The 57671-nt window shown below is 62.8% G+C and carries 38 protein-coding genes (1 of these 38 running past the window's edge); 35 read left to right on the forward strand and 3 right to left on the reverse strand.

The window, feature by feature from the left end:
• The coding region (locus HBO05_RS08850; protein WP_172312386.1) for a retention module-containing protein at positions 1–3782 on the reverse strand (3782 nt) is incomplete at its 3' end.
• Positions 3783–4122: 340 nt separating this feature from the next.
• Here HBO05_RS08850 and HBO05_RS08855 point away from each other — a divergent pair.
• From HBO05_RS08855 to HBO05_RS08925, 15 genes are all read left to right on the forward strand, one after another.
• Complete coding sequence (locus HBO05_RS08855) at positions 4123–5469, forward strand: TolC family outer membrane protein (protein ID WP_029298771.1); 1347 nt, start codon at positions 4123–4125, stop codon at positions 5467–5469.
• A gap of 41 nt (positions 5470–5510) precedes the next feature.
• Entirely contained in the window at positions 5511–7667 is a 2157-nt protein-coding gene (locus tag HBO05_RS08860) for a type I secretion system permease/ATPase (RefSeq protein WP_172312388.1), read from the forward strand.
• Positions 7657–9018, forward strand: a complete 1362-nt coding sequence (locus HBO05_RS08865) for an HlyD family type I secretion periplasmic adaptor subunit (RefSeq protein WP_029298775.1) — start codon at positions 7657–7659, stop codon at positions 9016–9018. Before HBO05_RS08860 ends, HBO05_RS08865 begins: the two co-directional genes overlap by 11 nt.
• A 234-nt stretch (positions 9019–9252) precedes the next feature.
• On the forward strand, positions 9253–10137 hold the full coding sequence (locus HBO05_RS08870; RefSeq protein ID WP_172312390.1) for a TauD/TfdA family dioxygenase: 885 nt from the start codon (positions 9253–9255) through the stop codon (positions 10135–10137).
• Between the two features lie 14 nt (positions 10138–10151).
• Positions 10152–11177, forward strand: a complete 1026-nt coding sequence (locus HBO05_RS08875; protein ID WP_169953999.1) for an ABC transporter substrate-binding protein — start codon at positions 10152–10154, stop codon at positions 11175–11177.
• A 1-nt stretch (position 11178) separates the two neighbouring features.
• On the forward strand, positions 11179–12030 hold the full coding sequence (locus HBO05_RS08880; RefSeq protein ID WP_172312392.1) for an ABC transporter ATP-binding protein: 852 nt from the start codon (positions 11179–11181) through the stop codon (positions 12028–12030).
• Positions 12031–12042: 12 nt separating this feature from the next.
• Positions 12043–12891, forward strand: coding sequence for an ABC transporter permease (locus tag HBO05_RS08885; protein ID WP_057438937.1), 849 nt, complete (start codon positions 12043–12045; stop codon positions 12889–12891).
• Positions 12892–12990: 99 nt separating this feature from the next.
• Entirely contained in the window at positions 12991–13617 is a 627-nt protein-coding gene (locus HBO05_RS08890) for a TonB family protein (RefSeq protein ID WP_172312394.1), read from the forward strand.
• A gap of 52 nt (positions 13618–13669) precedes the next feature.
• Positions 13670–14590 carry a LysR family transcriptional regulator gene (locus HBO05_RS08895; protein WP_169953996.1) on the forward strand — a complete coding sequence of 307 codons (921 nt, stop codon included), beginning with the start codon at positions 13670–13672 and terminating at the stop codon, positions 14588–14590.
• 209 nt (positions 14591–14799) lie between these two features.
• Entirely contained in the window at positions 14800–16335 is a 1536-nt protein-coding gene (locus tag HBO05_RS08900) for an MFS transporter (protein WP_172312396.1), read from the forward strand.
• Between the two features lie 25 nt (positions 16336–16360).
• Entirely contained in the window at positions 16361–17419 is a 1059-nt protein-coding gene (locus HBO05_RS08905; RefSeq protein WP_169953994.1) for an HlyD family secretion protein, read from the forward strand.
• Positions 17416–18861, forward strand: a complete 1446-nt coding sequence (locus HBO05_RS08910) for an efflux transporter outer membrane subunit (protein ID WP_172312398.1) — start codon at positions 17416–17418, stop codon at positions 18859–18861. The genes HBO05_RS08905 and HBO05_RS08910 overlap by 4 nt, the downstream gene beginning before the upstream one ends.
• Positions 18862–18934: 73 nt before the next feature.
• A complete protein-coding gene (locus HBO05_RS08915; RefSeq protein WP_170042286.1) occupies positions 18935–19444 on the forward strand; it encodes a sigma-70 family RNA polymerase sigma factor in 510 nt (169 codons plus the stop codon).
• Positions 19441–20397 carry a FecR domain-containing protein gene (locus tag HBO05_RS08920; protein WP_172312400.1) on the forward strand — a complete coding sequence of 319 codons (957 nt, stop codon included), beginning with the start codon at positions 19441–19443 and terminating at the stop codon, positions 20395–20397. Before HBO05_RS08915 ends, HBO05_RS08920 begins: the two co-directional genes overlap by 4 nt.
• A 226-nt stretch (positions 20398–20623) precedes the next feature.
• On the forward strand, positions 20624–23077 hold the full coding sequence (locus HBO05_RS08925) for a TonB-dependent siderophore receptor (RefSeq protein ID WP_172312402.1): 2454 nt from the start codon (positions 20624–20626) through the stop codon (positions 23075–23077).
• A 44-nt stretch (positions 23078–23121) separates the two neighbouring features.
• Here the strand turns inward: HBO05_RS08925 and HBO05_RS08930 are convergent, their stop codons facing one another.
• Positions 23122–23829 carry a DUF3142 domain-containing protein gene (locus tag HBO05_RS08930; protein WP_172312404.1) on the reverse strand — a complete coding sequence of 236 codons (708 nt, stop codon included), beginning with the start codon at positions 23827–23829 and terminating at the stop codon, positions 23122–23124.
• 4 nt (positions 23830–23833) lie between these two features.
• Positions 23834–25990 carry an outer membrane assembly lipoprotein YfiO gene (locus tag HBO05_RS08935; protein ID WP_172312406.1) on the reverse strand — a complete coding sequence of 719 codons (2157 nt, stop codon included), beginning with the start codon at positions 25988–25990 and terminating at the stop codon, positions 23834–23836.
• A 149-nt stretch (positions 25991–26139) separates the two neighbouring features.
• Here HBO05_RS08935 and HBO05_RS08940 point away from each other — a divergent pair, with 149 nt between their 5' ends.
• From HBO05_RS08940 to HBO05_RS09035, 20 genes are all read left to right on the forward strand, one after another.
• Positions 26140–26382 (forward strand): DUF2789 domain-containing protein, encoded by a 243-nt coding sequence (locus tag HBO05_RS08940; RefSeq protein WP_172312408.1) that lies wholly within the window; start codon positions 26140–26142, stop codon positions 26380–26382.
• Between the two features lie 288 nt (positions 26383–26670).
• Entirely contained in the window at positions 26671–27102 is a 432-nt protein-coding gene (locus HBO05_RS08945) for a MarR family transcriptional regulator (RefSeq protein WP_169953986.1), read from the forward strand.
• The gene (locus tag HBO05_RS08950; RefSeq protein WP_172312409.1) at positions 27099–29177 is read left to right on the forward strand and encodes an FUSC family protein; all 2079 of its coding nucleotides are present in this window, start codon (positions 27099–27101) and stop codon (positions 29175–29177) included. The genes HBO05_RS08945 and HBO05_RS08950 overlap by 4 nt, the downstream gene beginning before the upstream one ends.
• Positions 29174–29383 (forward strand): DUF1656 domain-containing protein, encoded by a 210-nt coding sequence (locus tag HBO05_RS08955; RefSeq protein ID WP_029298814.1) that lies wholly within the window; start codon positions 29174–29176, stop codon positions 29381–29383. The genes HBO05_RS08950 and HBO05_RS08955 overlap by 4 nt, the downstream gene beginning before the upstream one ends.
• Complete coding sequence (locus tag HBO05_RS08960) at positions 29380–30270, forward strand: efflux RND transporter periplasmic adaptor subunit (protein ID WP_172312410.1); 891 nt, start codon at positions 29380–29382, stop codon at positions 30268–30270. Before HBO05_RS08955 ends, HBO05_RS08960 begins: the two co-directional genes overlap by 4 nt.
• Positions 30267–31718 (forward strand): efflux transporter outer membrane subunit, encoded by a 1452-nt coding sequence (locus HBO05_RS08965; RefSeq protein WP_172312411.1) that lies wholly within the window; start codon positions 30267–30269, stop codon positions 31716–31718. The genes HBO05_RS08960 and HBO05_RS08965 overlap by 4 nt, the downstream gene beginning before the upstream one ends.
• 81 nt (positions 31719–31799) lie before the next feature.
• Positions 31800–32432, forward strand: a complete 633-nt coding sequence (locus tag HBO05_RS08970; RefSeq protein WP_172312412.1) for an NADH:ubiquinone oxidoreductase subunit N — start codon at positions 31800–31802, stop codon at positions 32430–32432.
• A gap of 231 nt (positions 32433–32663) precedes the next feature.
• The gene (locus HBO05_RS08975) at positions 32664–34160 is read left to right on the forward strand and encodes a YdgA family protein (RefSeq protein ID WP_169953981.1); all 1497 of its coding nucleotides are present in this window, start codon (positions 32664–32666) and stop codon (positions 34158–34160) included.
• Between the two features lie 311 nt (positions 34161–34471).
• A complete protein-coding gene (gene pgaA, locus HBO05_RS08980) occupies positions 34472–36922 on the forward strand; it encodes a poly-beta-1,6 N-acetyl-D-glucosamine export porin PgaA (RefSeq protein ID WP_172312413.1) in 2451 nt (816 codons plus the stop codon).
• Between the two features lie 12 nt (positions 36923–36934).
• Positions 36935–38935 carry a poly-beta-1,6-N-acetyl-D-glucosamine N-deacetylase PgaB gene (gene pgaB, locus HBO05_RS08985; RefSeq protein ID WP_170042295.1) on the forward strand — a complete coding sequence of 667 codons (2001 nt, stop codon included), beginning with the start codon at positions 36935–36937 and terminating at the stop codon, positions 38933–38935.
• Between the two features lie 3 nt (positions 38936–38938).
• The gene (pgaC, locus tag HBO05_RS08990) at positions 38939–40285 is read left to right on the forward strand and encodes a poly-beta-1,6-N-acetyl-D-glucosamine synthase (protein ID WP_169953979.1); all 1347 of its coding nucleotides are present in this window, start codon (positions 38939–38941) and stop codon (positions 40283–40285) included.
• Complete coding sequence (pgaD, locus tag HBO05_RS08995) at positions 40282–40731, forward strand: poly-beta-1,6-N-acetyl-D-glucosamine biosynthesis protein PgaD (RefSeq protein ID WP_169953978.1); 450 nt, start codon at positions 40282–40284, stop codon at positions 40729–40731. The genes pgaC and pgaD overlap by 4 nt, the downstream gene beginning before the upstream one ends.
• Positions 40732–41163: 432 nt before the next feature.
• Complete coding sequence (locus HBO05_RS09000) at positions 41164–42882, forward strand: ShlB/FhaC/HecB family hemolysin secretion/activation protein (RefSeq protein WP_169953977.1); 1719 nt, start codon at positions 41164–41166, stop codon at positions 42880–42882.
• Positions 42883–42912: 30 nt separating this feature from the next.
• Positions 42913–51945, forward strand: coding sequence for a hemagglutinin repeat-containing protein (locus tag HBO05_RS09005; RefSeq protein WP_172312414.1), 9033 nt, complete (start codon positions 42913–42915; stop codon positions 51943–51945).
• Positions 51942–52808 (forward strand): PoNi-like cognate immunity protein, encoded by an 867-nt coding sequence (locus HBO05_RS09010; protein WP_169953975.1) that lies wholly within the window; start codon positions 51942–51944, stop codon positions 52806–52808. Before HBO05_RS09005 ends, HBO05_RS09010 begins: the two co-directional genes overlap by 4 nt.
• Entirely contained in the window at positions 52805–53086 is a 282-nt protein-coding gene (locus HBO05_RS09015; protein ID WP_172312415.1) for a hypothetical protein, read from the forward strand. Before HBO05_RS09010 ends, HBO05_RS09015 begins: the two co-directional genes overlap by 4 nt.
• Before the next feature lie 46 nt (positions 53087–53132).
• Complete coding sequence (locus HBO05_RS09020; protein WP_170042299.1) at positions 53133–53699, forward strand: hypothetical protein; 567 nt, start codon at positions 53133–53135, stop codon at positions 53697–53699.
• Between the two features lie 61 nt (positions 53700–53760).
• Positions 53761–56331, forward strand: a complete 2571-nt coding sequence (locus tag HBO05_RS09025; RefSeq protein WP_172312416.1) for an autotransporter outer membrane beta-barrel domain-containing protein — start codon at positions 53761–53763, stop codon at positions 56329–56331.
• A gap of 216 nt (positions 56332–56547) precedes the next feature.
• On the forward strand, positions 56548–57129 hold the full coding sequence (locus HBO05_RS09030) for a hypothetical protein (RefSeq protein ID WP_169953971.1): 582 nt from the start codon (positions 56548–56550) through the stop codon (positions 57127–57129).
• Between the two features lie 30 nt (positions 57130–57159).
• A protein-coding gene (locus HBO05_RS09035; RefSeq protein WP_169953970.1) for a CsgG/HfaB family protein crosses the window boundary here: on the forward strand, positions 57160–57671 show its 5' portion. It continues 172 nt past the right edge of the window; 512 of the gene's 684 nt are visible here — the first part of the coding sequence; the start codon lies at positions 57160–57162; its stop codon lies beyond the right edge, outside the window.

Here is a 57671-nt window from a genome sequence, read left to right on the forward strand (position 1 = left end):
CCGCTCGACTTGTCCACGCCAATGGTGATGACCTGGTTGTTATCCAGAGTCACAGTCACAGGGCTGGTGATGTTAGTCACCGGCGCGCCGTTCTTATCCACCAAGGTCGCGGTGTAGACGATCTCGCCGCCTTCACCCACGGTTTTGGTCGCAGTCAGCACCACATCGACCTTGTCGATGGTGTCGTTGATGGTGGTAGTCGCGCCATCGCCTGCAACCACGAGCTTCTCGAAGTTGCCACCGTCAGTCCCGGTGATCTGGACGGTTTGGGTGCTCTTATCGATGAACACGTCATCGCCAGGGGCATCCACCGTCACGGTGCCGACGGTTTCACCGGCCTTGATGGTGATGGTTTGCTTGTTGTCGAGGGTCAGGGTGACGTCGGTGTCAGCCTTGTTGCTCAAGGTGGCGGTGTAGGTGATTTTTCCACCTTCACTCACTTCCGACGGAGCCGTCAGGGTCACTGTCGTGGTGTTATCGGTGCCCGGTGTGTCCGTCACGACGGTGGTGACTTTATCGGTACCTGGAACCAGATTTTCAAAGTGCTCGCCACCGGCGACTTCTTTAATACCGGTAGTAACGGTTTGATCACCTTTGTAGACGTCGTCCGGAGCCACAACCGAAACGGTACCGCTCGACTTGTCCACACCGATGGTGATGACCTGGTTGTTATCCAAGGTGATGGTCAGTGGACCAGTGGTGTTAGTGACGGGGGCGCCGTTTTTATCCACAAGGGTGGCGGTGTAGACGATCTGGCCGCCTTCACCCACGGTTTTGGTTGCGGTCAGAACCACATCGACCTTGTCGATGGTGTCGTTGATGGTGGTAGTCGCGCCATCACCTGCAACCACGAGCTTCTCGAAGTTGCCACCGTCAGTGCCGGTGATCTGGACGGTCTGGGTGCTCTTATCGATGAACACGTCATCGCCTGGAGCGTCCACTGTCACGGTGCCGACGGTTTCGCCAGCTTTGATGGTGATGGTTTGTTTGTTATCGAGGGTCAAGGTGACGTCAGTGTCAGCCTTGTTGCTCAAGGTGGCGGTGTAGGTGATTTTTCCACCTTCACTCACTTCCGACGGAGCAGTCAGCGTCACAGTCGTGGTGTTATCGGTACCTGGGGTATCAGTAACAGTCGTGGTGACCTTGTCAGTCCCCGGAACCAGATTTTCAAAGTGCTCGCCACCGGCGACTTCTTTAATGCCGGTAGTAACGGTTTGATCACCTTTGTACACGTCATCTGGAGCCACAACCGAGACAGTCCCGCTCGACTGGTTCACGCCAATGGTGATGACCTGGTTGTTATCCAGAGTCACAGTCACAGGGCTGGTGATGTTAGTCACCGGCGCGCCGTTCTTATCTACCAAGGTCGCGGTGTAGACGATCTCGCCGCCTTCACCCACGGTTTTGGTCGCGGTCAGCACCACATCGACCTTGTCGATGGTGTCGTTGATCTGCGTTGTCGCCCCACCCGGTGCGATATCAAGCTTCTCGAAACCGCCACCCACGACGTCCGGATTGATCGTGACGTTGATCGGGCCTGCATCTTTGAATACGTCGTCGCTCGGTGCCTTGGACGTCACCTGGCCGGTCGTCTCGCCCTTGGCGATAGTGATGACGTCACCATTGCTCAAGGTCAGGGTCAGGTCGCTGCCGGCCTTGTTGCTCAAGGTCGCGGTGTAGGTGATGTTGCCACCTTCGTCGGCCTCGCCTGGCGCAGTCAGGGTGACGGTGGTGGTGTCGGTGGTGCCGGGTGTGTCGGTCACGGTGGTGTTGACCGGCGTGGTGCCAGGCACCAGGTTCTCGAAATGCGCGCCGCCGGTCACATTGGTGATAGCGGTGGTGACGGTCTGGTTGCCCTCATACACATCGTTTGGCGCAACAGTGCTGGCAGTGCCCGCGGATTGGCCGACGCCAATGGTGATGGTCTGGCCATTGTCCAGCGTCACGGTCAACGGATTGGTGGTGTTGGTGACCGGGTTACCGGCCTTGTCCACCAGCGATGCGGTGTAGACGATCTGACCGCCTTCGCCCACGGTGGTTGTGGCGGTCAGGACCACATCGACCTTGTCGATGGTGTCGTTGACGGTGGTGGTCGCGCCATCGCCTGCCACTTCCAGTTTTTCGAAGTTACCGCCATTAGTCTCGACGATCTTTACCGTTTGCGTGCTTTTGTCGACAAACACATCATCGCCCGGAGCATCGACGGTGACGGAGCCAACGGTTTCACCTGCCTTGATGACGATGGTCGAACCGTTGTCCAGCTTCAGGGTAACGTCGGTGTCCGCTTTATTGGACAGCGTGGCGATGTAGGTGATCTGACCGCCTTCGCTGACATCGCCAGGCGCAGTCAGCGTCACCGTGGTGGTGTCGACCGAATCGGTGATGGTGGTGACGGCTGGCGTGGTGTTGGGCACCAGGTTTTCAAAGTTGCCACCGGTCGTGCCGGTGATGGTCGTCGTGACGGTGCTGCCGTTGACGTAGACGTCGTTCGCCGGGGTGTCGACCACTACGGTACCGACGGACTCGCCGGCCTTGATGGTGATCACCGAACCGTTGGACAAGGTCACGGTCACCGGGGTTTGCGCCGGGTTGGTCAGCGTCGCGGTGTAGGTGATCTGGCCGCCTTCGGTGACCGTGTTGGTCGCGGTCAGGGTTACGCCGGTGTCGTCGACCGAGTCGGTAATCGTGGTGACGGCTGGTGTGGTGTTGGGCACCAGGTTTTCGAAGTTGCCACCGGTTGCCCCGGTAATGGTGGTGCTGACCGTGCTGCCATTGGTATAGACGTCGTTGGCCGGCGTCTCGACCACCACCGTACCGGTGGACTTACCCGCCTCGATGGTGATCACCGAGCCGTTGCTCAAGGTAATGGTGACGGGCGTCTGCGCCGGGTTGGTCAAGGTCGCGGTGTAGGTGATCTGACCGCCTTCGGTCACCGTTTCGCCTGCTGTCAGGGTCACGGTGGTGGTGTCGATGGTGTCGGTGATCTGGGTGACGGCCGGCGTCGGGTCGACGGTCACGATCAGGTTGTTACCGCCAGTGGTGCCAGTGACGGTGACGCTGATCTGGCCTGGATCGATGTACGGGCTGTCGTTGGGCGCCAGGGGCACATTCACGGAGCCAGTCACCTGGCCGGCCGGGATGGTGATCACCGCGCCGTTGGACAGGGTGACGGTCAGGTTGCTGGTAGACGGCTGGGTCACCGTGGCGGTGTAGGTCAGCACGCCGCCGGCTTCGGTGATGGTCGGGGTGGCGCTCAGCGACAGGGTCGACGGCAAAGGTGCTGCCGTGAGCGGGTCGGTCGGCTGCCCGCCGAGTTCGTTGGTCAACGCATTAGTACCGAACCCCAGGCCTGCCGTCGGGAAACCAATGGACGGATCAACCGAGCCAGCCGTCTCATTGAGCATCACAAAGCTGTGGCCGCCACCGGCAGCGCCCGTGCCAGAAGCTGTCGCGCCTGCGGCAGTGGCTTCCAGGTCGGTGGTCGGGTCAGCGCCGGCGGCAATGGCCTGCTGCAGTTCGGCAACCGAAGGCGCGGCCTGTGCGGTGGCTTGGCTCAGGTCGGTGCTGGAGTCGGGCGCGTTGGCGCTCCACTGGGTATCACGGCCCAGGTCCAGGGTGCGGCCATCGGCCAGCTCCAGGCTGACGGCGCCCGACATGCCGGTGTCTATCTGGTCGCCGGCGAACAGGCGATCACCCTCAACAAGCACCCGACGGGCGCCTTCCGGAGAAATGACGAAAACTTGGCCAACAATGCTTTTGACGATTGCAACAACACTGCTCATTGAAGATTTCTCCGGCGATCCATTCTGTGGGTGTTCCTGTGGCTGAGACCCTATGGGATTCATCAACCTGGGAAGTGCGTAGTTTATAAAACGGGTGACGTCAAATAATTGGCTATATTTTTTGGCGATTTACTTTATGCCAAACTATTGACCTTATTGGCGCCATCCTAAACAATCGCCTCGCTAATGTCACATTGATATTCACGCGGCGAACCGTCCTACATGTGTGAACCAGTTCCGCTTTTGAACTTTCCGACGTACGGTCATTACGGTAGCCATTTTCTAACGCAGCACGCCAAGTTGCTGTGACTTGAGACAAGAAGTCCTGGGGAATTTTTAAATGCGTTTGCACCTGCTTAAGGCAATACCGTTCGTTCTCGCCGCCAGTTTTGTACAAGCCCAAACCCTGCCCCAGGCCATGCAGCAAGCGCTGGATGTGCACCCGGAGATTCAGGCAGGTGTCAACGCTCGTATTGCTGCCGACTATCAGTTACGTGCGGCCAAGGGCGGTTACCTGCCCCGTGTCGACCTGAACGCCGGTTACGGCCGTGAAGGCACCGACAGTTCTTCCACCCGGGCACGTGGCGGCCACTGGGACACCCTTAATCGCGGTGAATCGAGCCTGCGCCTGCAGCAAATGGTTTTTGACGGTTTTGCCACCTCCAGTGAAGTTGGGCGTCAACAAGCCACCGTTAACTCCCGCGCTTTCTCGTTGCTTGGCACTTCCGAGCGCACAGCATTGACGGTAGCCCAGGTTTACCTGGACGTCCTGACCCGTCGTGAGTTCGTGCGCCTGGCTGAAGACAACCTGCGCAATCACGAGCGCATCTACGACCAGATCAAGTTGCGCACCCAGCGCGGCGTCGGCAGCGGGGCTGACCTGGACCAGGCCGAAGCCCGTCTGGCCCAGGCCCGCAACAACGTGATCACCGAGCAGACCAACCTGGCCGATGCCCAGACCAACTACCTGAGCGCTGTTGGCCAGGAAGCCGATCAGTTGGAGCGTCCGCCAAGCTTCATGGCGCTGCTGCCAGCAGACCTGAACGAAGCGCGCCGCCAGATGCTGGATAACAGCCCGATCCTGCGTTCGGCCGAATCCGACATCGCCGCCGCCGAAAAACAATACGAAGCCGCCAAGTCTTCCTTCTACCCACGCTTCGACGCCGAGTTGGGCCGCAACGCCGACAACAACATCGACGGCGACGCCAGCCACAACAATGGCTGGGAAGCCATGCTGCGCATGCGCTTTAACCTGTATGCCGGTGGCAGCAACAAGGCTGAGCTGGAGTCCAAGTCCTACCAGTCCAACCAGGCCCTGGATATTCGCAACAACGCCCTGCGTCAATTGAACGAAGAACTGGGCCTGGCCTGGAACGCCATGAACAACGCCAATGCCCAGGTGCCGATTGCCCAGCAATACGTCGACCACAGCAGCAAGGTGCGCGGCGCGTACCAAAAGCAATTCAGCCTGGGCGAGCGGACCCTGCTCGACTTGCTCGACAGCGAGAACGAACTGTTCACCGCTTCGCGTCGTCTGGAAGAGATAAAAAACGTTCAGTTATTTACTCAGTACCGAATCAAGGCGACCATGGGCGAGTTGCTCAAGAGCCAGGGAGTGGTCGCACCGATGGCCTCCGTCGTACAGAACGATGTGAAGCCGAAAGTTCAACTGCCTGGGATGAATTGAGCTATTCCTTATAGTCCCATCTGTTAGTTGAGAGAGCCCGCGTGGAATCAGAAGTCAGTCGAGTCCATCTCAGTCATGATCCACGCACATTGCACGACGACCCGTTACTCGACGGGTTGTTGGCTCTCTGCGCCCTGCACCAGAAGCCCGCCAGTGCGGCGATGCTGACCACCGGTCTGCCATTGCCGGCACAGCAACTGACTGCCGATTTGCTGGCCCGGGCCGCGGCCCGCGCCGGTTTGCAAGGGCGCCTGCTGCAACGCAAGCTCGATTCGATCCCCGCGATTGCCATGCCGGCGTTGTTGTTGCTCAAGGACGGTCGCAGCGCCGTGCTGCTCGGCTGGCAGGGTGAAGACGAAGCCCAGGTGCTGCTCAGCGAAAGCGATGGCGGTGAAACCATCGTCAAGCGTCAAGCCTTGGCCGATGACTACATCGGTAAAGTGTTCTTTGCCCAGCCCCAGCACAAATTCGATGTCAGCCACGGCACCCTGATTCCCCGGGCCCGCTCGTGGTTTCGCGATACCCTCAAGCGTTCGCGCTGGCTCTACGCCGATGCCATCGCCGCCAGTTTCCTGATCAACCTGATTGCCATGGCCGCGCCGCTGTTCGTGATGAACGTCTACGACCGCGTGGTGCCGAACCAGGCCACCGCCACCCTGTGGGTGCTGGCCACCGGTATTTTCATCGCCTACGTCTTCGACCTGGTCCTCAAGAGCCTGCGTAGCCTGTGCCTGGACCTGGCCGGCAAGAAAACCGACCTGATCATCTCGGCCACGCTGTTCGAGCGGATCGTCGGCATGTCAATGAAGTACCGCCCGGCGCGGGTCGGCAGTTTCGCCCAGAACATCCACGAGTTTCAGAGCCTGCGCGATTTTCTCGCGTCCCTGACCCTCACCAGCCTGATCGACCTGCCGTTCACCCTGCTGATCTTCATGGTGATCGCCATCCTCGGCGGGCATCTGGTGTGGATCCCCATGCTGGCCTTCCCGATTGCCCTGGGCATCGGCTACCTGCTGCAAAAGCCGTTGGTCGCCACCATGGAGCGCACCATGGCCCTGGCCTCCGAGCGCCAGTCGAGCCTGATCGAAACCCTGGCCGGGCTGGACGCGGTCAAGGTCAACAACGCCGAAAGCGAGCGCCAGTACCAGTGGGAACAGACCATTGGCACCCTCAGCCGCCTTGAGCTGCGGGTCAAAATGCTCTCCGGGCTGTCGATGAACATCACCCTGCTGATCCAGCAACTGGCGGGTGTGATCATGATTGTCTTCGGGGTCTACCAGATCATCGCCGGCAACCTCAGCATGGGCGGCCTGATTGCCTGCTACATGCTCAGTGGCCGCGCCCTCAGCCCCCTGGCGTCGCTGTCGGGCTTGATGACCCGCTACCAGCAGGCCAAAGTCACCATGGTCTCCACCGACCAGATGATGGAGCTGCCCCAGGAGCGCAACTTCGAAGAGCGCCCCCTGAGCCGCCGCACCCTGCAAGGCGCCATCGAGTGCCGGGGCCTGAACTTTACCTACCCCAACCAGCAGAACATGGCGCTCAAGAACATCAACCTGCTGATCAAGCCCGGCGAGAAGATCGGCATCATCGGGCGTAGCGGTTCGGGCAAGAGTTCCCTGGCCAAACTGATCGTGGGGCTCTATCAGCCCGACTCTGGCGCCTTGCTGGTAGACGGCGTGGACATTCGCCAGATCGACGTCAGCGAGCTGCGCCACAACGTCGGCTATGTGCCCCAGGACATCCAACTGCTGGCCGGTACCCTGCGCGACAACCTGGTCTCCGGCGCCCGCTACGTTGAAGACGAAGTGGTGCTGCAAGCCGCCGAACTGGCGGGCGTCCACGAATTTGCCCGCCTGCATCCGCAAGGCTACGAACTGCAAGTAGGCGAGCGGGGCCAGAACCTTTCTGGCGGCCAGCGACAAAACGTCGCCCTGGCGCGTGCCCTGTTGCTCAACCCGCCTATCCTGCTGCTGGACGAACCGACCAGCGCCATGGACAACACCGGTGAGGAACGCCTCAAACAGCGCCTGCAAGCCGTTGTGGCAAACAAGACCGTGGTGCTGGTGACGCACCGGGCGTCGTTGCTGTCTTTGGTGGACCGTTTGCTGGTCATCGACCGTGGGCAGATCCTCGCGGATGGCCCGAAAGCCGTAGTGATGGAAGCGTTGAAGAAGGGGCAGATCAGTGTTGCGTAAATTCAAGGACGCGGTCCGTCGTTACTTCATTGGTTCCGATTCGCTGGACGGCCAGCCACTGCCAGAGGTCAAGAAGGCCCTGATCGAAGATGCCCCGCGCGTCGTGCGGCTGACCATCTGGGGGATCATCGGGTTTTTCCTGTGCATGCTGCTGTGGGCCGGCTTTGCCAAGGTCGACGAAGTCACGCGTGGCGATGGCAAGGCCATCCCATCCTCCAAGCTGCAGAAGATCCAGAACCTGGAAGGCGGCATCGTCGCCGAGCTGTACGTCAAGGAAGGGCAGATCGTCGAAGCCGGCGCGCCGCTGATTCGCCTGGACGACACACGCTTTGTCTCCAACGCCGGGGAAACCGAGGCCCAGCGCCTGTCCCTGCTGTTGCGCATCGAACGCTTGAACGCCCAGGTCGAAGACCGGCCGTTGAATATCCCTGAAGATGTGCGGGCTGCTGCGCCCACCCAGGCGATCAACGAGCAGTCGCTGTACGAAAGCCGGCGCCAGCAGTTCAAGGACGAAATCGGCGGCTTGCAGGAGCAACTGACCCAGCGCCAGCAGGAGATGCGCGAATACACCTCCAAGCAGGGCCAGTACCGTAACCAGCTGTCGTTGCAGCGCCAGGAAATCAACATGTCCGAACCCCTGGTCGCCCAGGGGGCGGTGTCGCCGGTGGAAGTGCTGCGCCTCAAGCGCGCAGAAATGGAAACCCGTGGCCAGCTGGACGCCACCACCCTGGCCATCCCCCGCGCCGATTCGGCGATCAAGGAAGTGCAGCGCAAGATCGACGAGACCCGCGGTAAATACCGCAGCGAAGCCCTGACCGAACTCAACGAAGCACGCACCGACTTGAACAAGGCCCAGGCCACCGGCAAAGCCCTCGAAGACCGGGTGAGCCGGACCCTGGTCACCTCGCCGGTGCGCGGGATCGTCAAGCAACTGCTGGTCAACACCATCGGCGGGGTGATCCAGCCGGGCAGCGACATGGTGGAAATCGTGCCGTTGGACGACACCCTGCTGGTGGAAGCCAAGATCCGCCCGCAAGACATTGCTTTCCTGCACCCGGGGCAAGAGGCCGTGGTCAAGTTCACCGCCTATGACTACACCATCTACGGCGGCCTCAAGGCCAAGCTGGAGCGCATCGGTGCCGATACCATCACCGACGAAGACAAGAAAACCACCTACTACATGATCACCTTGCGCACCGATCGCAGCCACCTGGGCACCGATGAGAAGCCGTTGATCATCATCCCCGGCATGGTCGCCTCGGTCGATATCATCACCGGCAAGAAAACCATCCTCAGCTACCTGCTCAAGCCCATCATCAAGGCCCGGGCGGAGTCGTTGCAGGAGCGTTGATCTTCAGTGTCTGGGCGGTCCCCTTCGCGAGCAAGCCCGCTCCCACATTCAACCGCATTCCTATGTTGGAAATCGGTCGAATGTGGGAGCGGGCTTGCCCGCGAAGGGGCCCTCAACCTCACCCCATCCCCCAGCCTCTACCGCAAAAAGGCCATATCGTTATTCTCTAACGGTATTTAAATTCCAGTTCTTATATCTATAAAGTCACTCTCCTGACTGCCAGGGAGTGATCTCATGTCCACCGCCACAGCCGCCTTGCCCACCGCCCAAACCTTCGACATCCGCCCATTCCCCGGCAGCGTAGGCGCCGAGATCATCGGCCTGGATCTGTCGCGTCCGGTCAACGACCAGGATTTCGCCCGCATCCACCGCGCGCACCTGGACCACCATGTGGTGGTGTTCCGCGACCAGCACATCACCCCCGAGCAACAGATCGCCTTCAGCCGCCGTTTCGGCGTGTTGCAGATCCATGTGCTCAAACAGTTCCTGCTGGCCAACCACCCGGAAATCCTCATCGTCTCCAACATCATCGAAAACGGTCAATCCGTCGGCCTGGGCGACGCTGGCAAGTTCTGGCACTCGGACCTGTCGTACAAGGAACTGCCGAGCCTGGGTTCGATGCTCCACGCCCAGGAGTTGCCGTCCGAAGGCGGCGACACGCTGTTTGCCGACATGCACAAAGCCTGGGACCAACTGCCCGAGCATCTGCGCCAAGCCGTGCAGGGCCGCAGCGCCGCGCACTCCTACACCGCGCGCTACAGCGAAACCAAATTCGAAGGCAACTGGCGCCCGACCCTGACCCCCGAACAACTGGCCCAGGTCGCCGAGGTGGTGCACCCGGTGGTGCGCACCCACCCGGAAAACGGGCGCAAGGCACTGTTCGTCAGTGAAGGATTCACCACCCGTATCGTCGGCCTGCCCGAAGACGAAAGCCGCGACCTGCTGGCCCAGCTCTACGCCCACAGCGTCCACCCGCACAACATCTACCGCCATAGCTGGCAGCCCCACGACCTGGTGTTCTGGGACAACCGCTCGCTGATCCACCTGGCCGCCGGTTGCCCCAGCCACCTGCGCCGCAAGCTGTTTCGCACCACCATCCAGGGCGACGCCCCCTTCTGATTCGGAGCATGACCATGTCCAGCAAAACCCCCTTTGCACGATTGGCCGCGACCGTGGGCCTTGGCATCAGCCTGTTGGCCGGCAGTCTGGTTGCCCCGACTGTCGCCCAGGCCGAAGGCCAGATTCGCATTGCCGAGCAGTTCGGCATCGTTTACCTGCTGCTCAACGTGGTGCGCGACCAGAACCTGATCGAGAAATACGGCAAGCAGGAAGGTATCGACATCAAGGTCGACTGGACCCAGTTGTCCGGCGGCGCGGCGGTCAATGACGCGCTGCTTTCCGGCTCCATCGACATTGCCGGCGCCGGTGTCGGCCCGCTGCTGACTATCTGGGACCGTACCCACGGCAAGCAGAACGTCAAGGCCGTGGCCTCCCTGGGCAACTTCCCGTACTACCTGGTCAGCAACAATCCCAAGGTCAAGACCATTGCAGACTTCACCGAGAAAGACCGCATTGCCGTGCCGGCCGTGGGGGTTTCCGTGCAGTCGCGATTCTTGCAATACGCTGCGGCCAAGCAATGGGGCGACAAGGAGTTCAATCGCCTGGATAAATACACCATCGCCGTGCCGCACCCCGACGCCACGGCCGCGCTTATCGCCGGCGGCACCGAGCTGACCGGGCACTTCTCCAACCCGCCGTTCCAGGATCAGGCCCTGGCCAACCCGAACGTGCATGTGGTGCTCAACACCTATGACCTGCTGGGGCCGAACTCGCCGACCGTGTTGTTCGCCACCGAGAAGTTTCGCAACGACAACCCGAAAACCTACAAGGCCTTCATCGATGCCCTGACCGAGGCCGCGCAGTTCGCCCAGAACGACAAGGGCGCCGCCGCCGACACCTATATCCGGGTGACCAAGGCCAAGATCGACCGGGCCGAGTTGCTGAAAATCATCGACAACCCGCAATTTGAGTTCAGCGTCACGCCGAAAAACACCTACCCACTGGCTGAATTCCTCTACCGCGTGGGCGCGATCAAGAACAAACCCGAGTCGTGGAAGGATTACTTCTTCCAGGATGCCAAGCCGCTGCAAGGGAGCTGAGATGAACGCGCCTTTGCAAGGCCACACGGCCAGCAACCTGAGTCCCGCCCAAGCCTTGCTCGCGGTGGATCAAGTCAGCCTGGAATACCGCACCCCCGAACGGGTGGTGCGGGCCACTCACCAGGTCAGCTTCGAGATCGATCCGGCTGATCGCTTTGTACTGCTGGGGCCTTCGGGCTGCGGCAAATCCACGCTGCTCAAGGCGGTGGCCGGCTTTATCAAACCCTGCGAAGGCGAGATCCGCCTGCTGGGGCAAAAGGTCGAGCAACCGGGCCCGGATCGCATCGTGGTGTTCCAGGAGTTCGACCAACTGCCGCCCTGGAAAACCGTCAAGCAGAACGTGATGTTCCCGTTGCTGGCGTCCCGGACCCTCAAGCGCCGCGAAGCTGAGGAGCGGGCGTTGTACTACCTCGACAAGGTCGGTTTGAGCGCCTTTGCCGACGCCTATCCACACACCCTGTCCGGTGGCATGAAGGCGCGGGTGGCGATTGCCCGGGCGTTGGCCATGCAGCCGAAAATCCTGCTGATGGACGAGCCCTTCGCCGCCCTCGATGCCCTGACCCGGCGCAAGATGCAGGAGGAATTGCTGCTGCTGTGGGAAGAGGTGCGCTTCACCCTGCTGTTTGTCACCCACTCCATCGAAGAAGCCCTGGTGGTGGGCAATCGCATCCTGTTGCTGTCGCCCCATCCAGGGCGGGTGCGCGCCGAAATCCACAGCCATCAATACGACCTGCACAGCCTCGGCGGTGTGGCGTTCCAGGCGTCGGCGCGGCGTATTCATCGCCTGTTGTTCGATGAGTCGCCCGAGGCAAAAACCGAACTGGATTTCGCCGACATCCGCATCGCTTATTGAAGGACTGTGCCCATGCGCCAGGAATATGAAATCACCCTGCAACCGCTGCCCGGCGTGCCCGTGGAACGCGCCTTACCCCTGCGCCAACGCCTGTGGCAACAAGGCTGGCTGCGCAAGGGCCTGATCCTGATCGTGCTGGCGATCCTCTGGGAAGCGGCGGCGCGCTATCAGAACAACGACCTGCTGCTGCCCAGCTTCTTGCAGACCTTCCACGCCTTCTACGACGGCATTGCCAGCGGCGAGTTGCTGGGCAAGGTCAGCATCTCGCTGGTGGTGCTGCTCAAGGGCTACCTGATCGGCATCGTCCTGGCATTTGCCCTGACCACCCTGGCGGTCTCGACCCAGATGGGCCGCGACCTGCTGAGCACCCTGACCTCGATGTTCAACCCGCTGCCGGCGATTGCCCTGCTGCCCCTGGCGCTGTTGTGGTTTGGCCTGGGGCAGAACAGCCTGATTTTTGTGCTGGTGCACTCGGTGCTGTGGGCCTTGGCGCTCAACACCTACTCGGGGTTTATGGGGGTGTCGGAAACCCTGCGCATGGCTGGGCGCAACTACGGCCTCAAGGGCATGCGCTTTGTGCTGTTTATCCTGATCCCGGCGGCGCTGCCGTCGATCCTCGCCGGCCTGAAGATCGGCTGGGCCTTTGCCTGGCGCACGCTGATCGCCGCCGAACTGGTGTTCGGCGCCACCAGCGGCAAGGGCGGCCTGGGCTGGTACATCTTCCAGAACCGCAACGAGTTGTACACCGACAAGGTATTCGCCGGGCTGGCGGTAGTGATCCTGATCGGCCTGCTCGTGGAAAACCTGGTGTTCGACACCCTCGAGCGCGTCACCGTGAAGCGCTGGGGCATGCAGCGCTAAATAGGAATTATTGCTCTTTGGCCGCTATGAGTCCGATAATGCCGCCCGAACCTGACGCCGCCCTGGCGTCAGGCCTGGCCGGTAAAAGGATTTACGAACATGCGGTTTCTTGTCTTGGCTGCAGCCTTACTCGCGTCGACAGCGGTTTTTGCCGGGTTTGAGCCTGAAGTGGTGTTCACGGTCAAGCCGGTGTACCCCAAGACCCTGACAACCACCCAGGGGCATGCGCGGATCAGCCTCAAGATCCACAACGACGGATCGGTCAGCGATGTAAAAGCGCTCAATGCCACCAAGCCCGCCTTTGGCGAAGCGGCTGTCGGTGCGGCCAAGCAATGGCGCTTCAAGCCGTGGACAGTGAGCGCCGAGCGGCCTGCGGTGGTCGAGGCGCGCAACGATATGCTGTTTTCGCCCGAGCCCATCAGCCGTGAAGGGGTGCAACTGAACTTTACCGAGGTGAAGTTTCAATCCTGCCGTGACTTGAGCGAGGAGGTCAGCCAGTTCCGCCGCGAGCATGCCACCCGCCCTTTGAGTGCCATGAAGAGCTTCGCCATCACCCGCGTTGCGGTGATGCTGCCGGCGTTCAGTGGCAAAACTACCTATGCCGACGGCCTGGTCCTGGCCGATCAGCTGGAAAACTTATTGCCGGAAATCGTCCGCCAGTGTCAGGCCAATCCCACCGCCACCTACGCCGATTACCTGCCGCATAGCCTGAAACAGTACCGATAAAGCCTGCTACGATTGCGTGCGCTGTACTCCACATTCATCACGAGTGCTTGGCATGCAATTACCGGACATGAACCTGCTGGTGGCCCTCGACGCCTTGCTCGACGAGGGCAGTGTGGTGGGCGCCGCACGGCGGATGAACCTCAGCCCGGCGGCCATGAGCCGCACCCTGACGCGCATCCGCGAGGCTGTCGGCGATCCGATCCTGGTGCGCGCCGGGCGCGGCCTGGTGCCCACGCCCAAGGCCCTGGAGTTGCAAGGCCAGGTGCGCAACGTGGTGGAGCAGGCGGCGTTGCTGTTCCGCTCGGCGGACGAGGTCGACCTGAGCACTTTGCGCCGGCGGTTCAGCGTGCGTGCCAATGACTTTTTTGTCGGCGTGTATGGCGGTCGTTTGTTCGATGCCATGGAACGGGTGGCGCCCCACTGCGAGCTGCGTTTTGTGCCGGAAGGCGACAGTGACGATGAAGCCTTGCGCGAAGGGCGCCTGGACCTGCGCGTCGGCAACACCATGCCGATCACCCCGGAAGTGAAGGTGCAGAACCTGTTCTCCACCACCTTCGTCGGCCTGGCCCGTGAAGGCCACCCGCTGTTCGACGAAGAAATCACTGCGGCGCGCTTTGCCAGCTACTCCCATATCAGCATCTCCCGGCGCGGTATCGCCCGTGGGCCGATCGACACTGCCCTCAGTGCCCAGGGCCTGGAGCGCCGGGTGGCGATGATCGCGCCGGGGTTTCACGGTGCGATGTTCATGCTGCCCGACTCCGACCTGATCCTGCCGGTGCCCAAGGAAGCGCTGTACAGCGCCAATCGCCTGAAACTGCCACTGCGCGCATTCACCCTGCCGATTTCCCTGCCGACCCTGGTCCTGACCCAGGCCTGGCACCCGCGCTTCGACAAAGACCCGGCGCACCGATGGCTGCGCGAAACCATGCGTGAAAGCTGCGCGGCGACCTGGCGCGAAGCCCAGCCGGTCTGATGACCCCGATCAAATGTAGGAGCTGGCTTGCCTGCGATAGCGGTGTGTCAGCTAACGCATCTGTAACTGATACACCGCTATCGCAGGCAAGCCAGCTCCTACGTTCAATCATTGCGTCTGATGCAGTTATAACCTTCCCACAAGTTAGTTTTCGTCATGTCTAAGCCTTATTAAACTGCTCGGGTATTCTATTGCCGAGTTGTACCTTCATGACTTCCCTCGCTGCCCCCGCGCCCTTGGCCGCCGCCAAACCCGCCGCCGTCAGCCCCCCTGTGTTCGGCCCACGGATCATCATCGGCCTGGTCGGCGTGCTGCTGGCGGTACTGGTCTCGGGCCTGAACGAAATGGTGACCAAGGTCGCCCTCGCCGATATCCGCGGTGCGCTGTACATCGGGTTTGACGAAGGTACCTGGCTGGTTGCTGCCTACACCGCCACTTCCGTCTCGGCCATGGCCTTTGCGCCGTGGTGTTCGGTGACGTTTTCGCTGCGCCGCTTCACCCTGTGGGCCATCGGCCTGTTTACCCTGCTGGGGGTGCTTTGCCCGCTGGCGCCGAACTATGAAAGCCTGCTGGTACTGCGCACCCTGCAAGGCCTGGCCGGTGGAGCCTTGCCGCCGATGCTGATGACCGTGGCCCTGCGTTTCTTGCCGGCCCACGTCAAGCTCTACGGCCTGGCCGGCTACGCCCTGACCGCCACTTTCGGCCCCAGCCTCGGCACACCGTTGGCGGCACTCTGGACCGAATACGTCGGCTGGCAGTGGGCGTTCTGGCAGATCGTCGCACCGTGCCTGCTGGCCATGGCCGCCGTGGCCTACGGCTTGCCCCAGGACCCGCTGCGCCTGGAGCGCCTCAAGCAGTTCAACTGGCGCGGCCTGCTGCTGGGCTTCCCGGCGATCTGCATGCTGGTGATCGGCATCTTGCAGGGCAACCGCCTGGACTGGTTCGAGTCGCCGCTGATCACCACGCTGCTGATTGGCGGGGCGCTGTTGCTGGTGCTGTTCATGCTCAATGAATGGTCACACCCGATGCCGTTCTTCAAGTTGCAGATGCTCGGCCTGCGCAACCTGGCCTTCGCCCTGATCGTGTTGGCCGGGGTGCTGGTGGTGTTGCAGGCGGTGATCATCCTGCCGTCCAGCTACCTGGCGCAGGTGCAGGGTTACCGGCCGCTGCAAACCGCGCCGGTGATGCTGATCATGGCGCTGCCGCAGTTGCTCGCGCTGCCCCTGGTGGCCGCCCTGTGCAACTTGCGCTGGGTGGATTGCCGCTGGGTGCTGGGGATTGGCCTGGGCATGCTGACCTTGTCCTGCCTTGGCGGCGCGCAACTGACCTCGGCGTGGATCCGGGATGAGTTCTACGTGCTGCAACTGCTGCAAATCTTCGGGCAGCCGATGGCGGTGTTGCCGCTGTTGATGCTGTCCACCGGCAGCATCGTGCCCACCGACGGGCCGTTTGCCTCGGCCTGGTTCAACACGGTCAAGGGCCTGGCGGCGGTGGTCGCCACCGGGGTGATCGAGGTGCTGACCACCCACCGCCTGCATTTCCACTCGACCATGCTGGTGGACGCCCTGGGTAACTCACCCCTGGCTGACAGCGATGCCACGGGCCTTGCCCACCGCCTGCACCAGCAGGCCGTGGTGCTGACTTCTGCGGATCTTTATTACGTCATGGCCGGTGTCGCGGTGGCGTTGATCCTCCTGATTTTCTGGATGCCGACGCGGATTTTCCCACCGCGCGCACCCGCTTGATTGTTGACTGAAACAAAGGATTTTTATGAAACGCAAAGACCAGATTGCCGTGACTGTTATCAGCGTATTCGCCGTGGGCGCGCTGGTGTACCTGCTGGCGCCGGGTGTGTTTGGCAGCAAGCGCCAGACCACCAACGACGCCTTCGTCGCCGCCGACTACACCTTGGTGGCACCACGGGTCGCCGGGTTTATCAAAGAGGTGTTGGTGGAGGACAACCAGCAGGTCAAGGCCGGGCAGTTGCTGGCGCTGATCGATGACCGCGACTTGCGCGCCGCCGCCCAGGCCGCCGATGCCGAAACCCTGATGGCCCAGGCCCAGCTGAAAAACGCAGTGGCCACCCTTGAGCGGCAAAGCTCGGTGATCGCCCAGGCCCAGGCCACGGTGGCCGCCGACCGCGCCGAAGTGGCCTTTGCCGAGCACGAATTGAACCGCTACAACCACCTTGCCGGAGTTGGCGCAGGTACCGTGCAGAACGCCCAGCAAGCCAGGACCCGCATCGACCAGGCCACCGCGCGCCTGGCCAACGCCACGGCGGTATTGGCCGCCGAGCGCAAGCAGGTGGAAATCCTCAGCGCCCAGCGCGATGCCGCCGAAGGTGGCTTGAAGCGTGCCCAGGCCGCGCTGGAAATGGCCAGCTATCAACTGTCGTACACGCGCATTGTCGCGCCGGTGGATGGCATGGTCGGCGAGCGGGCGGTGCGGGTCGGTGCCTTTGTCACCCCGGGTAGCAAGATCCTCGCCGTGGTGCCGTTGGCCGACGCGTATGTGGTGGCCAATTTCCAGGAAAACCAACTGTCCCACATGCACGCCGGCCAGGCGGTTGAAGTGCGGGTCGACAGCCTCGACGGTGAAGTCCTCAACGGCCACCTGGAAAGCCTGGCACCGGCCACGGGCGTGACCTTCGCCTCGGTCAAGCCCGACAACGCCACCGGCAATTTCACCAAGGTGGTGCAGCGCATCCCGGTGAAAATCATCCTGGAGCCGGGCCAGGCGCAGGTTCATCGCCTGCGGGTCGGGATGTCGGTGGAGGCCAGCGTCAACACACAGCCCAGTGCGCAGCAACGTGAGGTGGCGCAGCAATGAGAAAACTCGCGCTGCTTACTCTCAGCCTGATCAGCCTGGGCGCTTGCACCGTCGGCCCGGATTTTAAGCGCCCCGACGCCCAGCCAGCGGCGCACTGGACCGAGCCCCAGGGGCGCCAGGCCGCCAGCCGTGCGGTCAGCGACCCATTGGAAGAGCAGTGGTGGGACGTGTTCCACGACCCGCAACTGTCGGCCCTGGTGCGCCGGGCACTGAGTGACAACCTCGACCTGAAACTGGCCAGCAGCCGCCTGCAACAGAGCCGCGCGGTGCGCCAGGTGACGACTGCCGAGCGCTACCCGCAGGTCAGCGCCGACGGCAACTATGGCCGCAAACGCAATAGCGCCAACGGCCTGAGCGATCCCTCCGGCAATAACGGCCGTTCGGCCTTCAACCTGTGGGACGCGGGCTTTGCGGCCTCCTGGGAACTGGACTTCTGGGGCCGGGTACGGCGCGAAACCGAAGCCGCCGACGCCACCCTGCAAGTGGCCGAAAACGACCGCCGCAGTGTGCTGCTGTCGGTCTTGGCCGAGACTGCCCAGGACTACATCCAGCTACGCGGCGTGCAAAGTACCCGTGCGGTCACCGAGCAAAACCTCGACGTCGCACGGCGCAGCCTGAAGCTCTCGCAACTGCGCTTGGCCGATGGCGTGGCCACCCACCTGGATGTCGCTGAAGCTGCGGCGCAAGTGGCCGCCATCGAAGCGCGCCTGCCGGATTTGCAGCAGCGCCAGGACCAGTTGATCAACGCCCTGAGCCTGCTGATGGGCCAGGCCCCACAAGCCTTGCATGCACAACTGTCGCCGGACGCGGCGGTGCCCCAGACCCAGCGCCAGGTTGCGATTGGCCTGCCGTCGCAACTGGCACAGCGCCGCCCGGATATCCGCCAGGCCGAGGCGCGCCTGCATGCGGCGACCGCGAGCATCGGCGTGGCCAAGGGCGACTTCTACCCACGGATCACCCTGTCGGGCAGCCTCGGTTCCCAGGCCATGCAATTGTCGGATCTGGGCTCCTGGGGCTCACGCACCTTTGCTTTCGGCCCATCGCTGAGCCTGCCGCTGTTCAACGGCGGCCGCCTGCAAGGCATGCTCGATCTGCGCGAAGCCCAGCAGCAGGAAGCGGCCCTGGCGTACCAGCAGACCGTGTTGCGCGCCTGGCATGAAATCGACGACCAGTTGACCCGCTACAACGCCAGCCAACTGCGCCGCGACAGCCTCGCCGAAGCCGTGCGCCAGAACCAGATTGCCCTGGACACCGCCCAGCACCAGTACGTCGAAGGGGTGGTGGATTTCGTCAACGTGCTCACGGTGCAGAGCGCCTTGCTGGCGACCCAGGAGCAATGGGTGGAAAGCTCCACCGGCGTGTCCCTGGCCATGGTCGGCTTGTACAAGGCATTGGGCGGGGGCTGGGAGTCGGTGTATCCGTTGCAGACCGCCGGGCGGTAACTGATAAAGTTTTTTGCCAGTCGCGATACAAGCTGTAATGATAATTGCTCTCAATAGTGTATCCGGGCGATTCATGGACACCGCGACTGACGGCCAGCAACAGCTTCATCTCCTGTACCGCGACCATCATGGCTGGCTGCAAGGCTGGCTGCGCAAGCGCCTGGGCGACCGTGAGCACGCCGCCGACGTGGCGCAGGACACCTTCCTGCGCCTGCTGGTGTCGGGGCGTTTTCCCGGGGCCAAGGAGAGCCGCAGCTACCTGACGCAGATCGCCCGCAACCTGGTGATCGATCAATGGCGGCGCCTGCGCATCGAGCGCGCCTATCTGCAAAGCATTGCCCACCTGCCGGAGCCCGAGTCGCCGTCCCTGGAAACCCGCGCATTGATCCTCGAAACCCTGATGCAGATCGATGCCATGCTCGACCGCATGCCCGAGAACGTGCGCCGGGCGTTCCTGTTATCGCAGTTCGAAGGCCTGACCTACGCGCAGATCGCCGAGCGCCTCGGGGTAACGATCAGCTCGGTGCAGAAGTACATGACCCGCGCGATCATCGCCTGCTACCAGGTGGCTTACGAAGAATGAGAGCCCGCCATGACGCGCCGATTGCCCAGGCCGTGGTCGAACAGGCCAGCGAATGGTTGATGCTGCAATGGGGCGGCGAATTCGACGGGGCCCAGCGCCAGGCCTTTGCCCATTGGCAGGCCGCTGACCCGGAGCATCGTCGCGCCTGGCAGCGGTTGCAGCAGTTGCAGCAGACCTTGGGCGGCGTACCCGCAGACAGCGCCCGCGCGGTGTTGCGCGACGCGCCGGACCCACAGCGTCGGGCTGCGTTGAAACTGCTCGGGCTGTTGCTGGTAGCCGGTGGCAGCGGCTACCTGGTGCAGGGCAGCCAGCCGTGGCGGGCGGCGTTTGCCGAGCACCGCACCGCCACGGGCGAAATTCGCCACCTGACCTTGAGCGACGGCACCCACCTGGACCTCAACAGCGACAGTGCCATCGACCTGCGCTTCAGTGCCACTGAGCGGCGCATCCGCCTGATTCGTGGCGAGATCCTGCTGACCAGCGGCCACGACCCGTCCCGCCCGCTGATCGTCGAAACCGCTGCGGGCGATATCCAGGCCCTGGGCACCCGCTTTGCCGTGCGCGAACTGGACGACGGCAGCCGCGTCGACCTGTATGAAGGACGCCTGCAGGTGCGCCCGGTAGAGGGTTTGCCGGTGCTGATGAACGCGGGTGACAGCCTGTGGTTCAGTGCAACGCAGACCTCGGCAGTGACTGCGCTGGATGCCAACGCCAGCAGTTGGGCCCAGCACCGCCTGATTGCCGAGCGCCAGCCGCTGGGGCGTTTTGTGGCTGAACTGAGCCGTTATCGGCCGGGGGTGTTGCGCTGTGACGAGGCCGTGTCCGGGCTGTTGCTGACCGGTGTGTTTCCGCTCAATGACACCGATGCGATCCTCACCGCCCTTGAGCGCTCATTGCCGGTACGGGTGCATGCGGTGACGCGCTATTGGGTCACCCTAAAAGCCAGGGTTTGACTCGATCAACGGTGGGAGCGGGCTTGCCTGCGATAGCGGTGTATCAGTGACAGATGGGCTAACCGACCCACCTCTATCGCAGGCAAGCCAGCTCCCACATTGATGGTGTTTTGGTGTGGAAAGTCAGTGGCCGCATTTTTTTTGATTTTCTTTTGTCGGTTTTTCAATCCCGTCCGGGATACCTCTTGAAAGCCAATCAAGAAGCGTTCTCACGGGGAGTCCTGCAATGCCGCACCACCCAATCCAACCCCTGGCCCGCGCCCTGCGCCGTGGCCTGTTTGTCAGTGTGCTGGCGACTGTGCCGCTCGTCCCGACCCTGGTCCAGGCCCAGGAGAGCGCTGGCGAAGCCTTGCGCCAATACAACATCCCTGCCGGCAGCCTGGACCAGGCGTTGAACCGTTTCGCCAGCGCTTCGGGGATTTTGCTCTCGGTGGATGCATCACTGACTGCCGGCAAGCGCAGCCCTGGCTTGCAGGGCCGCTATGCTACCGGCCCGGGGTTGGAACGCTTGTTGGCCGGCAGCGGCCTGGCGGCGCTGCAGTCGGGCGGCGGCTGGTCGGTGCAGGCGCTGTCGGGGGACGGTTCGGTGCAGTTGGGCGCAACCCAGATCAGTGCCCAGCAGGCCCAGGAAAACGCCTGGGGCCCGGTCGACGGCATCGTCGCCACCCGCAGTGCCACGGGCAGCAAGACCGATGCGGCGCTGGTGGAAATCCCCCAGACCATCAACGTGATCACCGCTGCCGAAATCAAGGCGCGCGGCGCGCAAAGCGTGACCCAGGCGCTGCTGTACACCCCCGGCATGAGCGCCGGGGGGTTCTCCGACCGGGTCAAGCTGTTCGACGAGCCGACATCCCGTGGCTTCTCGCCCACCCCTTTGTACCTCGACGGCCTGCACCTGCCTTACGGCGGCGGCAGTACCGGCGGTGCGTTGCAGATCGAGCCCTATTCCCTGGAGCGCATCGAAGTGCTCAAGGGCCCGGCATCGGTGCTGTACGGGCACAACCAGCCGGGCGGCATCGTCAATATGGTCAGCAAGCGCCCCAGCGAGACCCCGGTGCGCCAGGTGGTGCTCGAAGCCGGCACCTACGAACACAAAAGCGCGGCCATTGACCTTAGCGGCCCGCTGGATGATCAAGGGCAATTCTTCTATCGCCTCACCGGGCGCCTCAAGGACGAGCAGGGCGAGATCGACTACTTCGAAAACCGCCGCCAATTCATTGCGCCGAGCCTGACCTGGCGGCCCAACGACGACACCAGCCTGACCCTGTTCGCCCAGTACCAGAAAGACAAGGGCGTGCCCGAGGCCCAGGGCCTGCCGGCGTCCGGCACGATCTGGCGCAACCCCAACGGCAAGATCGACCGTGATGTGTTTATCGGCGAGCCGGGCGTCAACAAGTACAACCGCGAACAATTCGCCTTCGGCTACGAGTTGTCCCATCGGCTGAACGACACCTGGACCCTCAAGCAAAACGCGCGCTATGCCGAAGTGGACGACCGCTACAGGGCGCCGTTGCACGGCTACCGTTTTGTCGCCAACCCGGCCACTGGCGCGATGGATCAACGCTACCTGCAACGTTTCGGCGTGGACTGGAGGCAGAGCAACAAAGTGATTGGCGTGGATAACATCGCCCAGGCCGAATTCACCACTGGCGAGTTCTCCCACACCCTGATCGTGGGCCTGGATTACTACCATTCCAACTCCAGGTTCCTCGGCCTTTATGACCGCAACCCGCCGATCATCGATCTGTTCAACCCGGTGTATGGCCAGCCGCTGAACTTCGGCCAGCCCTATCGCTGGGACAACACCATCACCCAGACCGGCCTGTACGTGCAGGACCAGATCAAGTGGGACAAATGGGCACTGGTGCTGGGTGGGCGCTATGACTGGGCCAATGTGGTCAACAAGGCGCCGCTGAGCGACGACCGCACCAGCAGCAAGGACCAGGCCTTCACCGGCCGCGCGGGCCTGGTGTACCTGTTCGATAACGGCCTGGCGCCGTTTATCAGCTACTCGGAGTCCTTCCTGCCGCTGTCCGGCACCGATGCCAACCAGAAACCCTTCGACCCGTCCACCGGCAACCAGTACGAAGTCGGCGTGAAGTACCAGCCCCCGGGCCAGGAAAGTTTTGTGCAGGTCTCGGTCTATCAACTGGACCAGGAAAACATCCTGACGGCCAATCCGCCGAGCAACTTCAGTAGCCAGAGCGGCGCCATGCGTTCGCGCGGCGTCGAGTTCGAAGCCAAGGCCGTGTTGAACGATTCCTGGGATGTGGTCGCTTCGGCGGCGCGCAACGACATCAAGTACACCAAGGACAACGAAGGTCGCGAAGGCCGCCACCCGGCCGGTATCTCACCCCTGACGGCGGCGTTGTGGGTCAACTACACCGTGATCGGCGACACCCCCCTGGCCGGCCTCGGCGCAGGCCTGGGCGCCCGCTACTCGCGCAGCAGCATGGGTGACTACTTTGCCGGCGCGTTCACCGTGCCGTCCTACACCGTCTACGATGCCAGCCTGAGCTACGACCTGGGCGCCTCGCCCCTGAAACTCAAAGGCGTGAAGCTGGCGATGAACGTGCAGAACCTTGCCAACAAGACCTACGTATCGCAGTGCACCAGCGACCTGGATTGCTACTACGGCGAAGGGCGTACGGTGGTGTCGAGCCTGACTTACGACTGGTAAGACGCTATCCCCTGTAGGAGCCGGCAAGCCGGCTCCTACAGGGATCAACCTGGATTCTGCAAAAACACCACATACCCCCGAAACCACTCACTCCCCTGCAAATACCCCGGCTCCTGCCATTCCCCGCCCTGGATCAAGCCGATCTTGAACGGCATTCCCAGTCGGTTCATCCGGGGCAGGTACGCCGCGTAATCGGGGATGCTGTGGCGGCCCTGATAGGTCTGCACCACCACTTCATCCACTACGCCCTTAAGCTGGGCGATGGCGGCTGGGTCGGCGTTGCTGCTCCAGTCCATCAGGCCGGTGATGCTCAGGCGCAACTCCTTCGGCAAGCGCTGGCGCAGGTCCTTGAGGAAGGTGGCGTATTCGTGCAGGTATTGGGTGCGGGCGTCGAAGTCGATCTGGATCCCGACCACCGGGTTGCCCGCTGCGCGCCAGCGTTGCACCTGCCCGAGCATTTTTGTGTAGACCGGTTCTGGCCAGCGCAAGGTATGGGCGCGGTACACGATCCACACTTCGCCCTGACGGATGCGCGGCACGCTCATGCCCTGGGCGATGAACTGCACGCCGCGTTCGGGCTGGCGGCGGGTCGAGTTGATCTGGCCCTGGAGGATGTACAGGGTCTTGGCCTGCTTGAGCACCGGCTGTGGCGCGACGCCGCTCCACAGCCAGAAGGCTTCATGGTCGCGGGCGTCGACTGCGCCGAAGGCCGGGCTCGCCAGGAGCAGCAGGGCCAGCCACAAGCCTTTCACCGGCTTACCAGTAGTACTGCAGCGATTTGCCCCACTGGGTGTCGGCAAACCCGGTTTTCAGCTGGCGGAACCAGCCCTTGCGCACGGCCTTGTCCACATCTTCGCCACCGCAGCTGTTATAGCCCGAAGGCGCATAGCAGTTGATCGCCCGGAACAGTGCATAGGCCTTGTCGTCACGGGGCGCCTTGGGGTTGGCGATCACTTGTTGGTAGCCCTCGAGCCGCGAGAAGGTTTCCCCGGTGAAGCCCGATGCAGTGCTGCCCAGGCTGCCGGCCGAGCGGGCCTGTTCCAGGGGCATACCGTCCAGGCCGTTGCGCAGGATGAACTCACCCAGGCAGTTGAGGCCGTGTGGGTTTTTCGGGTCGTCCTGCAAGGTGCTGGCGGTTTGCGCGATGGTCGGGCAGGTGTAGCCGGAGGCGGCCTTGTCGCCGCTCCAGCGGAACAGGGTCAGTGCCTGGCCACCGTCGTACACATAGCCCAGGCTGGTGCCGAGCTTGTCTGCGGCAGGGGCGGCCGGCAGTTGTTGCAAGTCCTCGGCAAAGGTCGCGAACTGGCCCCGCAGCAGGTCTTTGTAGAGCAACACAAATTGCGCGGTACTGCGCTCCAGCGGGTCGCTGGCCTGGCTGATCTGCTGGCGCAGCAACTCGGGCCCGGCCACGCTGCGCAACAGGATATAGCGCACTTGCTGGGTCTGGATCGGCGAGTCGACGGCGAACACCTTGGCCAATTGGCCGCTGCGTTCGTAGTTCATCGCCAGGGCCAGCTCCACTTGATCGCGCTGCAAGGGCTGCTTGGCCAGTGGCAGCAGTTGTAGCCACAGTGCCTCGGCGCCTTTCCAGTCCTGCTTGGCTTGCAGGGCCAGGCCGCGCAGGGTTTGCTGGCTGAATGCCAGGTAATCCAGGCTCGCTGGCAGCTCCTGTGGCAGATGCTTCAACGCCTGGTCTGGCTGGTGCTCGACATACAGGGCGAACGCCGCCTGCAAGTAGTCGTACAGCGCAGGCTCGTTGGCAAACGCGGCCTTTTGTCCGTCGAGGGTGGCGCGGGTCAGCTTGGGCGGGTTGTTGGCGCGCATCCACATCAGGTCGTTGATCGCCAGCAACAAGGGGTTGCGGATGGTCTCGGCGTAGCTGGTCAGCAGCTTGTTGTCGGTTTCTTCCACCAGCTCATCGATGGAGCCATTGCGCTCGGCATCGCTGGCCTCGGTCAGTTGCCAGGCGTAGTCGTCGGCCAGCTTGGTCGCATCGCCCGCCAGCCAATGTACCCGGCGCAGCAGGCCACGAGCGGAAGGGGCGTATTCACCCTGTGGATAAGTGTTCAGGTAGCTGAGGAAACTGTGCTCGGCTTCGTCCAGCGCGGACTTATCCACAGCCTGGCGCTGGGGTAGGCCGTATTCATCGAAGGCATTTTCCTGGGCATGGTTGAGCGACGCGCGGGCGATCATGTACACCGCCGTTTCCTTCAGCCACGGCAACGTGGTCAGGGTGACTGCGGCAAATCCACGCTCGGCATACACAAAGCGCCCGCTGTAAAAGTCGGAGGCGGCGAGCAGGTAGGTGGTCAGTTCGCGACCCTGGGTGGAAGTGATCAACTGCGGCTCCAGCAGCACCTCGCCCTGCCAGTCGCAGGTGCCGAGCAGTTTCAGGCGGGCATTGGCCAGCAGCACACGCTCATTCGCCGGCACATCGGCGTTGGTCACTTGGCGCACAAAGTCGGTGGCGCTCTGCACATTGTTACTGCGGCAACGGCTGCCTTCGCCCCACAAAAACTGGTCGCCCGCCGCCGCCGTGGCCTCGTGCTGGATGCCCAGCGCGGCCAACAACTGCGCAAGCTCCGTGCCTTGTTCTGCGGGCGTCTGCCCCTCGGGCGGGCGGGGCACCAGGCGATACACCGGGAACGGCACCGGGCCGAAGCCCTGGGCCAGGTCATCTTCACCCAGCGGATTGGGGGTCAGGGGCGCGTTCTTTTTTGCCGCGAGCAACAGGCGCAGGTTGGTCCGGCTGTCGTTGCCAGGGCTCAGGAACGGCATGTTGCTGCAAGCGGTCAGCGAATCCTGGGACACGCGCCAGTCGGGGTAGCACGAGTCGTCGCCACTGGCCTGGGCCTGCAGGGATACGCCGGCACACAGTGCCAGGGTCAGGGATGACAGAAGACCGATGCGCATGAATTGTCCTTATTCCGGGAGTCCGTGGATGCCGCTGGGCGGAAGGTGAAGATGATAACGTGAACATTGCAAAATGTTGCACGTATGGCCGCCAATCTGTGGGTTTTATCGGTCTAGACTGTGGGCAATTACCTCGTCTTGGAGTTGTCATGGAATCGCCTGTTCACAGCCTGCCGTCGTTGTTCAAACAGCTCGGCCTGGCCGATGACGCCATCAGCATTGAGCGTTTTGTCGCCGTGCATTCACCACTCAAGCCGGAGTTGAAACTCGAAGATGCGTTTTTTTGGACGCCGAGCCAGAAGGCGTTTTTGCGCGAAGAAATCCTGGAGGACGCGGATTGGGCGGAAGTGGTGGATGAGTTGAATGTGCTGCTGCGCAGCGGTCGTGCGTAAGCGAACGCACTGTGCGAGACAACGGCAATCGAATGTGGGAGCTGTCGAGCCCCAGCGAGGCTGCGATAGCGGTGGGTGAGCCACCATCCATGCACGCAGTGCCACTGCCATCGCAGCCTCGCCAAGGTTCGACAGCTCCCACAGGGTGACGCGGTATGTGGGTGCCCCACCGCCTATCTGTGAATTTGTATCAAAACTTGACGAGATTCCATTCCTTGATCATATTGATAGTTAGCAAGCTAACTGTATGCGAATGATCTCGTGCCCCAAACCCTCGAAACCCTACATATGAGCCTCAGCAGCAGCATGGTCGCAGGCGCCCGTCACTGGCGCAAAATCTGCCAGACCACGCTGGTGAGCTACGGTATTTCCGAAGCCTGTGCGGTGCCTTTACTGATGATCGGCCGTCTTGGCGACGGCGTGCATCAAGTCAAGGTGGCCCAGGCCTCGGGGATGGAAAGCCCATCCCTGGTGCGCCTGCTGGACCAACTGTGCAGCGCAGGTTATGTGTGCCGCGCCGAAGACCTGCACGACCGCCGCGCCAAGGCCTTGAGCCTGACCGAACGGGGCCGGGAGTTGGTGCAGGCCGTTGAAGCACAATTGGTGCGCCTGCGCCGTGAAGTGCTGGCAGATATTGCCCCTGCCGACCTGGAGGCAGCGTTGCGGGTACTGCGCGCTTTCGAAGACGCCAGCCAGCCGCCCGTGGTCGTGGCTTCTTGAACGGATTTTTTACCGGCATGCCGCCGGCCCGGGATTGGTTCTACGGCGTGCGCACTTTCGCCGCCTCGATGATTGCCCTGTACATCGCCATGCTCATGCAAATGCCGCGTCCGTATTGGGCGATGGCCACGGTGTATATCGTTTCCAGCCCGTTTGTCGGGCCCACCAGCTCCAAGGCCTTGTACCGTGCGATCGGCACCTTTCTGGGGGCGATGGCGGCGGTGTTTTTCGTGCCGATGTTTGTGCAGACGCCGTTCCTGCTGGTGGTGGTGATTGCACTGTGGACTGGCATTCTGCTGTTTCTGTCCCTGCATTTGCGCACCGCCAACAGCTACGCGTTGATGCTGGCGGGTTACACCTTGCCGTTGATCGCCCTGCCGGTGGTGGATAACCCCCTGGCGGTGTGGGATGTGGCCGAGGCGCGCACCGAAGAGATCTTCCTTGGCATCGCCGTGGCGGCGGTGGTCGGCGCGATGTTCTGGCCACGGCGCCTGGCGCCGGTGTTCGATGATTCGGTGCGCAAATGGTTTGCCGACGCGACGGTCTACAGCCAGCGCTTCCTCACGCGTAATGTGCAGCCCGAAGAAGTCAGCAGCCTGCGCGGCGGCATGGTCGCGACCTTCAACACCCTGGAATTGATGATCGGCCAACTGCCCCACGAAGGCGCGCGGCCACAAACGGTGCGCAACACCAAGGAACTGCGCGGGCGCATGATCCATCTGTTGCCGGTGGTGGATGCCCTGGATGACGCGCTGTATGCCCTGGAGCGCCGCACCCCGGAGTTGGTCAGCAAGTTTGCGCCGCTGCTGGCGGCCACCACCGAGTGGCTGCAAAGCACTACCAGTGAGGCGTCGGTGGAACGCTGGCGAGCCCTGCGTGACCAGCTCGAAGCCCTGCAACCCGACGCCGAGGCCCTGGACGATCGCCATCAGTTGCTGTTTTCCAACGCGCTGTATCGCCTTGGCGAGTGGATCGACCTGTGGCAAGACTGCCGCAGCCTGCAAGCTGCCATCCACAGCGAAAGCCAGGCCCCGTGGCGCGCGGTCTACCGCCATTGGCGCCTGGGCCGGCTGACGCCGTTTCTTGACCGTGGCCTGATGTTCTACTCGGCGTTTTCCACGGTCAGCGCGATCATCGTCGCCTCGGTGCTGTGGATTCTGCTGGGCTGGACCGACGGCGGCAGCGCGGTGATCCTTGCGGCGGTAGCGTGCAGTTTCTTCGCCTCGATGGACGACCCGGCGCCGCAGATCTACCGGTTCTTTTTCTGGACCGCGATGTCGGTGCTGTTCGCCAGCCTCTACCTGTTTCTGATCCTGCCCAACCTGCATGATTTCCCGATGTTGGTGCTGGCGTTCGCGGTGCCCTTTATCTGGGTCGGCACCCTGACGGTGCAACCGCGCTTCTACCTGGGCATGCTGCTGACCATCGTCAACACCTCGTCCTTTATCAGCATCCAGGGCGCCTATGACGCGGATTTTCTGAGCTTCGCCAACTCCAACCTCGCCGGCCCCGTGGGCTTGCTGTTTGCCTTTGTCTGGACTCTGATTGCGCGGCCCTTTGGCGCCGAACTGGCGGCCAAGCGCCTGACCCGTTTCAGCTGGCGCGATATCGTCGGCCTCACGCAGCCGGCGACCCTCGCCGAGCACCGGCGCCTGGGCGTGCAAATGCTCGACCGCCTGATGCAGCACCTGCCGCGCCTGGCCATGACCGGCCAGGACACCGGCGTCGCCCTGCGCGAGCTGCGCGTGGCGCTGAACCTGCTCGACCTGCTGGCCTACGCACCCCGCGTCCTGGGCGTGCCACGGGTGTTGCTCGACCAGGTGGTGGCCGAGGTCGGCGAGTACTTCAAGGCGTGCCTGAAGGCCGGTGAACGCCTGCCGGCTCCCAGCGGTCTGCTGATGACCCTGGACCGTACCCGCCGCGCCCTCAATGGCCAGGGCCTGCAAGGCGAGGGCGAAACCCGCCTGCACCTGCTGCATGCCCTCAGCGGCCTGCGCCTGGCGTTGTTGCCCGGCGTGGAGTTTGTCAGCACAGGCGAGATGGACGCGCCGTTACCCGATGGAGCGCCTCTATGATCGGTGACCTGGATATCAGCGGGGTATTCCTGCCCACGCTGCTGGTGCTGATGGGCATTACGTATGGCTTTTACCTGGTGGTGCACGGGCTGTTGAACCGCGTCCACTTCTATCGCCTGGTCTGGCACCGGGCATTATTCAATGTGGCTCTCTACGCGCTGTTGCTGGGCGCTGTGGACTCACTCAGTCGATACCTGATGACATGAAAAAACCTTTTTTGACGATTGGCCGTCTGGTCCTGACATTACTGGTAGTGACCTTCGCCTGCGTCGTGGTCTGGCGCATGGTGATGTACTACATGTTCGCGCCCTGGACCCGCGACGGGCATATCCGCGCCGACATCGTGCAGATCGCCCCGGACGTGTCCGGGCTGATCCAGCAAGTGGACGTGCGCGACAACCAGTTGGTAACCCGTGGCCAGGTGCTGTTTTCGGTGGACCAGGACCGCTTCAAGCTCGCCCTGCGCCAGGCCCAGGCGGCCGTGGCCGACCGCCAGGAAACCCTGGCTCAGGCCCAGCGCGAAGCCAAGCGCAACCGTGGCCTGGGCAACCTGGTGGCCAGCGAGCAACTGGAAGAAAGCCAGTCCCGCGTGGCCCGCGCCCAGTCGGCCCTGGCCGAAGCGCAGGTAACGGTGGACAGCGCCCAGCTCAACCTCGACCGCTCGGTGATCCGCAGCCCGGTGGACGGCTACGTCAACGACCGTGCGCCTCGGGCCCAGGAGTTCGTGACCGCCGGGCGCCCGGTGTTGTCGGTGGTGGACAGCAACTCCTTCCACATCGACGGCTACTTTGAAGAGACCAAACTGGACGGCATCCATGTCGGCCAACGCGTGGATATCCGCGTAATTGGCGACAACGCGCGCTTGCGCGGGCATGTGCAAAGCATCGTCGCCGGTATTGAAGACCGCGACCGCACCAGCGGCTCCAACCTGCTGCCCAACGTCAACCCGGCGTTCAGTTGGGTGCGCCTGGCCCAGCGGATTCCGGTGCGTATTGCCTTTGATGATGTGCCGGCGGATTTCCGCATGATCGCCGGGCGCACGGCCACCGTCTCGATCATCGATGACCAGCCCAAGGCCGGAGACCAGCCATGAAGCAACTGCTGGCGACCGCAGGGCTGGGGCTGGGGCTGCTGCTGCTGTCGGCCTGCCAGGTGGTAGGCCCGGATTACCAGTTGCCGGACCAAGCGGCGATCAACCGTGGCGACCTGCAAGGCCAATTGGCCGGGCAGGGCAGTCATGTGGTCTCGGCCCCGGTGCCCGCCGACTGGTGGAAGCTGTACCAGGACCCGCGCCTGGATGAACTGGTGCGCCAGGCCATGGCCTCCAACACCGACCTGCGCGTGGCGGCAGCCAACCTGCAACGGGCGCGTTTCCAGGTGCAGGAAGCGCAATCGGCGGGCGGCTGGAGCGGTGGGGTCAAGCTTGGCGCCCAGCGTTTGCAGGAGTCCGGCGAGGCCTTTTTGCAGGCCAATAAAGTGCCGGTGGCGAATGTCGGTGATATCGGCATCACCACCTCCTATCAGTTCGACCTGTTCGGCACCCTGCAGCGCGGCATCGAAGGCGCCCAGGCCAATGCCGACGCGACCCAGGCTGCCGTCGATACCGCGCGCATCACCCTGGTGGCGGACGTGGTGCGCTCCTACACCCAGGTGTGCGCGGCCAACGAAGAGCTGCACATCGCCCAACAGTCCCTCGACCTGCAAGCCCAGAGCACGCGCCTGACCCAGCGCCTGCGCGATGCCGGGCGGGGCGATGAAACCCAGGTCACCCGCTCGCAAACCCAATTCAAGTCTCTGCGCGCCGAACTGCCGCGCTTTGAGGCGGCGCGCCAGGCGGGGTTGTTCCGCCTGTCGATGCTCCTGGCCAAGCCCCTGGACCAATTGCCGACCGGCACCCGCGATTGCGCCCAGTTGCCGCAGATTGCCCAACTGCTACCGGTGGGCGACGGCGCAACCCTGCTCAAGCGCCGCCCTGACGTGCGCCAGGCCGAACGCCGGTTGGCGGCGGCGACGGCGGGCATTGGCGTGGCCACCGGCGAGCTGTACCCGGATATCAGCATCGGCGCCTCTATTGGCACCGTGGGCATTATCGACAACCTCGGCAAACCGGCCACCAACCGCTGGGGTTTCGGCCCCTTGTTGAGCTGGACGGTGCCATCCAACGGCTCGCGTGCGCGCATCCACGAAGCCGAAGCCGCGACCCAGGGCGCCCTGGCGCACTTTGACGGGGTGGTACTCAATGCCATCCGCGAGACCCAGACCGGGCTTGCGCAATACACCGCCCAATTGCAGCGCCGCGATGCCCTGGCCGAGGCCGAGCAGTCGGCGCAACAGGCCGCAGACCAGACGCACCGCTTCTTCCAGGCCGGCCGCGAGTCGTTTCTCGCCGACCTGCAGGCCACGCGCACCTACACCGATATGCGCGCGCAACTGGCCCAGGCCAATAGCCAGGTGGCAATGAGCCAGATCGACCTGTTCCTGGCCCTGGGCGGCGGCTGGGAAAGCGGACGAACGCAAGGTACGGAACCCGGCAAACCCTGAGGCGGTTGCTATGCTTTGATCAGACGGGCTTGCGTGATGGCCCGCTGATCACTGCCTGCGTTGCTCATGGGGATTCCAATAATGAAAAACCCTTATGCTCCCGCTTTCTGGTGCGTGCTCTTCGCACTGGTGTTGTTATCGGCGACTTACTTCTACGGTGTCATGCTGGCCCATCAACTGGATAAGGCCATGGTGTTCCTCGACAGCGCCTGCGCGTTGATCGCCGCATTGTCCGTGGGCGTGGTGGCCTGGGCGTCGTACCAGGGCCAGCGGACCCAGAGGAAAATCCTCGAGCAAGGCAAGACGCGGGTGGCGATCTGGGACACCAAGGTTGCCCTGCGCCGGGTCGAAACCGTGTTCGACCGTTATTTCTGGGGCAGCTACTGGCAGCCGGGGCGTACGTTCCAGGAAGTCATGGGCGAACTGACCGGCACCCCCCTGGAAAAAAGCCTCGAAGCCTTGAAGAAACAATGCGTGGTGCTCGACCGGCAAGTGGCTGAAGGACGGCATTGGCTGAACAACGCCCGGGAGCTGTCAGACGTTGCCACCGCCATGGCCCGCGAGCGTTACCAGCTGGACTTCTACGACCCCAAGGCCGACACACCGGGCAATGCGGTGATTCATCGCGAGTTTGAAGTGCTGGTGTACACCTGGACCGCACGGCTGAAGAGCTTCGATCACCAGCTCGACGAGATCGAGATGGAATACTCCTGACCCCCACCGCCCCCTGTAGGCGCCGGCTTGCCGGCGAGACGACCTTGAGCCCTGCGCCGCCCATTCGGCCGCCATCGCCGGCAAGCCGGGGGCGTGTGTATGGCGGGCCTTGCGACAAGCCCCCTTGCCAGTGCTAACCTTGCCCCGATTTTCGGCGGGCTTGAGCCGACGCCCCACTTCGGGGTTCAGGGAAGACAGCCCACTTCGCACAGGATTGGATCAGGACACTTCATGAATAAATCAGCCGTTGTACTCTTGGGTTTTGTTGCCGCCGTCGGCGTGGTCAGTGCTGGCGGTGCCTGGTACACCGGCAGCCAGTTGGAAGGGGTGCTGAAAACCACGATCGAAGACGCCAACAAGGAGATGGAACGCTCCCTGGCCGGTGTCGATGGCCGCATGACCCTGGAGATGGTCTCCCTGGACCGCGGCTGGTTCAGCAGCACCGGCCACTTCCGTCTCAAGGCTGAAGGTGCGGCATTCGGTGAACAGTTCAAAGACAGCGAACTGCTGTTTGTCGACCGTATCGAACACGGCCCGCTGCCCTTCTCGCGCCTGGTAACCCTGAAGTGGTGGCCGGTGCTGGCTACCAGCCATTTGGCGCTTGAGAAGAACCCGACCACCGAAAAATGGTTCGCCGCCACCAAGGACGTTTCGCCGGTCAAGGGCGTGGCCAACATCGGCTTCAACCGTTCGGTCAACGGCAACCTGGAGCTGCTGCCCCTGGAGTACAAGGACGGCACCACCAGTGTCACCTTCTCCGGCCTGAACATGGACTACTTCAACACCGAAAAGGCGACAGAGATCAAGGTCGACGGTTACATGGACGCCCTCAAGGTCTCCCTGGTCGACCCCAAGGGGGCACCGTTCCAGGCAGAGCTCAATGGCTTGACCCTCGCCAGTAACTTGACCAAGAGCAACTTCGGCTTTTATGTCGGCCAGAATACCGTCGTGTTGAGCAACAGCACGTTCACCTTTGGCCCGGAACAAGCCGTGCTGACCGTCAAAGGGTTCGAGCAGAAAGACAGCAGCGATACCAAGGACAACAACCTCAGCGGTCGCGTCGACTACAAAATCACCGAGATCGGATACCAGGGCAAACCCGTGGGTTCGGCGGCCATGGCCGTGAGCGTTAAGAACATCGACGTGCCATCGACCATGGTGCTGACCAAGCTCTATCAGGACAAGATGCAACCGGTGCAGGCTGCCCAGGCTGCCGGCCAACCGATCCCAGAACTGCAACTGAGCGAAGCCGAGCAAGTGCTGGCCCAGGCCAACGTTGACCTGCTGCTGGCCGCCAAGCCGCAAGTGGCCCTGGAAAACCTGTCCCTGAAGACCGCCAATGGCGAAAGCCGCTTCAACCTGGTGGTGGACCTGACCAAGCCGTCCACCATGGAGCTGCCGCCGGTTGAACTGGCCAAGCAGATGATCACCCTGCTGGATGCCAACCTGACCCTGTCCAAGCCGATGATCTCTGATGTGGCTGCCCTGCAAGCGCAGATCGGTGGCGTGACCGACCCGAAAGCCATCGAGCAGCAATCGCAGATGGCCAGCGAGATGGTCAGCGGCATGGCTGTTGGCACGCAGTTGGCGACCCTGGAAGGCAACGACATCCTGGCCAAGCTGCACTACGCCAACAATGAAGTGACCTTCAATGGCCAGAAAATGACCGTCGAGCAGTTTATCGGCGGCGTACTGGGCAAACTGGGTGCGGTCAGCGGCGCGCAGTAAGGCCGCCCGACCCCTGTAGAAATACGGTCTGTGTAGGAGCTGGCTTGCCGGCGATGGCATCACCTCGGTGTATCAGTGACACTGAGGTGATGCCATCGCCGGCAAGCCAGCTCCCACACAAGCCCCACATTTGATCTCCACCGGTTTGTAGGACGATTCTGAACAATTGTCCTGATTTGCCCTATTCCATATCCTTCTCAGGGATATTGCGCCCCAGGAAAGCTTGGCCGGGTCATCAGACACCGGCGGCCTGATGCGTGTTGTACAGGCGAACCTATCGCTACAGCTTTCCAAGTAAGGAAGCTGACGACATGTTGCGTAATTTCTCTCCCACTGGCCCTGGCCGCCTGCGTCTATTGATCGGTGCCGCCTTGTTGCTGCCGACCCTGGCCGTGGCCGATCCTGCCTATGATTCCCTGATTCGCCAGGCCCGTACCGGCAACTACACGCCGGCGCTCAACCTGCTGCGCCAATTGCCTGCCGAGCGCCAGACCTCTGGCCAGGTCAGCGATCACCTGCTGATTGCCAGTTGGGCGCGCCAGGATGACGAAGTGCTCAAGGTCTATGAGACCCAGGGGCGCCAGCGCCAACTGACCACCCAAGCGCTGACCACCGTGGCCCGCACCTACCGCAATCAACAGCGTTGGGCGCCCGCCGAGGCGGTGTATCGCCAGGCCTTGCTGCGTGAACCGAGCAACCCGGACCTGCAACTGGGCCTGGCCATGACCCTGGCCGATGGCGGCAAAACCGCCGAGGCCGTACAGCGTGCGCGCACCCTGGTGGCGGCCAAGCCTGAGGATGTCCAGCGCCGCATGGCCCTGGGCTACGCGTTGTCCCGTGCCGGGCAGCCCTATGATTCGCTGTTCGAATTCGACCAGGCGTTTATCCGCGCCGGCAACCAGCCCGAGGTGGTGCGCGAATACCTGATCGCCCTGCAACGTGCACGTATGCCGGAGCCGGCCCTGCGCCTGAGCGCCCGCCACCCCGGCCTGCTGGACCCGGTGACCCAGCGCCGCCTGGAAGGTGACCTGGCTGCCGAACGCGTGCGCCTGGCTGAATTCCCGACGCGCAGTGAAAGCGAACGCTTTGTGATCGCCGACCGCGCCCTCAAGGATTACGACCAACTGCTCGCCACCTGGACCCCGGACGCCAGTGCCCATGACGATGTGGTGCGCTGGCGCATCGACCGCCTGGGCGCGCTCAAGGCCCGCGCACGTACCGCCGAGGTGCTCCACGACTACGAAGCCTTGCAAGCTCAAGGCGTGCAACTGCCCAACTACGCCCTGCGCTGGGTGGCCGCCGCCTACCTCGATCAACGCCTGCCGGAAAAGGCTGCGCCGCTGTATCGCCAGGCGGTGATTGCGCCGGACGCCGACCCCAGCAACCAAGTGGTCGACAGCACCGCGCTGTACTACTCCTTGCTGGAAAACGACCAGACCCGCGAAGCCCGCGCCGTCGCAAACGACCTGGCGAGCACGCAAAAACCTCGGGTTGAACTCAAGGGCCTGCCCCTCGGTAACCCCAACGATGCATGGTTGGCCGCCCAGCAACTGGCGGCCCAGGCCGCGACCTACGGCGCCGATCTGCCGACCAGTGAAAAAAGCCTGGAAACCCTGGTGCGCACCTCGCCTGGCAATGTCGGCATGCGTGTGGCCCAGGCGGACATGTTCCGCGCCCGCGCCTGGCCGCGGCGTGCCGAAGTTGCCCTCAAGAACGCCGAAAACCAGAACCCGCGCCATATCGACCTGGAAGTCTCCCAAGGCTACAACGCGCTGGATCTGCAGGAGTGGCGCCAGCTCGATGTGCTCGCCGATGACGTGGTCGCCCGCGCCCCGGACAATCGCCAGGTCCAACGCCTGCAGCGCCTGCGCAAGGTGCATGAGATGGCCGAGCTGCGCATCGAGGCCGAAACCGGCAAAAGCCATGGCGGCGGGGCGGTCTCCGGCAGTCGCGACTGGGGGATCGAAACCCTGCTCTACAGCCCGCCCATCGATGAAGACTGGCGGATATTCGGCGGTATCGGCTACGCCACCGCCGACTTTGAAGAAGGTACCGGCCACCACCGCTGGCAGCGCCTGGGTGTGGAGCGGCGTACCCGTGATATGACCCTGGAGGCCGAAGTCTCCAATCACTCCTACGGCAAAGGCACCAAGCAAGGTGCACGCCTGGCGATTGCCCGGGACATCAACGACCACTGGCAGTACGGGGGCAGCCTTGACTACCTGGCCGCCAGCACGCCGTTGCGCGCGCTCAATGCCAACGTCACCGCCAACGGCGGTAGCGGGTTTATCCGCTGGAGCGCCAACGAGAGCCGTGAGTGGAAACTGGCGCTGAGCCCGTCCCACTTCAGTGACGGTAACGACCGTGTCGAAGCGTCGCTCATCGGCCGTGAGGGCGTCTACCGCTCGCCGGGCGTGCAAGTGGACCTTGGCCTGGAAGTCGCCACCAGCCGCAACAGCAAGGAAGAGGCCGCGTATTTCAACCCGCGCTCAGACTTCAGCGTGCTGCCCACGGTGAGCGTCAACCATGTGCTTTATCACCGCTACGAAACCCAGTGGAGTCAGCAGTTCCAGGCCGGTGCGGGCACCTACAGCCAGCGCGATTACGCCACCGGCGCCATTGGTTTGCTCAGTTACGGCCAGCGTTATCGCTGGAACGACGTACTGGAGACCGGCGCCAACCTGAGCTGGATCAACCGACCTTATGACGGTGAGCGCGAAAGCGATGTGCGCCTGATCGTCGACCTCACTTACCGTTTCTAGAAGAGTCCGATCATGACCCTTGTTTCCCGTTGCCTGCTGGCCCTGGGCTTTCTGCTGAGCAGTGCCTGTGCCCAGTCGCCCGCGCCTTTTACGCCACCTGCTGAACGACTCAAACCGGTCAACGAAGCGCCGTGGCCGAAAAACCATTTCCTGGGCATTGCCTACCACGATGTCAACGACCGTGACCCCGACCAGAGAGTGGTGGCGGTGCGCACCGAACGCCTGATCGAACAGTTGTCCTGGCTGCGCGAGAACGGCTACCAGGCGGTCAGCGTCGACCAGGTCCTCGCCGCCCGCGCCGGTGGGCCAGAGCTGCCGGCCAAAGCCGTCATGCTCAGCTTCGACGACGGCTACTCGAGCTTCTACACCCGTGTCATGCCGATCCTGCGTGCCTACCAGTGGCCGGCTGTGCTGGCGCCGGTGGGCAGTTGGGTCGACACGCCGTTGAACCAACCGGTGGATTTTGCCGGCGTGCCGCGTGACCGCGCGGAGTTTCTGACCTGGCAACAAGTGCGCGAAGTGGCGCAATCGGGCCTGGTGGAAATCGCTGCCCACACCGACGCCAACCACAAGGGCGTGCTGGCCAACCCCCAGGGCAACCTGCAACCGGCCGCCGCCACCCGGCGCTATGACCCGGTCACCGGCAGTTATGAATCCGAAGCGCAGTTCCAGGCGCGGATGCGCGCCGACGTCGCGGCGATTTCCAACAAGATCCGCGCCGTTACCGGCAAGGCCCCGCGTGTATGGGTATGGCCGTATGGGGCGGCGGATGGCACCTCCCTGGCGGTGGTGGGTGAGCAGGGTTACCAGATGGCCCTGACCCTGGAGGACGGCCTCGATAACCTCGGCAACTTGATGAGCAGCCCGCGCTTTCTGGTGGACAACGACCCGTACGGCGAGGACTTCGCCAACAGCATGGTCTCGGCGCAGGTCAAAGCGCCGATGCGCGTGCTGCATGTGGACCTTGATCATGTCTACGACCCGGACAAGGCGCAGGAAGCGCGCAACCTCGACGCGCTGGTCCAGCGTGTGCTGGACATGGGCGTCGACACCGTGTTCCTCCAGGCCTTCGCCGACCCCAAGGGTGATGGCCTGGCGCGTTCGCTGTACTTCCCCAACCGCCATCTGCCGATGCGTGCCGACCTGTTCAACCGCGTCAGTTGGCAGCTGCACACCCGTGGCGGCCTGGTCAAGGTCTACGCCTGGATGCCCGTGCTCAGCTTTGCCCTGGACCCCAAGCTGCCCCGCGTCAGCCGTTGGGACCCGGCCACCGGCAAAGTGGCCGTCGACCCGAAACAGTACCAGCGCCTGTCGCCATTCGATCCCCAGGTGCGCAAAGTCATCGGTGAGATCTACGAAGACCTGGCCCGTACCAGCGCTATCCACGGCGTGTTGTTCCACGACGACGCCGTGCTTTCGGACTTTGAAGACGCCAGCCCCCAAGCCCTGAAAACCTACGCCGCCAACGGCCTGCCGGGCAGCATCCAGGCGCTGCGTGCCGACCCTGAGGCGATGCAGCGCTGGACCCGTTTCAAGAGTCGCTACCTGATCGACTTCACCCATGAACTGACCGCCAAGGTTCGTACCCTGCGCGGCCCGGAAGTGCTCACCGCGCGCAATATCTTCGCCGAGCCGATGCTCAACCCGGCCAGCGAAGCCTGGTTTGCGCAGAACCTCGACGACTTCCTCAAGCACTACGACTGGACCGCGCCGATGGCGATGCCCTTGATGGAAGGCCAGTCGCTGAAAAACTCCAACGCCTGGCTGGAAAAGCTCGTAGCCACGGTCAAGGCCCGGCCCGGTGCGATGCAACGCACGGTCTTCGAGCTACAGGCCAAGGATTGGCGCACTCCAGCCGCCCCGGACATTTCCGGCGTGCAAATGGCGGAGTGGATGGGTGTGCTCAAGCGCCAGGGTGCCAGCAGTTTTGGCTACTACCCCGACAACTTCCTGGAGAATTCGCCGGATCTGAACACCGTGCGTCCGGCCCTTTCCAACAAATGGAATCCTTGACTCATGTTCGACAGAATCCTTGCTCTTCTCGTGTTGGCATTGGTGTTGGGGGTGCCCCTGGGCCTGATGTTCCTGGTCACCGGGCAGTTCCTGATGGAGTTCGTGTTTTTCTACCCGTTGTTTATGTCCGGGCTGTGGATCGCCGGTGGCGTGTATTTCTGGCTGCACTGGGAGCGCCACTGGCCGTGGTCCGATGACACCCCGGCGCCGGCGCTCAAGGGCGAGCCGCTGATCTCGATCCTGATCCCTTGCTACAACGAAGGCGACAACGCCGCCGAGACCATCGGCGCGGCGTTGGCCCAGCGTTATCGCAACCTGGAAGTGATTGCGATCAACGACGGCTCCAGCGACAACACCGCCGAAGTACTCGATGCCCTGGCGCTGCAAGAGCCGCGCCTGCGCGTGTTGCACCTGGCGCAAAACCAGGGCAAGGCCGTGGCCTTGCGGATGGGCGCCGTGGCGGCCCGCAGCGAATACCTGGTGTGCATCGACGGCGACGCCTTGCTCGACCGCAATGCCGCCGCCTACCTGGTGGCGCCGATGCTCGACAACCCACGGCTTGGCGCGGTCACCGGCAACCCGCGCATCCGCACGCGCTCGACCTTGATCGGCCGGGTACAGGTGGGCGAGTTCTCTTCGATCATTGGTCTGATCAAGCGCACCCAGCGGGTCTTCGGGCGGATTTTCACCGTGTCCGGCGTAGTGGTGGCGTTTCGGCGGGCGGCCCTGGACCGGGTCGACTACTGGAGCACCGACATGATCACCGAAGACATCGACGTGAGCTGGAAGCTGCAACTGGACCACTGGAGCATCTTCTACGAGCCGCGCGCGCTGTGCTGGATCCTCATGCCGGAAACCCTCGGCGGCCTGTGGAAGCAGCGCCTGCGCTGGGCCCAGGGTGGTGCCGAGGTGCTGTTCAAGAACATTCGCGGGATCTGGCAATGGCGCCACCGCTACCTGTGGCCGTTGTTGTTCGAATACTGCCTGTCCACCGGCTGGGCCTTCACCTTCCTGCTGTCGGTGATTTTCTGGGGCGTGGGCAAAGTGGTGCCGTTGCCTGAGGCGATTGCCGTCAGCTCGCTGATGCCACCGGCCTTCACCGGCTTGCTGCTGGCGGTGGTGTGCCTGGTGCAGTTCGCCGTGAGCATCATGATTGACCGGCGCTACGAGCGCGGCCTGTGGAAAACCCTGTTCTGGACCGTCTGGTACCCGCTGGTGTTCTGGCTGGTGAGCCTGTTCACCACCCTGGTCAGCTTTCCCAAAGTCCTGTTCCGCCAACATCAAAAACGCGCGCGCTGGGTCAGCCCGGATCGCGGCATCAAGGCACCTGCCAAGGAAGTGAAGCCATGAACCTGATCCGTACCCCACAGCGGCCTGTGATGCAGGCCATCGATATTTTCCTGACCCTGCTGGCCTGGGCCGGGCTGGTGATCCTGCTGGTGCGCGGCCTGGTGCCGATGCTCGACAGCCACGGCGGCCCACGCATCGATGCCCCGATCTTTGCTGCGCTGAACACCTTGCAGATCTACCTGTGGATCGCCCTGTTCAATGCGGTACTGCTGATCAGTTGGGCGCGCTACCAGCAGCGGCGCGGCAAGCGCTTCGCCCAGCGCCGGGCGGCGGGCAAGGCCTTGAGTGATCACGGCCTGAGCGAGAGCTTCCGGTTGGCGGCGGGGGAGCTTGAACAACTGCGCCGGCCGGGGGTGCTGGTGATTCATAACGACCAGGAGGGCGGGGTGCAGGCGGTGACGGCACAACGGCGGGAGCTGAAGCTGGTGGCGGAACGCGTTGGGTAGGAGCCGGCTTGCCGGCGATGGTCGTCAACGATGACGTTGGGTATCTGACACTCTGCGGCGGTCTCGCGGCCGTCATCGCTGGCAAGCCAGCTCCTACAGGGTGGGGGCTGCGGTGCCGGTGGTCAGAAATGGGATCCAATTCACAAAATAACCGCGAACTTTTCCGCTTATTTGGCTACTAAACCATCTCGGCACAACATTGATGGCTAACTAGTGGCAACTTTCAAGTTGCGCCGAAAGCTGTATCAAAACTGATACCGCTTGTCGGAATAAAAATTCCGAATACAAGCATTTAATTGTTGCTGATAGTTTTTATCGTTATTAATCAGCAACTTATTGGTGATTTAATTTTTAGCTTCAACTAGCCGGGAATTTAGGCTGTGTGGAAGTTCGATGTTAGTTTGCCGCCCCTTGTTATTCGATGGATCGAACATGCCTTCGTTATTGCCACGGATTCGGTATTCCCTGTGTATTGCCCTGTTCGCCCTCTGTGGGTCAAACAGCGCAGTGGCCGCGACTTCGCCTGGCGATCAGGACCTGATCCGCGAGCGGCAAAACCGCTTGCTTGAAGAGCAGCGCCGGCGCCTCGAAGAGCTCAAGGAATTGCCCGGCAAGGAAGTCAAACCCGCAACGCCCACCGCCCCGGTAGATACCCGTTGCTTCGCGATCAAGACCATTGAACTCAAAGGCGCCGACAGCCTGTCCGCCCCCGAGCGTGAGCGCTTGATCAAGCCTTACATCGACCAGTGCCTGGGCGTGGCCCAGCTCAACCAACTGCTCAAGGCCGTCACCGATCACTACATCGACAAGGGCATGGTCACCAGCCGTGCCTACTTGCCGCAGCAGGATTTGTCCAAAGGGCATCTGCAAGTGTTGGTGGTCGAAGGCAAGCTCGAAGGCTTGAATAGCGCCGCCGACAGCAAGATCTCGGCGCGCGAGTTGGCCATGGCCTTCCCCGGCAAAAACGGCGACCTGCTCAACCTGCGGGAAATCGAGCAGGCCATCGATCAGCTCAACCGCTTGCCATCCAACCAGGCACAAATGGAGCTGGCCCCCGGCGAAGCCGTTGGTGGCAGTTCGGTGCTGGTGAAAAACACTCCGCAAAAGCCCTGGCGCGCTAGCCTGTCGCGCAATAACGACGGGCAGAAAAGCACCGGCGAGCAGCAGTGGGGCGCCGGCCTTGAGTGGGACAGCCCCCTGGGCCTGGCGGACCAGTTGGTGTTGCGCGGCGGCCATGATGCGATCAGCGATCACCAGAAAACTTCGAAGAACGGCATGTTCTATTACAACGTGCCGTGGGGCTGGTGGAACTTCAGCTACACCTACAGCGAGAGCGATTACCGCGCGCTGGGCCAGGCCGACACGTTCAGCTTCAAGCAATCGGGTGACAGCCAGAACCACCAACTGCGCGCCGAGCGTGTGGTGCATCGTGATGACGTGAGCAAGACCTCGGTCAACGTCGGCCTGGCCCACTTGCGCACCAATAACTACGTGCTCGATACCCGCCTGGACAGCAGCACTCGCCTGAGCGAGATGCAAGTGGGCATCAACCACGGCCGGCGGGTCGGCAGTGCCTACGTCAACATGGACCTGGGCATGCAGAACGGTATCGGTCTGCTCGATGCCCAGTCCCAGGATGATCGCGACAGGTTCGGCAATCGCCAGCCCGATTCGCGCTACCGCAAATACACCGCCACCGTCAGCTACCTGCAGCCGTTCACGTTGTGGGGCGAGTCGTTCAGTTTCACCAGCCTGGCCACCGGCCAACGCAGTGAAGACATACTCTTCAGCCCGCAGCGCATGAGCCTCGGTGGCTCGTCCTCGGTGCGCGGCTTCAAGGACCAGCAACTCAACGGTGACAGTGGCGGCTACTGGCGCAACGACCTGCGCTGGGCGCGGCCGGTGCTGGTGGATTGGTTGCGCCCGGCCTTCGGCGAATACGGCGTGAGCCTGGGTTACGACCAGGGCGTGATCCGCAATGACCGCTACAACGACATCGTCCACGGCCGGGTTTCCAGCAACTCCGTGGAGCTGTTCGCCCGTGGCAAGAATGTCAGCACCAGCGTGACCTTTGCCCACTCTTTGGAACGTCCGGCAGTGATGAGCGAGCGCGAAGCGCCGATCTACTTCCGGATGGATTTCTACCTGTAATTCAACGCCTAGCCGCATCGAGAATTTGACATGGATGTCCGCCAGTTTGCCTTCCTTGCCCGCCTGCCTTCTTCAGCCATGAAGCGCCGTGATGCGTTCTGCGGCCTGCCCAAGCGCGGCCTGGTGCTGATCCTGGCCAACGCGCTGTTCTGGCAGCCGCTGCTGGCCCAGGCCGACGGCATTGTGGTCAGCGGCCCCGGCACGACGGTGGGCGCGGCGGGCAATGGCGTACCGGTGGTGAACATCGCCACGCCCAACGGCAGCGGCCTGTCCCACAACCAGTTCAAGGACTACAACGTCGGCCCCAATGGCGTGATCCTCAACAACGCCGGCGGCCCGTTGCAGTCCACCCAACTGGGCGGGATTATCGTCGGCAACCCCAACCTCAAGGGTGGCTCGGCGAATGTCATCCTCAACGAAGTCAACGGCGGCAGCGCCAGCCAGTTGCGCGGCTACACCGAAGTGGCGGGGCAGTCGGCCAAGGTCATCGTCGCCAACCCCTATGGCGTGACCTGCAACGGCTGCGGCTTTATCAACACCCCCAACGTGACCCTGACCACCGGCAAACCGATCCTCGATAACGGCCGCCTGGACCGCTACCAGGTCGATGGCGGCGCGGTGACCATCGACGGCCAGGGCTTGAACGCGAGCAATGTCGACCGCTTCGAAATCATCACCCGCACGGCCAAGATCAACGCGCAGATCAATGCGCGCAACCTGACCGTGATTGCCGGGCGCAACGACGTCAATGCACAGACCTTGAATGCCACCGCACGCGCCGACGATGGCAGCGCCAAGCCGGAGCTTGCGATTGACTCCTCGGCCCTGGGCGGCATGTACGCCGGCGCGATCAAGCTGGTGGGCACCGAGGCCGGTGTCGGGGTAAAACTGGACGGCACGTTGGCGGCCAGCGCCGGCGATATCCAGCTCGATGCCAATGGGCACCTGAGCATGGCGCAGGCGGCGGCCAGTGGCGCGATCGACGTCAAGGCGGCGAGCCTCGATGCCCAGGGCCCGGCCTACGCCGGCACCGCCCTGACGGTGAAAACCAGCGGCGACCTGAACACTCAGAAAAGCCTTGCAGCCCGCGACACAGTGCGCCTGAGCAGCGGCGGCAAGTTGACCAACAACGGCGTTATCGAAGCCGGCGTGAATGCCGATAACACCCGCACCACCACCGGCGACGTCAGTCTCGAGGCCCGCGATATCCGCAACAACGCCAGTGTGGTTGCCAGCCGCAGCGCCACCGTCAAGGCCAGCCAGACCCTGGATAACCAGGGCGGCGTCATCAGTGCCAGAAAGGCCCTGGACGTCACCGCCAGCACTGTGGATAACCGCAACAAAGGCCGCCTGCTGACCAGCGGCAGCACCCAGTTGACCGCTGCTGCGCTGCACAACAGCCAGGGCGAAATCATCAGCGATGGCGCGTTGCAGGCCAATGCCGCGCAGGTCAATAACCAGGGCGGCGTGGTGGTCAGCCACGACACCCTCAGCGTGACCGGCGACAGCCTGGATAACAGCAACAAAGGCGTGATCTCCAGCGCCGCAGCGCAAACCCTGACCCTCAGCGGCGCGCTCAACAACAGCCAGGGCGGCACCATCGACAGCGCCGGCGCCTTCACCTTGCGCGGCAACAGCCTGGACAACAGCGCCGGTAGCCTGACCGGCAACGGCGCGCTGACCCTCGGCCTGCTGGCCGATCTGATCAACCGCAACGGCAAGCTGGCCAGTGCCGGCCCGCTGTCGATTGAGCGCGTTGCATCCCTCGACAACCAGGGCGGCAAACTCACCAGCCAAACCCTGCTGACGGTATTGGCGGCCAGCGTGGACAACCGCAACAGCGGCACCCTGGCGGCAAACGCCGGGCTGACCCTGAACGCCAGCGGCCTGCTGCAAAACGACAACGATGGCCTGATCCACAGTGAAAACGCCGGCCTCAACCTCACCGTCGGCAGCCTGAACAACGCCGGGGGCAAACTCTCGGCCAAGGCGGGCGATGCGCTGATCAACGCCGGTGTTTTCAACAACGGCAACGGCGGTGTGTTTGCCGGCCAGCGCGTGCGCCTCAGCGGCGGCAGCGTCGATAACGCCGGGCAGATCGCCGGCCAGCAAGTCGACCTCAGCCTGCTGGGTGCCCTCAACAACCGTGGCCTGATCGAAAGCGCCAGCACCCTGGACATCACCGCCGCCAGCCTGAGCAACCAGGGCGGGCAATTGCGTGCCCTGGGTACCAGCGGCAAAAGCCGCGTGGCGATTGGCGGTGTGCTGGATAACAGCGGCGGCAAGCTGGAAGCGGCCAATGCCGACTTGAGCCTGGCCGCCGGCACGTTCCAGAACCAGGGCGGCAGCGTGTTGCATGTGGGTACCGGGGTGTTTGATATCGCCGGGATCAACCTCGATAACGTCGGCGGCAGCCTGGTGACCCAGGGCGACCTGAGCCTGGACAAAAACCACTGGACCAACAGCAGCCTGATCCAGGCCGGCAATCTCACGGTCAATGTCGATAATCTTGAGCAAACCAGCAGCGGCCAACTGCTCGCGGCCAACCGCATCAAGGGCACGGGCCAGAACTGGTCTACCCAGGGCGTGATCGCCAGTAACGGCAGCCTTGAGCTGAACCTGGGCGGGACCCTCAACAACACCGGCCGCCTGACCGGCGCCACGGATTTCAGCCTGGCCAGTGCCGCGGTGAACAACCTCGGTACCCTGGGCAGCGGCCGCGCCATGACCCTGACCACTGGCAGCCTGCTCAACCAGAACGGCCTGCTGTTCAGCGGCGGTGATATGAGCCTGCGGGTCGAGCGCTTGAAAAACCTCGGCGCCGATATCTATGCCATGGGCAACCTGAGCATCGACCGCGACGGCAAGGGCGCGTTCGCCACCAGCATCATCAACAGCTCGTCGAGCATCCAGAGTGACGGCAACCTGAGCCTGGCCGCCGGCACCATCCAGAATATCCGCACGGTGCTGACCAGCGAATCGGGGATCTATAGCGCCTCGATCAGCCCGGTGCAGTGCATTGAAAACGTCAACGGCGGTGACTGCGAAGGCGGCAAGGAAAACCGTCCGTTCCTGATTGCCCAGCGGGAGCGCCTGAGGGTTACCGACGCCAGTGCGGCTTCCAGCATTACCTCCGGCGCCAACCTGCTGCTGGTCGGCGGTGATGTACTCAACAGCAGCAGTAGCATCGCTGCAGCCGGCAGCCTGACGGCGCGGGTCAACCAGTTGACCAACCTCGGCCTGGAAACCCACGACACCCTGACCGAGCGCGTGTTTTCTTCCGAGCGCACCCGTGATCCGTCGGGCTACAACCAGACCGCCGCGCAATTTACCCAGCGCTATTCCATCGGTGGCGCGGCCTACAACCCCAACAACCTGGGCGGCCTGGAAGCGGCCATGGCGTTCTTTATCGGCGCTATGGAGCGCCAGTGGGGCGAGACCAAAACCACTCAGTTGGCGGCTGCGGACCAGCGCTACGCAGCGGTGATCCAGGCTGGCGGCGCGGTGAACATCCAGGCCCAGGCCGGTATCGATAACAGCGTGGTGCGCGGCGGCTACACCTACGTGGGCAGCGGCGCGAAGACCGACACCAACGCTCCCGGCTTCTCCACCCAAGTGAAGCTCAACGGGCAATTGCCACCGGATGTCGCCCAGCAACAAGTCAACCCGCTGGGCCTGCCGGGCTTCAGCTTGCCCACCGGGCAGAACGGCCTGTTCCACTTCAGCGATGGCAGTGGCGTGCAGGGCCTGCCCAACAGCCAGTTTGCCGATAAGCCGCAAAAGTACCTGATCGAGACCAACGCGCAGCTGACCAATATGGCTGAGTTCATGAGCTCGGATTACATGCTGGCCAAGCTGGGCTACGACCCCGACGCCAGCCAGAAGCGCCTGGGCGACGGTTTCTACGAGCAGCGCCTGATCCAGCAAGCCGTGGTCGCCCGTACCGGCCAGCGCTTTATCGACGGCCAGACCAGCGACGCCGGGGTGTTCAAGTACCTGATGGACAATGCGGTCGGCGCCCGCCAGCAACTGAACCTGGCCGTGGGCGTGAGCCTCACCGCCGAAAAGGTCGCGGCCCTGACCCACGATATCGTGTGGCTGGAAAACGCCACCGTCGCCGGCCAGCAAGTGCTGGTGCCCGTGTTGTACCTGGCCCAGGCCAGCAATCGCCTGGCCCCCAATGGCGCGCTGATTTCCGGCAGCGACCTGAACCTGATGACCGGCGCCAACCTCAATAACGTCGGCACGCTGCGCGCCACCAGCAACCTGGGCGCCAATGTGGGCGGCGACCTGAACAATAGCGGGCTGATGGAGACCGGCAACCGCCTCGACCTGCTGACCGGCAAGAACCTCAACAACCGTGCCGGCGGCATCATTGCCGGGCAGCAGGTCAACCTGGTGGCCGGTGCCGACCTGCTCAACGAGCGCAGCGTCACCACCCACCAGAGCGCCAGCGACTACCGCATCGAGCGCAGCGACTTTATCGACAACGCTGCGCGCATCGAGTCGGCCAGCACCCTGGCGATGCAGGCCGGGCGCGATATCAATAGTGTTGGCGGCGCGCTCAAGAGTGGCGGCGACACCACCGCCCAGGCGGTGCGCGACGTGAATATCGTCGCGGCGCAAACCCTGGACAACGGCGCCATTGGCAGCCGTTCGCGCCACGAGATCATCACCCAGCAAGGCTCGGTGGTTGAAGCCGGGCGGGACTTCCATGTGGTCGCCGGGCGGGATGTGAGCGCGGTGGGCAGCCAGATCGAAGCCAAGCGCGACCTGAGCGTGGGCGGCGTGCGCAATGTGAACCTGGCGGCGGCGGCCAACGAGCAACATTCGGCGTACAACTCGAAAAAGGTCAAGAGCATCGAGGACCATGTGAGCCAGGTCTCCACCGTGCTCAAGGCCGGTGGCAACGTGACCTTGAATGCGGGCGAAGATTTGCTGTTGCTCGCCAGTAACGTCAGCGCCGGCAACGAAGCGTACCTGGTGGCCGGCAAGAACCTGGCCCTAAAGGCTGCCGAAGATCAGGACTACAGCTTCTACAGCAAGACCAAGAAAAGCTCCTCGGGGAAAAAATTCCGCCTCGATGAGACCGACACCGTCAACAACGTGGGCAGCAGCGTCAATTCCGGGGGCAACAGCACCCTGGTAGCCGGTGAGAACCTGCTGCTGGCGGGCAGCAGCGTGGCCGCCGACAAAGGCGCGGCAAAACTGGTGGCGGGCAAGGATGTGCAAATCGTCGCGGTCACCGACGCCGAAAGTGCCCGGCATGAGCGCAAGGAAAGCAAAAGCAGCTGGGGCGGGCTGAAGTCGAGCAAGGTCCAGGACAAGGTTGACGAGAAACGCACCATGGCCGTGGGCAGCATGGTTTCGGGCGAGACGGTCAGCGTGGTAGCGGGGCAGGATGCGACAGTGACCGGCTCGGCACTGGTCAGCACTGGTGACCTGGCCGTGCAGGCGGGGCGCGACCTGACGATTGATGCGGCGCAGAACACCTTCTCGCGCACCGATATGCACAAGGAAAAAAATCGCGACCTGACCGGCGTGTTGACCGGCAATAAGCTGGGCCTGGACGACATCACCGGCAATCAGCACCTGTCGATCAGCAGCAGCAAACACAACGGCACCGCCCAGGAAACCACCCTGACCGGCAGCACCATTGGCTCCAGCGAAGGCAACGTTGCGTTGATTGCCGGGCGTGAGTTGAATGTGGTCGCCAGTGACCTGGTCAGCACCAAGAACATGGACCTCAGTGGCGCCAACGTGACCATCACCGCCGGCGCTGAAACCGCGCGGCAAACCACGCAAGACAGCTCCAAGAGCCTGGCCGTGGGCCGGGTAATTGGCGGTGCGGTGATCGACACCGCGCGCAGTATCCACGATGCCACCGAGGCGGCGAAGAACGCCGATGACCCGCGCCTCAAGGCGGTGAAAATCGCCCAGGCCGCCCTGGCGGCCTACAACCTGGGTGGCCAGGCCTCGGACGCCAACGGCCAGAGCGCCGGCTTCAAGAACAAGCAGGGCGGCTCACCCAGCAACGGTTCGTTGATCAAGATCGGCACCGAACTGGCCAATACCCGCAGCAAGGCCAGCAGTGAGTACAACAGCCTGACGGCGCGCCAGAGCACGCTCAATGCCGGGCAGGATCTGTCGATTGTCGCCACCGGCGAAGCGCCCGGCACCCAGGGCAATATCGAGATCACCGGCAGCAGCCTGAAAGCCGCCAACACCTTGTTGCTGGCCAAGAACAACGTGTTGCTGCAAAGCGCCCAGGACACCGTCGATCGCAAGAACGATGGCTCGACCAACAAGACTGCAATTGGCGCCAGCTTCAACATCGGCGAGCAGAACGGCTTCACCCTCGACCTCGGCGCACAGGGCGCGAAGAACAAGGGCAATGGCAACTCGGTAACCCAGGTCAACACCACCCTGGACACCGGCTCGCTGCTGCTCAAAAGCGGTGGCGACACCACCCTCGCCGGCGCCCAGGTGCGCGCTGACCGCATCCAGGCCGACATCGGCGGCAACCTCAACATCCTCTCGCGCCAGGACACCGAATCGTCGCGCAGCAAGCAGAGCAGCGCAGGCTTTGGCGCGAGTATCTGCATCCCACCGTTCTGCTACGGCTCCACTGTGGCCGGTTCGGCCAGCATCGCAGCGGCCAAGATGAACAGCGACTACCAGGCCGTGACCGACCAGACCGGCCTGTTTGCGGGCACCGGTGGCTACGACATCAATGTCGGCAAGACCACCACCTTGCAGGGCGGGGTGATTGCCAGCGAAGCGGCGGCAGTGAAGAACCGCTTGAGCACCGATCGCCTGATCGTCAGCGATATCAAGAACACCAGTGAGATCCAGAGCCAGTCGGCGGGGCTCTCCGCTTCGTTCAGCAGCAGCGGTGGCACCTCGCCGGGTGGCAGCATTCCGGTGGCGCTCAAGGAAGACGAGCGCAGCCACACCCGCAGTGCGGTCAGCGACGGCACGATTGAGGTCCGCAACCCTGAGGGCGCCAATGACCTGGTGGGGCTCAATCGCGACACTGCCAACGCCAACCAGAGGCTCGACCGTCCAGACGAAAAGGCCATGCGGGAGCGCATCGACCTGATCCAAAGCTCGGCGCAATTGGCCAGTGGGGTGATCAGTACGGTGGCCAAAGCCAAGGCCGATGAAGCGAAGAAGCTTGGGCAGGAGGCAAAAGACCAGGCCAGCGCGGGCTCGCCAACGGCGGGTGCCGCGGCCCAGGCGTACGAGGCGGCGAATGCCGAGGCGCTGCGCTGGCAGGTGGGTGGCGACAAGAAACTGATGGCCGATATTGCATCCGGGCTGATTGCGGCCGGGCTGGGCGGCGCTACCGGCGGCACGGCGGTAGGGATCGTGGCTAATACATCGGCCAGCGATATCTTCAATAAAATCGGCAGTTTTGCCGACGAGCAGAAAAACCGCAAAGACATCGACAGCGCGACCAAGGCTGCCTGGGCCGAAGGCGGCGCCGCGCGCGTTATGTTGCACGCATTGGCGGGAGCCGCGTTGGGGCTTTCCAGCGGCAATGTGCAGAGCGGCGCATTGGGTGCAGGGGCCTCGGCGGCGCTGATGCCCTCGATTCTGCAAGCGCTGGAAGACAGTGGCATGAAAGAGGCCGACCGTAAGGCCGTGGCTACGCTGATTGCCTCCGGCGTGGGTACGGCGGTCGGTTCCGGGCATGGCACCGGCGGCGCCATTGTTGCCGGTGGCACTGCGGCCAGCGTGGACCGGTACAACCGCCAGTTGCACCCGGACGAGATCAAGTTCGCCTCCGACAAGGAGCGCGTCGATCGCTATGCACAAGCGCAGGGCATCACCGAAGAGCAAGCACGCATAGAGCTGCTGCGAACGGCGGCGGCGATGGTCGATCGCGGCTGGAACACCGTGCTGGGTGTCGAGGATGGCAACACCACGACGGCGGCCAGTTTCCTGCGCAGCGAGCTTTCGCAGTCCAAAAGCGCCGACCTGTTCCAGGTCAGCCTGGCCGATTACAACAATGAGCGTTTGGGCCTGTCGCGCCTGATGAAAGACCGGAACTCGGTTGAGAACCTGGTCAAGTACATCGAACTGGTCGACCCCTACAAGTACCTGCACGATCCGAAAAACATGGCCGAAATTCTCAATGCCAAAGGCCAGGGCAGTGCCGAGGGTATTGCCAATGCCGTAGAGGATCTGGCCAGTTTCGGTTCCAAGACGGCGCTTTGGGCGATGAGTACCGTCAATTGCCCAAGCTGTGGCGGTCGGCAGTTTATCGCGGCGGTAGAGGCGGTGCAGAGCTTGCCCGAAGAGCTGAGGCTCAAGGGCTACCTGGACACCCTGCATATCATGCAGGGCTATGGCGCCGACGTGCTGCGCCAGAACGAGATGATCGCCACCTCTACTGGCGTGGGCCTCGGCCTGGGTGGTGCGGGTGTCGGTAGTGCTGGCGCGACGACCACCCGCCTGACCGGCGAGCTGGCCGGGGCTGTGGGCAAGCGCTTCACCGGTATCATCAACGAAGCGGCCGAGCAGGCACTGCTCAAGAGTGGCGGTAGATTCGGACCTGATGGCAAACCGCTGATGGATCTGTCGGTGCTGACCCGTGAGCAGAAAAGTGTCATGGGCGATTTACTTGGAGGTCGCTCGGTGCAGCAAATTGTTCCTGACGGGCAGAAGCTGGCGCGAGTACCGGGGACCGGTGAAACGGGTATTGACGATCTGTACAAGGTCGATCGTCCGGATGTCGACTTCCTTGTCATTGAATACAAGTTTTTGAGTGATAACAGGAAGTCCGGTTCCTCGGCGCTGGGCAAGCCTACAGATGGCAAGCAAGGTTCCGCCTCGTGGATACTCGGAGGCGATCGCCTGGAGCGTTCGGTTGGCGCAGATCAGAGCCGGGATGTGCGGCTCGCGGTGGACGCGAACCGTACTGAAACGTGGGTGGTGAGAACCCGGCCAGATGGCGACACGGAAATTGAAGTGCTTGATGCGCGTGGCAAAGCCAAAAATGTTGATACGTCGAAAATTCTCCCGCCCAAGAAAAACTTCGATGAGGGTTATCCATGATTCGTGCACCCCTGGGGGATAAGCCGTATTGGGACGATCGCGAAGCCAAGGATCGGCAATGGGTTGAGCGCGTCAGTGAAATTCTCTCGCAACCTTCGGCCAACCCCCTGTACAGAGCGCAATTTACGTTCGACTTTGCCAAAGATAATGTGCGTGCGGCCATTCGGGTCTATTCGAGTGGTGGCAATGTTGCAGAGATGGCTACCTACCTCCCCGCCGCGATAGACGCATGGGAGCTTTCAAATCGAGAGTCCGACAGCCTGTGTGCTGAGAATAATCTCCAGACCTGCCGTGACTGGACTTTCGAGTTGGCGGACCTGAACCACTACATCTGGTGTTTCTGGTTGGTAAGCCTGGCGCTGGCGCTGGAAATTCCCGACGACCAGTGGCGTCGCCTCGTCGCCTTGATCGGCGAAGGTGGGCAGGACGTTCTGCTGGATCGAATCATTGCATCCCGCCAGCCAGGGCGTGTGATCGGTGAACAGCTACTGCACGCCAAACCTTATGCAAGGCTGCTCAAGGCCATCGATGCGCCCCAGGAACAGCAGGCCTCGCTGTTGCGGGCGTTCGTGGAACATTGGTACCCGGAGCTGAACCGACGCGGTAAACAGCAACCCTGGTGGTATGTCTATGGCGACCCGGTAAAACATCCCCTTGAAATGGGTAGCTACTTTGGCCGCTGGTGCTTTGAGGCGGTTGCCGCAGTCAAGGCATTCGGGCTGGATGACAGCGCTTGTCTGGGGCATGAGCATTACCCCGGCGACTTGCTCCATCCCAGTGAAGACGTTGTTCCCGCCCCAGCCCCTGCCCGCGTAGAAAAAACCGGCTGGCTGGCGCGGTTGTTTGGGCGCTCAGATGAATGAGCCGTCACTTGTACAAGTACTGGCATGGCATTGGCGTGGCTTTACTGCTGGCAGCGTTATTGAACGGTTTCTTGCGATTTGACGGCAGCTGGCAGCGTTTTTTCATCATGGTGTTGGTGCAGCTGTGGTTTGGCCAGGCGGTCTACAACTATGCGCGTGGCGCCCGGGTGGCCATCGCGCCGGGTGGCATGAGCAAGGATGCCGACCCAGAGTGGCGCGCGGCCTTGGCTGGCTTCGCCCTGTTTTTATATGGGGGCGTGTTCTTTTTGAGTTTTTGACTCTTGCAGGGCAACCCCAGCCCTTTATTGCCACGGAAGACCCTTTATGAAAAAAGTTGCCTTTATCCTCGCGGCCCTGGCCCTCGCGGGCTGCCACTCTACTGCCCGCGACTCGTCGCCCAGCCTGTTGAAAGATGGTGTGCAGTTGCAGCAGAACAAGGTCGTGGCGGACGCCGAACACGCCAAGGTGATCATGCGCGCCACCGGTTTTACCTACCCGGTGCAGTTCTCCGTGCGTCGTGGCGGCGATGCCGATCAGCGCCCGGAGATCCTCGGCACGGTGGTGGATTCGGGCCGAGGCAAGGTGTTCGGCTGGATCGCCAAGATGAGCGAGGTGGCCAACAGCGCCGCGGTCAAGCGCTTCCCACAGTTGGAAGTGCTGGCCGATCCGGGGCAGACGATCGAGGTATTGGGCGAGTCGCGAGTGTATGACTCGAACTACTACCGCTACGCCGAAAAAATTGTCTACGCCTGCGGGCCGATGACCTCGGCGTTCAAGCCGCAAAAGCAAAAGGTTTACCTGGTGGAATTCGTGATTGTCGGCGCCGGCTGTGAGCAGCATGCCTATGACATCACCGACCCCGCACAACGCGTTGCCGTCCCCGCGTCCTGAATCATGCACCCTACAACCGCCGGGCACATTGGCGGTGTTGTCGTAGTAAATGGAGTTTCAAATGAAGCGCAAGCAGTTCCAGAAAACCCTGTTGGCCATGATGGTCAGCGCCGTTGCCGCACAAGCCAGTGCGGTGGAGTTTGACGTCAGCACAGGGCAGAACGTCTGGGCCTCCCAGACGTTCAACGAGCCTGTGACCCTGGTGGGCGCGCGCAATGTCGTATCGACCCAGCCCAGTGCCGATGGTGTGAATGTGTCCCTGACCAATATCCAGGGCACGCTGCGTAACAACGCCAACCTCACCCTGAATGCCGGCGGCCAGGCCGTGCGTGGCCTGATCGTCGATGGGGCGCTGGATCAAATGCTCACCACCACCGGCAGCCAAATCAGCGGCGATATCGTCCAGGCTGGCAATATCCACCTGAGCAACACCATCTGGGCCGAAGGCTTTGAAGTGGGCGCCAGCAACGTGGGCGGCAGCATCATCAACTCGGGCAACATCACCCTGGTCGAGGTCCCAGGTTCGGGCGATGAATCCGACGCCGAGGGTATCTACCTCAACGGCACCACCGTGGCGGGCGACGTGGTCAACAGCGGTGTGGTGGATATCACGTCCTACTACGGCTACGGCCTGATTCTCGATACCCACAACAACATGCCAGTGACCATCGGCGGCAAGCTGCTCAATTCCGGGACCATTCGCGTGACCGGTGAAGAGGCCCTGGGGATCGAGATCGAAACCGATACCAACCCCCTGCGTATCGAAAACAGCGGCCTGGTTTCCGTCAACGGCGGGCAGGCGATCGCCGTGCAGCTCGATGCAGGCACCTACGATTACCTGCTCAACACCGGCACCATCGAAGCCAGCGGCAGCAACGCCATGGCCTTCAACGTGCAAGGCGCGACCTTCAACACCACCTCGCCGAGCGGTGAGCGCGGCTTGATCAACCGTGGCGTGATCAGCGCCGACGCGACCGCGATCAAGGTCAACCCGCGGTTCCAATTGACGCCCTTGGAGATCAACCAGCAAGCCGGGGAAATCCGCAGCAACTCCGGCACGGCCATCGACGGGGGCAACCTGGCGAGCCTGAACTGGAGCGGCGGCAAAATCGTCGGTGATGTGCTGGGTGTCACGGCAGTGAACATCAACGGCCAGGCCGATTTTACCGGTGCGCGCATTGGCAGCCCGGTATCGGTCAACGCGGGTTCGTTGAACCTGTCTGGCGCCGGCACCACGATCACTGGCGACCTGAATGTGGCCAGCGGCGCCGGGGTTGATATGCGCCTGTCCAACAGCGTGGTGCCGACCACCCCGTACCTGACGGTCAGCGGCGCCGCGAATTTCGCCCAGGGTTCCAACGTGACCTTGAGCGCCAAGCCCGGTGATTTCACCGCAGCGCCCAGCGGCACCGAATACACCCTGCTGCAAGCCGGCAGCGTGCAGAACAACGGCCTGACGGTCGCCAGCAGCTCGTCGCTGCTCGATGTGCTCAGCTACTCGGCCGATGCGCAGACGGTCAAGGCCGTGGTGGGTCTGAAGCCAGACGAGCAGGTACAAACCGACCTCGGCGGCGTTGGGGCAACGACCTCGGCGGTCACTGCCGTGAACCTGTTGAAAAACGAAGTGCTGGGCCAACTGAGCCAGGACGACGCGGTGTTCCAGGCCGTGGCCAACGCTGGCAGCGCCCAGCAACTGGCGCAGCTTGGCGAACAGCTCAAGCCAGACGTGAACCGTGGCGCGCTGGACGTGGCCTTGTCCGGGCAGACCGTGATCAACGGCGCGATCCTCAACCGCCTGGCCGGCCAGCGCGATGGCAGCGAACGCGGCGGTGTGTGGGTGCAGGGCTTGAGCAGCAACATGGACCAGGACGGTCGCGGTGGCGACAACGGTTACTCGGCCAACAGCAGTGGCGTGGCAGTCGGCGTGGACGGTCGCTTGAACGACAGCACCCGGGTGGGTGTGGCGTACAGCTACCTCAACTCCAACATCCACTCGGACCTGGGCAACAAGACTGAAGTGCAGGGCAACGCGCTGTCGCTGTATGGCAACTGGTCGCTGCAGAACTGGTTTGTCGATGGCAGCCTGAGCTACGGCGTCAACGACAACGACAGCAAGCGCCACATCGCCGGCACCACGGCCAAGGGCAGCTACGACAGCCAGGCGTTGTCGGCCAGCGTGATCGGCGGCTATAGCTTCAAAGCCTCGGACAGCGTGCTGATCGAACCGCGTGTCGCGGCGCGTTACTCCAGCGTGCACATGGACAGCCTGCATGAGAAGGGCTCTTCGGCGGCGCTGAACACCGGTTCCCAGCGTTACGAAGTCGGTGAACTGGGCGCCGGCCTGCGCGTGGCGGGCAACCTGGCGCTGGGCGCCGGCACCCTGCAACCGGAAGCGACCTTGATGGCTTATCACGACCTGATGGGTGATCGCGTGGCGCAGACTTCCAGCTTTGTGAACGGTGGTTCGACGTTCAGCGTGACCGGTGCATCGGTCGCGCGTGACAGCTATGAAGCCAGCGTGGGCGTGAACTACCAGGTCTCGGCGTTCAGCGTCGGCGCCAGCTACACCCGCCAGGCCCGCAGTGGGTTTGATGCCGATGGCGTCATGCTCAAGGCCCGCTACGCCTTCTAAACCGTCCTGGTAGGAGCGAGCTGGTGTAGGAGCTGGCTTGCCTGCGATGTAGACACTGCGGTGTTTCAATCACACCGCAGGGATGCTATCGCAGGCAAGCCAGCTCCCACACAAGCCAGCTCCCACACAAGCCAGGCCCCACAAGTGCGAAACAACTTGAGAACCGCTCTCAACCCCGTAAAATGCCGCAGCACTTAATCAGGGACGAATTCGAAGATGCGCATTTTTGCTTTACTGCTGGCTCTGTCCTTCCTGGCCGGCTGTGCTTCCAAACCCCCGTACTACATCTCTCCAGCCCCTGTGACCATTCCCAAGACCGCCACCTTCTGGGTCGATACCTTCGACGTCAAAGTGGTGGGGCAGGGCCGGATTTTCATGTCGGACGCCAAAGTCCGCGAGCAGCTGGGCGTCGACCTGGTGGACCGCCTGCTCAAGGCCAAGCGCTACGCCAGCAGCAAGCAGACCGCTGACTACCTGCTGGACGTGGATATCGTCTACGTGCGCCATATCCTCGACTCCAAGGGCGGCATCACCAGCCTGGTGGTCGACGACAACACGATCCTGCAAAGCATCGATTTTGGCTACAAGGTCAAGGTCAGGAAAGCCGAGGCCGAGGTGCTGCATTTTGCCCAGGACCGGGATGGCCTGGTGCCCAACAACTGGGGCGGCCAGGTGCAGCAATGGAAGACCATTGGCGGGATCCTGACCAATGAAGGCAACGCCAACATCGAGCGCCATTTTACCGGTGGTTTGAGCAACTACATCGTGCGTGACCTGCGTGCCATACCTGCACGCTAACCCCCGGATTTCTTCACTTAGGAGCACCCTGTGAAAGCACTCTCAAACATCCTGCTGTCAGGCTTTGCCGGCGCAGCGCTGCTGGCGCTAGCCGGTTGTGCGGCGACCGAAACCTCCCGCGCACTGCCGATCGAAAAAGTCGCCAGCGCCAACGTTGCCTACTCCGGCGTACGCGTGCCGATTGCCGTGGGCAAGTTCGATAACCGCTCCAGCTACATGCGCGGGATCTTCTCCGATGGCGTGGACCGCCTCGGTGGCCAGGCCAAGACCATCTTGATCACCCACTTGCAGCAGACCAACCGCTTCAGCGTGCTGGACCGCGACAACATGGGCGAGATCTCCCAGGAAGCGAAGATCAAGGGCACCGCCCAGAACCTCAAGGGTGCTGACTACGTGGTGACCGGCGATGTGACCGAGTTCGGCCGCAAAGAGACCGGCGATCGCCAATTGTTCGGCATCCTCGGCCGTGGCAAGACCCAGGTGGCCTACGCCAAGATCAACCTGAATATCGTCAACATCAGCACCTCCGAAGTGGTGTATTC

It is taken from the genome of Pseudomonas sp. WS 5079 (assembly GCF_012985465.1).
GTDB lineage: Bacteria > Pseudomonadota > Gammaproteobacteria > Pseudomonadales > Pseudomonadaceae > Aquipseudomonas.

What these genes read in the sequence shown, in the direction of transcription:
- HBO05_RS08855 (WP_029298771.1), top strand. Translation starts at nt 4,123, where the DNA reads ATGCGTTTGCACCTGCTTAAGGCAATACCGTTCGTTCTCGCCGCCAGT.
- HBO05_RS08870 (WP_172312390.1), top strand. Translation starts at nt 9,253, where the DNA reads ATGTCCACCGCCACAGCCGCCTTGCCCACCGCCCAAACCTTCGACATC.
- HBO05_RS08875 (WP_169953999.1), top strand. Translation starts at nt 10,152, where the DNA reads ATGTCCAGCAAAACCCCCTTTGCACGATTGGCCGCGACCGTGGGCCTT.
- HBO05_RS08880 (WP_172312392.1), top strand. Translation starts at nt 11,179, where the DNA reads ATGAACGCGCCTTTGCAAGGCCACACGGCCAGCAACCTGAGTCCCGCC.
- HBO05_RS08885 (WP_057438937.1), top strand. Translation starts at nt 12,043, where the DNA reads ATGCGCCAGGAATATGAAATCACCCTGCAACCGCTGCCCGGCGTGCCC.
- HBO05_RS08890 (WP_172312394.1), top strand. Translation starts at nt 12,991, where the DNA reads ATGCGGTTTCTTGTCTTGGCTGCAGCCTTACTCGCGTCGACAGCGGTT.
- HBO05_RS08895 (WP_169953996.1), top strand. Translation starts at nt 13,670, where the DNA reads ATGCAATTACCGGACATGAACCTGCTGGTGGCCCTCGACGCCTTGCTC.
- HBO05_RS08900 (WP_172312396.1), top strand. Translation starts at nt 14,800, where the DNA reads ATGACTTCCCTCGCTGCCCCCGCGCCCTTGGCCGCCGCCAAACCCGCC.
- HBO05_RS08905 (WP_169953994.1), top strand. Translation starts at nt 16,361, where the DNA reads ATGAAACGCAAAGACCAGATTGCCGTGACTGTTATCAGCGTATTCGCC.
- HBO05_RS08910 (WP_172312398.1), top strand. Translation starts at nt 17,416, where the DNA reads ATGAGAAAACTCGCGCTGCTTACTCTCAGCCTGATCAGCCTGGGCGCT.
- HBO05_RS08915 (WP_170042286.1), top strand. Translation starts at nt 18,935, where the DNA reads ATGGACACCGCGACTGACGGCCAGCAACAGCTTCATCTCCTGTACCGC.
- HBO05_RS08920 (WP_172312400.1), top strand. Translation starts at nt 19,441, where the DNA reads ATGAGAGCCCGCCATGACGCGCCGATTGCCCAGGCCGTGGTCGAACAG.
- HBO05_RS08925 (WP_172312402.1), top strand. Translation starts at nt 20,624, where the DNA reads ATGCCGCACCACCCAATCCAACCCCTGGCCCGCGCCCTGCGCCGTGGC.
- HBO05_RS08935 (WP_172312406.1), bottom strand. Translation starts at nt 25,990, where the DNA reads ATGCGCATCGGTCTTCTGTCATCCCTGACCCTGGCACTGTGTGCCGGC.
- HBO05_RS08940 (WP_172312408.1), top strand. Translation starts at nt 26,140, where the DNA reads ATGGAATCGCCTGTTCACAGCCTGCCGTCGTTGTTCAAACAGCTCGGC.
- HBO05_RS08945 (WP_169953986.1), top strand. Translation starts at nt 26,671, where the DNA reads ATGAGCCTCAGCAGCAGCATGGTCGCAGGCGCCCGTCACTGGCGCAAA.
- HBO05_RS08955 (WP_029298814.1), top strand. Translation starts at nt 29,174, where the DNA reads ATGATCGGTGACCTGGATATCAGCGGGGTATTCCTGCCCACGCTGCTG.
- HBO05_RS08960 (WP_172312410.1), top strand. Translation starts at nt 29,380, where the DNA reads ATGAAAAAACCTTTTTTGACGATTGGCCGTCTGGTCCTGACATTACTG.
- HBO05_RS08965 (WP_172312411.1), top strand. Translation starts at nt 30,267, where the DNA reads ATGAAGCAACTGCTGGCGACCGCAGGGCTGGGGCTGGGGCTGCTGCTG.
- HBO05_RS08970 (WP_172312412.1), top strand. Translation starts at nt 31,800, where the DNA reads ATGAAAAACCCTTATGCTCCCGCTTTCTGGTGCGTGCTCTTCGCACTG.
- HBO05_RS08975 (WP_169953981.1), top strand. Translation starts at nt 32,664, where the DNA reads ATGAATAAATCAGCCGTTGTACTCTTGGGTTTTGTTGCCGCCGTCGGC.
- pgaA (WP_172312413.1), top strand. Translation starts at nt 34,472, where the DNA reads ATGTTGCGTAATTTCTCTCCCACTGGCCCTGGCCGCCTGCGTCTATTG.
- pgaB (WP_170042295.1), top strand. Translation starts at nt 36,935, where the DNA reads ATGACCCTTGTTTCCCGTTGCCTGCTGGCCCTGGGCTTTCTGCTGAGC.
- pgaC (WP_169953979.1), top strand. Translation starts at nt 38,939, where the DNA reads ATGTTCGACAGAATCCTTGCTCTTCTCGTGTTGGCATTGGTGTTGGGG.
- pgaD (WP_169953978.1), top strand. Translation starts at nt 40,282, where the DNA reads ATGAACCTGATCCGTACCCCACAGCGGCCTGTGATGCAGGCCATCGAT.
- HBO05_RS09000 (WP_169953977.1), top strand. Translation starts at nt 41,164, where the DNA reads ATGCCTTCGTTATTGCCACGGATTCGGTATTCCCTGTGTATTGCCCTG.
- HBO05_RS09005 (WP_172312414.1), top strand. Translation starts at nt 42,913, where the DNA reads ATGGATGTCCGCCAGTTTGCCTTCCTTGCCCGCCTGCCTTCTTCAGCC.
- HBO05_RS09010 (WP_169953975.1), top strand. Translation starts at nt 51,942, where the DNA reads ATGATTCGTGCACCCCTGGGGGATAAGCCGTATTGGGACGATCGCGAA.
- HBO05_RS09015 (WP_172312415.1), top strand. Translation starts at nt 52,805, where the DNA reads ATGAGCCGTCACTTGTACAAGTACTGGCATGGCATTGGCGTGGCTTTA.
- HBO05_RS09020 (WP_170042299.1), top strand. Translation starts at nt 53,133, where the DNA reads ATGAAAAAAGTTGCCTTTATCCTCGCGGCCCTGGCCCTCGCGGGCTGC.
- HBO05_RS09025 (WP_172312416.1), top strand. Translation starts at nt 53,761, where the DNA reads ATGAAGCGCAAGCAGTTCCAGAAAACCCTGTTGGCCATGATGGTCAGC.
- HBO05_RS09030 (WP_169953971.1), top strand. Translation starts at nt 56,548, where the DNA reads ATGCGCATTTTTGCTTTACTGCTGGCTCTGTCCTTCCTGGCCGGCTGT.